55 protein-coding genes, 1 other RNA gene and 2 pseudogenes (2 of these 58 cut by a window edge) are annotated in these 54993 nt (G+C 68.0%); 25 read left to right on the top strand and 33 right to left on the bottom strand.

From position 1 onward, the window contains the following. Positions 1-35: the 5' end (the start) of a pilus assembly protein PilZ gene (locus AAHG09_RS01910; RefSeq protein WP_342105020.1), read on the bottom strand. 211 nt of this gene lie to the left of the window's left edge; 35 of the gene's 246 nt are visible here — the first part of the coding sequence; it begins with the start codon at positions 33-35; its stop codon lies beyond the left edge, outside the window. Positions 36-149: 114 nt separating this feature from the next. Then, positions 150-614 carry a hypothetical protein gene (locus AAHG09_RS01905; RefSeq protein WP_342105018.1) on the bottom strand — a complete coding sequence of 155 codons (465 nt, stop codon included), beginning with the start codon at positions 612-614 and terminating at the stop codon, positions 150-152. A gap of 160 nt (positions 615-774) precedes the next feature. Between AAHG09_RS01905 and AAHG09_RS01900 the strand changes: the two genes are divergently transcribed. From AAHG09_RS01900 to AAHG09_RS01890, 3 genes are all read left to right on the top strand, one after another. Further along, positions 775-1176 carry an ATP-dependent helicase gene (locus tag AAHG09_RS01900; RefSeq protein ID WP_342105015.1) on the top strand — a complete coding sequence of 134 codons (402 nt, stop codon included), beginning with the start codon at positions 775-777 and terminating at the stop codon, positions 1174-1176. Between the two features lie 197 nt (positions 1177-1373). Next, positions 1374-3548, top strand: a complete 2175-nt coding sequence (locus AAHG09_RS01895) for a transglycosylase domain-containing protein (protein WP_342105013.1) — start codon at positions 1374-1376, stop codon at positions 3546-3548. Positions 3549-3817: 269 nt separating this feature from the next. Then, a complete protein-coding gene (locus AAHG09_RS01890; RefSeq protein ID WP_342105011.1) occupies positions 3818-5341 on the top strand; it encodes a GGDEF domain-containing protein in 1524 nt (507 codons plus the stop codon). Positions 5342-5373: 32 nt separating this feature from the next. On the opposite strand, the gene AAHG09_RS01885 is transcribed toward AAHG09_RS01890, so the two are convergent. Beyond that, the gene (locus AAHG09_RS01885; RefSeq protein ID WP_342105009.1) at positions 5374-6213 is read right to left on the bottom strand and encodes an aldo/keto reductase; all 840 of its coding nucleotides are present in this window, start codon (positions 6211-6213) and stop codon (positions 5374-5376) included. Between the two features lie 261 nt (positions 6214-6474). Between AAHG09_RS01885 and AAHG09_RS01880 the strand changes: the two genes are divergently transcribed. The 3 genes from AAHG09_RS01880 to AAHG09_RS01870 are packed head-to-tail and all read left to right on the top strand — an operon-like array spanning position 6475 to position 8230. Beyond that, positions 6475-7548 carry an adenylate/guanylate cyclase domain-containing protein gene (locus AAHG09_RS01880; protein WP_342105007.1) on the top strand — a complete coding sequence of 358 codons (1074 nt, stop codon included), beginning with the start codon at positions 6475-6477 and terminating at the stop codon, positions 7546-7548. Further along, positions 7548-7751, top strand: coding sequence for a hypothetical protein (locus AAHG09_RS01875; protein ID WP_342105004.1), 204 nt, complete (start codon positions 7548-7550; stop codon positions 7749-7751). The genes AAHG09_RS01880 and AAHG09_RS01875 overlap by 1 nt, the downstream gene beginning before the upstream one ends. Next, positions 7748-8230 (top strand): YaiI/YqxD family protein, encoded by a 483-nt coding sequence (locus AAHG09_RS01870; protein WP_342105002.1) that lies wholly within the window; start codon positions 7748-7750, stop codon positions 8228-8230. The genes AAHG09_RS01875 and AAHG09_RS01870 overlap by 4 nt, the downstream gene beginning before the upstream one ends. A gap of 36 nt (positions 8231-8266) precedes the next feature. Here the strand turns inward: AAHG09_RS01870 and AAHG09_RS01865 are convergent, their stop codons facing one another. The 7 genes from AAHG09_RS01865 to AAHG09_RS01835 form a co-directional block, all read right to left on the bottom strand. Continuing rightward, a complete protein-coding gene (locus tag AAHG09_RS01865) occupies positions 8267-8530 on the bottom strand; it encodes a BrnA antitoxin family protein (protein ID WP_342105000.1) in 264 nt (87 codons plus the stop codon). Positions 8531-8536: 6 nt separating this feature from the next. Continuing rightward, positions 8537-8866: a hypothetical protein gene (locus tag AAHG09_RS01860; protein WP_342104998.1), complete on the bottom strand. Its 330-nt coding sequence runs from the start codon at positions 8864-8866 to the stop codon at positions 8537-8539. Between the two features lie 296 nt (positions 8867-9162). After that, positions 9163-10161: a cell envelope integrity protein TolA gene (tolA, locus tag AAHG09_RS01855; protein WP_342104995.1), complete on the bottom strand. Its 999-nt coding sequence runs from the start codon at positions 10159-10161 to the stop codon at positions 9163-9165. A 4-nt stretch (positions 10162-10165) separates the two neighbouring features. Beyond that, entirely contained in the window at positions 10166-10666 is a 501-nt protein-coding gene (locus AAHG09_RS01850; RefSeq protein WP_342104992.1) for an ExbD/TolR family protein, read from the bottom strand. Between the two features lie 66 nt (positions 10667-10732). Beyond that, positions 10733-11425 (bottom strand): MotA/TolQ/ExbB proton channel family protein, encoded by a 693-nt coding sequence (locus AAHG09_RS01845; protein WP_342104990.1) that lies wholly within the window; start codon positions 11423-11425, stop codon positions 10733-10735. 132 nt (positions 11426-11557) lie between these two features. Then, the gene (locus AAHG09_RS01840) at positions 11558-12046 is read right to left on the bottom strand and encodes a Tat pathway signal protein (RefSeq protein ID WP_342104989.1); all 489 of its coding nucleotides are present in this window, start codon (positions 12044-12046) and stop codon (positions 11558-11560) included. 79 nt (positions 12047-12125) lie between these two features. Next, positions 12126-12617: a hypothetical protein gene (locus tag AAHG09_RS01835; RefSeq protein ID WP_342104987.1), complete on the bottom strand. Its 492-nt coding sequence runs from the start codon at positions 12615-12617 to the stop codon at positions 12126-12128. Positions 12618-13025: 408 nt separating this feature from the next. Here AAHG09_RS01835 and AAHG09_RS01830 point away from each other — a divergent pair, with 408 nt between their 5' ends. Both AAHG09_RS01830 and AAHG09_RS01825 read left to right on the top strand, forming a co-directional pair. After that, positions 13026-13454: an Hsp20 family protein gene (locus AAHG09_RS01830; RefSeq protein ID WP_342104985.1), complete on the top strand. Its 429-nt coding sequence runs from the start codon at positions 13026-13028 to the stop codon at positions 13452-13454. A 103-nt stretch (positions 13455-13557) separates the two neighbouring features. Then, a complete protein-coding gene (locus AAHG09_RS01825) occupies positions 13558-13842 on the top strand; it encodes a BQ00720 family protein (RefSeq protein ID WP_342104983.1) in 285 nt (94 codons plus the stop codon). Positions 13843-13862: 20 nt separating this feature from the next. On the opposite strand, the gene AAHG09_RS01820 is transcribed toward AAHG09_RS01825, so the two are convergent. Then, positions 13863-14630, bottom strand: a complete 768-nt coding sequence (locus AAHG09_RS01820; RefSeq protein ID WP_342104981.1) for an alpha/beta hydrolase — start codon at positions 14628-14630, stop codon at positions 13863-13865. A gap of 143 nt (positions 14631-14773) precedes the next feature. Here AAHG09_RS01820 and AAHG09_RS01815 point away from each other — a divergent pair, with 143 nt between their 5' ends. From AAHG09_RS01815 to AAHG09_RS01805, 3 genes are all read left to right on the top strand, one after another. Further along, positions 14774-16024, top strand: coding sequence for a glycosyltransferase family 4 protein (locus AAHG09_RS01815; protein WP_342104979.1), 1251 nt, complete (start codon positions 14774-14776; stop codon positions 16022-16024). Between the two features lie 220 nt (positions 16025-16244). After that, positions 16245-16766 (top strand): translation initiation factor IF-3, encoded by a 522-nt coding sequence (gene infC, locus AAHG09_RS01810; protein WP_244007340.1) that lies wholly within the window; start codon positions 16245-16247, stop codon positions 16764-16766. Between the two features lie 133 nt (positions 16767-16899). Then, positions 16900-17685 carry a HesA/MoeB/ThiF family protein gene (locus tag AAHG09_RS01805; protein ID WP_342104977.1) on the top strand — a complete coding sequence of 262 codons (786 nt, stop codon included), beginning with the start codon at positions 16900-16902 and terminating at the stop codon, positions 17683-17685. Here the strand turns inward: AAHG09_RS01805 and AAHG09_RS01800 are convergent. The 7 genes from AAHG09_RS01800 to rpmI form a co-directional block, all read right to left on the bottom strand. Continuing rightward, complete coding sequence (locus AAHG09_RS01800; RefSeq protein WP_342104975.1) at positions 17674-18555, bottom strand: DUF1186 domain-containing protein; 882 nt, start codon at positions 18553-18555, stop codon at positions 17674-17676. The genes AAHG09_RS01805 and AAHG09_RS01800 overlap by 12 nt on opposite strands. A 10-nt stretch (positions 18556-18565) precedes the next feature. Further along, complete coding sequence (gene pheT / locus AAHG09_RS01795) at positions 18566-20986, bottom strand: phenylalanine--tRNA ligase subunit beta (protein WP_342104973.1); 2421 nt, start codon at positions 20984-20986, stop codon at positions 18566-18568. A gap of 17 nt (positions 20987-21003) precedes the next feature. Next, a complete protein-coding gene (locus tag AAHG09_RS01790) occupies positions 21004-21510 on the bottom strand; it encodes a hypothetical protein (protein ID WP_342104971.1) in 507 nt (168 codons plus the stop codon). Next, positions 21507-21809, bottom strand: coding sequence for a hypothetical protein (locus AAHG09_RS01785; RefSeq protein ID WP_244007350.1), 303 nt, complete (start codon positions 21807-21809; stop codon positions 21507-21509). The genes AAHG09_RS01790 and AAHG09_RS01785 overlap by 4 nt, the downstream gene beginning before the upstream one ends. Positions 21810-21823: 14 nt before the next feature. Continuing rightward, entirely contained in the window at positions 21824-22906 is a 1083-nt protein-coding gene (gene pheS, locus AAHG09_RS01780; RefSeq protein ID WP_342104967.1) for a phenylalanine--tRNA ligase subunit alpha, read from the bottom strand. Between the two features lie 148 nt (positions 22907-23054). Then, positions 23055-23441: a 50S ribosomal protein L20 gene (gene rplT, locus AAHG09_RS01775; RefSeq protein ID WP_342104965.1), complete on the bottom strand. Its 387-nt coding sequence runs from the start codon at positions 23439-23441 to the stop codon at positions 23055-23057. Positions 23442-23492: 51 nt separating this feature from the next. Continuing rightward, on the bottom strand, positions 23493-23696 hold the full coding sequence (gene rpmI, locus AAHG09_RS01770; protein ID WP_007561407.1) for a 50S ribosomal protein L35: 204 nt from the start codon (positions 23694-23696) through the stop codon (positions 23493-23495). A gap of 426 nt (positions 23697-24122) precedes the next feature. Here rpmI and AAHG09_RS01765 point away from each other — a divergent pair, with 426 nt between their 5' ends. The 3 genes from AAHG09_RS01765 (at position 24123) to dapE (ending at position 29063) form a co-directional block, all read left to right on the top strand. Then, complete coding sequence (locus AAHG09_RS01765) at positions 24123-25253, top strand: glycosyltransferase family 4 protein (protein WP_342104963.1); 1131 nt, start codon at positions 24123-24125, stop codon at positions 25251-25253. A gap of 195 nt (positions 25254-25448) precedes the next feature. Then, positions 25449-27773 (top strand): amylo-alpha-1,6-glucosidase, encoded by a 2325-nt coding sequence (locus AAHG09_RS01760; protein ID WP_342105461.1) that lies wholly within the window; start codon positions 25449-25451, stop codon positions 27771-27773. A gap of 111 nt (positions 27774-27884) precedes the next feature. Next, complete coding sequence (dapE, locus tag AAHG09_RS01755) at positions 27885-29063, top strand: succinyl-diaminopimelate desuccinylase (RefSeq protein ID WP_342104961.1); 1179 nt, start codon at positions 27885-27887, stop codon at positions 29061-29063. Here dapE and truA read toward each other — a convergent pair. The 4 genes from truA to recR all read right to left on the bottom strand — a co-directional run bounded on the left by truA (position 29024) and on the right by recR (position 31957). Then, complete coding sequence (truA, locus tag AAHG09_RS01750) at positions 29024-29806, bottom strand: tRNA pseudouridine(38-40) synthase TruA (RefSeq protein WP_342104959.1); 783 nt, start codon at positions 29804-29806, stop codon at positions 29024-29026. The genes dapE and truA overlap by 40 nt on opposite strands. Then, a complete protein-coding gene (gene fmt / locus AAHG09_RS01745; protein ID WP_342104957.1) occupies positions 29806-30735 on the bottom strand; it encodes a methionyl-tRNA formyltransferase in 930 nt (309 codons plus the stop codon). Before fmt ends, truA begins: the two co-directional genes overlap by 1 nt. A 7-nt stretch (positions 30736-30742) precedes the next feature. Then, on the bottom strand, positions 30743-31258 hold the full coding sequence (gene def, locus AAHG09_RS01740) for a peptide deformylase (RefSeq protein WP_342104955.1): 516 nt from the start codon (positions 31256-31258) through the stop codon (positions 30743-30745). Between the two features lie 93 nt (positions 31259-31351). After that, entirely contained in the window at positions 31352-31957 is a 606-nt protein-coding gene (gene recR, locus AAHG09_RS01735) for a recombination mediator RecR (RefSeq protein ID WP_342104953.1), read from the bottom strand. Between the two features lie 416 nt (positions 31958-32373). Between recR and AAHG09_RS01730 the strand changes: the two genes are divergently transcribed. Beyond that, complete coding sequence (locus AAHG09_RS01730; protein ID WP_342104951.1) at positions 32374-33993, top strand: phosphoenolpyruvate carboxykinase; 1620 nt, start codon at positions 32374-32376, stop codon at positions 33991-33993. Positions 33994-34408: 415 nt separating this feature from the next. Here the strand turns inward: AAHG09_RS01730 and AAHG09_RS01725 are convergent, their stop codons facing one another. Both AAHG09_RS01725 and AAHG09_RS01720 read right to left on the bottom strand, forming a co-directional pair. Next, positions 34409-36160, bottom strand: a complete 1752-nt coding sequence (locus tag AAHG09_RS01725; RefSeq protein ID WP_342104949.1) for a protein kinase domain-containing protein — start codon at positions 36158-36160, stop codon at positions 34409-34411. Then, a pseudogene (locus AAHG09_RS01720) lies at positions 36157-36711 on the bottom strand (magnesium chelatase subunit ChlI family protein); the annotation flags it as partial. The gene AAHG09_RS01725 and the pseudogene AAHG09_RS01720, both read right to left, overlap by 4 nt. A gap of 285 nt (positions 36712-36996) precedes the next feature. On the opposite strand from AAHG09_RS01720, the gene AAHG09_RS01715 reads away from it, so the two are divergent. Continuing rightward, the gene (locus AAHG09_RS01715) at positions 36997-38466 is read left to right on the top strand and encodes a hypothetical protein (protein WP_342104946.1); all 1470 of its coding nucleotides are present in this window, start codon (positions 36997-36999) and stop codon (positions 38464-38466) included. Positions 38467-39871: 1405 nt separating this feature from the next. Here the strand turns inward: AAHG09_RS01715 and AAHG09_RS01710 are convergent. Further along, positions 39872-40858, bottom strand: a pseudogene (locus AAHG09_RS01710) (YifB family Mg chelatase-like AAA ATPase); the annotation flags it as partial. A gap of 141 nt (positions 40859-40999) precedes the next feature. Between AAHG09_RS01710 and AAHG09_RS01705 the strand changes: the two are divergent. From AAHG09_RS01705 to AAHG09_RS01690, 4 genes are all read left to right on the top strand, one after another. Beyond that, positions 41000-41260, top strand: coding sequence for a PepSY domain-containing protein (locus AAHG09_RS01705; protein WP_342104944.1), 261 nt, complete (start codon positions 41000-41002; stop codon positions 41258-41260). A gap of 54 nt (positions 41261-41314) precedes the next feature. Continuing rightward, an RNA gene (gene ffs / locus AAHG09_RS01700) (signal recognition particle sRNA small type) lies at positions 41315-41413 on the top strand. A 36-nt stretch (positions 41414-41449) separates the two neighbouring features. After that, positions 41450-43312 carry a DNA polymerase III subunit gamma/tau gene (locus tag AAHG09_RS01695; protein ID WP_342104941.1) on the top strand — a complete coding sequence of 621 codons (1863 nt, stop codon included), beginning with the start codon at positions 41450-41452 and terminating at the stop codon, positions 43310-43312. A 78-nt stretch (positions 43313-43390) separates the two neighbouring features. Then, positions 43391-43714, top strand: coding sequence for a YbaB/EbfC family nucleoid-associated protein (locus tag AAHG09_RS01690; RefSeq protein WP_342104939.1), 324 nt, complete (start codon positions 43391-43393; stop codon positions 43712-43714). Between the two features lie 7 nt (positions 43715-43721). On the opposite strand, the gene AAHG09_RS01685 is transcribed toward AAHG09_RS01690, so the two are convergent. The 5 genes from AAHG09_RS01685 to AAHG09_RS01665 form a co-directional block, all read right to left on the bottom strand. Next, positions 43722-44441 (bottom strand): glutathione S-transferase, encoded by a 720-nt coding sequence (locus AAHG09_RS01685; protein WP_342104937.1) that lies wholly within the window; start codon positions 44439-44441, stop codon positions 43722-43724. 31 nt (positions 44442-44472) lie between these two features. After that, positions 44473-44919, bottom strand: coding sequence for a hypothetical protein (locus tag AAHG09_RS01680; protein ID WP_342104935.1), 447 nt, complete (start codon positions 44917-44919; stop codon positions 44473-44475). A gap of 135 nt (positions 44920-45054) precedes the next feature. After that, entirely contained in the window at positions 45055-45429 is a 375-nt protein-coding gene (locus tag AAHG09_RS01675) for a hypothetical protein (protein WP_342104932.1), read from the bottom strand. Between the two features lie 31 nt (positions 45430-45460). Continuing rightward, positions 45461-47350, bottom strand: a complete 1890-nt coding sequence (locus AAHG09_RS01670; RefSeq protein ID WP_342104930.1) for a methylmalonyl-CoA mutase subunit beta — start codon at positions 47348-47350, stop codon at positions 45461-45463. Between the two features lie 307 nt (positions 47351-47657). Beyond that, positions 47658-48461 (bottom strand): undecaprenyl-diphosphate phosphatase, encoded by an 804-nt coding sequence (locus tag AAHG09_RS01665; protein WP_342104928.1) that lies wholly within the window; start codon positions 48459-48461, stop codon positions 47658-47660. A 254-nt stretch (positions 48462-48715) separates the two neighbouring features. Between AAHG09_RS01665 and AAHG09_RS01660 the strand changes: the two genes are divergently transcribed. From AAHG09_RS01660 to AAHG09_RS01645, 4 genes are all read left to right on the top strand, one after another. Then, positions 48716-49408, top strand: a complete 693-nt coding sequence (locus tag AAHG09_RS01660) for a glutathione S-transferase family protein (RefSeq protein ID WP_342104926.1) — start codon at positions 48716-48718, stop codon at positions 49406-49408. Positions 49409-49437: 29 nt separating this feature from the next. Beyond that, entirely contained in the window at positions 49438-50583 is a 1146-nt protein-coding gene (queG, locus tag AAHG09_RS01655; protein WP_342105459.1) for a tRNA epoxyqueuosine(34) reductase QueG, read from the top strand. Then, the gene (locus AAHG09_RS01650) at positions 50580-51443 is read left to right on the top strand and encodes an SDR family oxidoreductase (protein WP_342104924.1); all 864 of its coding nucleotides are present in this window, start codon (positions 50580-50582) and stop codon (positions 51441-51443) included. The genes queG and AAHG09_RS01650 overlap by 4 nt, the downstream gene beginning before the upstream one ends. Before the next feature lie 420 nt (positions 51444-51863). Then, the gene (locus AAHG09_RS01645; protein WP_342104921.1) at positions 51864-52625 is read left to right on the top strand and encodes a class I SAM-dependent methyltransferase; all 762 of its coding nucleotides are present in this window, start codon (positions 51864-51866) and stop codon (positions 52623-52625) included. Positions 52626-52906: 281 nt separating this feature from the next. On the opposite strand, the gene AAHG09_RS01640 is transcribed toward AAHG09_RS01645, so the two are convergent. From AAHG09_RS01640 to AAHG09_RS01630, 3 genes are read right to left on the bottom strand one after another with little or no spacing between them, the layout of a single operon-like run. Next, positions 52907-53731 carry a metal ABC transporter permease gene (locus tag AAHG09_RS01640; RefSeq protein ID WP_342105457.1) on the bottom strand — a complete coding sequence of 275 codons (825 nt, stop codon included), beginning with the start codon at positions 53729-53731 and terminating at the stop codon, positions 52907-52909. A 47-nt stretch (positions 53732-53778) separates the two neighbouring features. Further along, positions 53779-54603: a metal ABC transporter ATP-binding protein gene (locus tag AAHG09_RS01635; protein ID WP_342104918.1), complete on the bottom strand. Its 825-nt coding sequence runs from the start codon at positions 54601-54603 to the stop codon at positions 53779-53781. After that, the gene (locus AAHG09_RS01630; protein ID WP_342104915.1) at positions 54600-54725 is read right to left on the bottom strand and encodes a hypothetical protein; all 126 of its coding nucleotides are present in this window, start codon (positions 54723-54725) and stop codon (positions 54600-54602) included. The genes AAHG09_RS01635 and AAHG09_RS01630 overlap by 4 nt, the downstream gene beginning before the upstream one ends. Before the next feature lie 131 nt (positions 54726-54856). Here AAHG09_RS01630 and AAHG09_RS01625 point away from each other — a divergent pair, with 131 nt between their 5' ends. Further along, positions 54857-54993, top strand: partial view of a transcriptional repressor gene (locus AAHG09_RS01625; RefSeq protein ID WP_342104912.1) — the 5' portion only. It continues 349 nt past the right edge of the window; 137 of the gene's 486 nt are visible here — the first part of the coding sequence; its start codon is at positions 54857-54859; its stop codon lies off the right edge, out of view.

The raw sequence follows: 54993 nt of genomic DNA, 5'->3' as shown, positions 1-54993 counted from the left end.
TTCCTGCGGAACGTGCCGCGGCGGTCCTCCGTCATGAGCCTCTCCTTCGATCGCATGCGCCCGCAGCCCCGGGCTTTGCTGCCCGGGACCATGACGAACGGTCGTTAACAGGCTGAATACGGACGGCGCGCGCCGCATTCTGACGGAGATCAGTAATCGTCCCGGTAATCTCTGTAGCGCCGCGGTGCTGGCCGATCGTAATCGTCGTCGTAAGGGCGACGTACCGGCGGGCGGTCATAGTCGCGGTCGTAGCCACGGTCGTCGCGGTCATCGTCGCGGCGGCGGTTATAGCCATCGTCCCGGTAACGGTCGTTCGATCCGCCGGCATTGATGCGCGGGGCGTACCGGCAGCTCTTCGGCTGGCCCGGGGCCGGATCGCCGAAGGTCTGTGCGTTGCAGGCGATCACGCCACCCTGCGGGAACGGCCGGCCGTTGGTCCGGCCGGGGACACCGAAATAGACGTTGGTGGGATAGGGCATCCGGCAGACACCCCCCTCCTGAGCGCAGGCGATCAGGTTCACCGTATCGAGCTGGTAGGCCTGGGCCGCGGTGAGCGCCACGAGGCTCAACCCCAGCGAGCCGGCCGTGACGGCCGAGACAATCCGAATTCTCACGTCCCCGAATCCCCGTGATGCGTGATGCCACGGCCGATTAATCCGGATGGCGGCTTCCGGCCAGCGGCCGCGCTCGTTATGGCGTCGGCGCACGATATCGATCGCGTGAGGACGGGTCGCACCGGTTGCTGCCGGAGCGCGATGGATCGGGAGGACCTGAGTGAGGGATGCGTCCGCGCACGAGCTTCTGCTGCTCAGCGCCCTGCAGGAATGCCGGATCGAACTGGAGGCCGCGCGCCGGGACGAGGCGACCCGGGCGGCCGTGCGCGGCGAACTCGAAGCCGCGCTCCGGCGCGAGGAGGTTCTCAAGGCCGAGATCGTCCTGGAGCGGGAGCGGACGGAGGCGGTTCGTCTGGTGCTTCAGGCGCTGCTGATGAGCCTGCGCCGCTTCGGCCTGCGCCGCCGGCTGTTCCTGTCGCGCGTCGCCCGCCTCGGCCGGGAGACGCCGGATGCCGGTCCGCAATCGGCCCGTCACCCCGTCTTGCTCGCCGAGGCGCGGCGGGTGATGGGCGTGGCGGCACCTTCGGACGCGACGCCTGCGGACGCGGCGCCGAGAGGTTGATGCGGCCTTAACGGATTGGCGAGCCTTCTCGTCCAGCATCACCCCGATGCGGTCACAAACGGATTCGACAAGGCGGGCGCGCGGCTGCCCCTGTCGTATTTAATACCGGGGCCGAAGCCGCAGCATGGCGCGCGCGACAACGGTGCGGCGTCGCCCGCGATGGGCGCGCCGGTCCGGATCAATCGAAGACGGGATGCATGGCCAAAGGTCGGGGCAGGATCGAGCCGAATTTCGACGTGCCGGAAGGGCGCGCGCGGGATCGCGGCGATCTCGATCTGCGCCTGTCCCGTGAGGACCGGCCCGGATCAGGAGAACGCGTGGCGAATCGAGCGGGTGGACCGTCACGCAAGCCGGCGAAGACGCCGGCACGTCCGACGGGTGCGGGCCGGAAGCGGCGGCGGCGGTCATGGCTCGGCCGTATCGTCTACGGCACGGTGGTGCTCGGCCTCTGGGCCGTCATCGGGCTTGCCGGGCTCATCGCCTACCATGCGTCGCAGCTTCCGCCGATCGACCAACTCGCGGTGCCGAAGCGCCCGCCCAACATCGCGATCCTGGCGAGCGACGGCACGCTGCTGGCCAACCGCGGCGAGACCGGCGGCCGGGTGGTCTCCATCAAGGAATTGCCGCCCTACCTGCCCCGGGCCTTCGTGGCGATCGAGGACCGGCGCTTCTACCAGCATTTCGGGGTCGATCCGGTCGGCATCCTGCGGGCCGTCGGCCAGAACCTGACCCGGCGCGGCGTCGCGCAGGGCGGCTCGACGCTGACCCAGCAGCTCGCCAAGAACCTGTTCCTGACGCCTGAGCGCTCCGCATCGCGAAAAATCCAGGAGGCGATCCTCGCCCTCTGGCTGGAGCACAAATATACGAAGGACGAGATCCTCGAACTCTACCTGAACCGCGTCTATTTCGGCGCCGGCGCCTACGGCGTCGAGGCGGCGGCGCAGCGCTATTTCGGCAAGCCCGCCAAGGAGGTGTCGCTCGCCCAGGCCGCGATGCTCGGCGGCCTCGTCCAGGCGCCCTCGCGTCTCGCCCCGAACCGCAACCTGCCGGCCGCGCAAGCCCGCGCCGCCCAGGTACTGGCCGCCATGCAGGAACTCGGCTTCGCCTCTGCCCAGGACGTGAAGGTGGCGCTCGCCCAGCCGGCCAGGCCCGCCAATGCCCGGGGCGGCGGCTCGGCCAACTACGTCGCCGACCTCGTGATGGACGTGCTCGACGATTACGTCGGCAAGTTCGACACCGACATCACCGTCCAGACCACGGTGGATACCGGCCTCCAGGCTACCGCCGAGCGGACGCTCACCGAGGAGCTGAACGCCAAGGGCGCCCGCTTCAACGTCGGCCAGGGCGCGCTGGTGTCGATGCGGCCCGACGGGGCGATCCGCGCGCTGATCGGCGGGCGCGACTACGGGCAGAGCCAGTTCAACCGCGCCACCACGGCGAAGCGCCAGCCCGGCTCCTCGTTCAAGCCGTTCGTGTACCTGACCGCGGTCGAGCACGGCGCCACCCCCGACACGGTGCGCGACGACGCGCCGATCCGGATCGGCACCTGGGCGCCGGAGAACTATTCGCACCGCTACGAGGGTCCGGTCACCCTGCGCACGGCGCTCGCCCATTCCCTCAACACCGTGGCGGTGCGCCTCGGCCAGGAGGTCGGCCCGAAGGCGGTGGTGCAGACGGCGCAGCGCCTCGGCATCACCTCGCCGCTCCAGGCCAACGGCTCGATCGCCCTCGGCACCTCCGAGGTGACGCTGCTGGAGATGGTCGGCGCCTACGGGGCCTTCGCCAATGGCGGCACCGGCGTCATCCCCTACGTGGTCACCGCCGTGAAGGGACAGGACGGCAAGGTTCTCTACAAGCGCGCCGAGAGCGGCCTCGGCCGGGTCATGAGCGCCGATGCCGACGGCATGATGAACGCCATGATGCACGAGACCTTCGTCAGCGGCACCGCCAAGAAGGCCGACATCCCGGGCTGGGACCTCGCCGGCAAGACCGGGACCACCCAGGATTACCGGGACGCGTGGTTCATCGGCTATTCGGGCAGCCTCGTGACCGGGGTCTGGCTCGGCAACGACGATGGCGAGCTGACCAAGAAGGTGACGGGCGGCAACCTGCCGGCGGAGGTCTGGAAGACCTACATGACCCAGGCGCTGAAGGGTCAGAACCCGGTTCCGCTGCCCAACATCAACCGCTGGCGGCGAACGCCGGAGACGACCGCCTCGGTGGCGAGCGCCGGCCAGGAGGCGCCGGGCGGGGTCCTCGGCCAGATCTTCGGCGCGCCGGAGGCTCCGGTGCCGCGCGCGGCCGCGGCGGCCCGGCGGGCGCCGAAGGACGATCGCAACTTCATCGAGAAGTTGTTCGGGATCGGCGACTGAGCGCCGATCGCCTCGGGCGCGCGTGCAATACGGGGTCTCCGATCTGCCTGCCGCCCGATCGAGACTGGGATACCAGAAACGCGAACATCGCTTTTTCGCCATAGACTGATTTCAGCGGCGGTTTAACCGTTTCCGCGGCCTCACGGTAACGTTGCATAAAACGATCGAGTGCCACCTTAGGGTCGATCACTGATCCGGCGACCGCGTGCGCGTTCGACCGCAGCCGTCTCGCCGCTTTGTCCATGGTCCTGCGATCGTCCATTGCAGTCTTGCGTGCGCATCTCGCGGTCCCGGCCTCGCGCCTGACCGAAGTCGCGGGGGCGATTCTGCTCCTGTGCCTGACTCTGCTCGGCGTCTATCTCTGCATCGACCTGCGCGACATCGCTTGGCAGAACGCGCGGCGCAACGCGCTGACCCTTCTCTCGGTGATCGAGGAGGGCGTCGGGCACAACATCAGGTCCTACGACCTGTCCTTGCGCACCGCTGCGCATGCGGCGGCCGGGACGGACGGGGCCGCCCTGGCCACGGAACTCAGACGCTTGGCGGCCTTCAATGCCGCCGCCATCGGGGCGGGCCTCGGCTCCATCGCGGTGACGGATCGGGAGGGGCGCGTCATCGCGACGAGCGATCCCGGCACGCTGCCGATGTCGGATCTGAGCGGCCTGCCCGAATTCCAGGCCCTGCGCGCGGCACCGGATTCGGGCCTGATCCTGAAGGGGCCGAGCCGTTCGCTACTGACGGGGCGGCAGATCATCCGCATGTCCCGGGCGGTGGCGCTGCCGGATGGATCCTTCGCGGGGATCGTCACCGGCGCGCTCGACCTCGGTCAGTTCCACGCGCGTTTCGACCGTCTGCGCTTCGACGACGGACTGATCGTCAACGTGTTCCATCAGGACGGGACGCTGCTGATCCGCGTGCCGTCCAAGCGCGATGCCCTCGGCCGCAGCATCAGCGCCGGGCCCGGATACGCCGCCTATCGGGCCAGCGAGCGCGGCGAGTTCATCGGCCGATCCTATCTCGACGGCGCGATGCGCCTGTACAGCTTCGCCAATCTCGAGGATCTCCCGCTGATCGTGACGGTGGCGACGAGCGTCGAGAGCATCCGGGCCCACTGGATCTTCAAGGCGGCGATCATCGCCGCGCTGATGCTGGGCCTCAACATCCTGAGCTTCGGCTTCATGATCCTCGTGAAACGCGAGGTCGGCCGACACGCGGCCGCCGCGGCGAGCACGCGCGCGGCCAACGCTGCGCTCACCGTGCTGGCCCGGACGGACGGCCTGACCGGCCTGCCGAACCGCCGGAGCTACGACGAGCACTTCGCGGAGGCCTGGACCCAGGCCGCCTGCTTCGGGACGCCCCTGTCGCTGCTGATCGTCGATGCCGACCACTTCAAGCAGTTCAACGACCGTTTCGGACATCGCCGCGGCGACGACGTCCTCCGGGCGATCGCGGATTGCCTGCGCGGGACCCTCCCGACCGGCGGCCTCGGCTTCCGGATCGGCGGTGAGGAGTTCGTCGCGCTGCTGCCCGACCGTGACGCCGCGGCAGCGGGGGCTGTCGCCGAGAGCCTTCGCCGTGCCGTGGTCAACCTCCAGATCGCGCACGCGCCGGAGGTCGGCGGTCTCGCCACCGTCAGCATCGGCGTCGCGGGCGTCGATCCCAGGTCCGGCGAGGCGCCCGAGACGCTGTTCCTGTCGGCGGATGCGGCGCTCTACGCGGCCAAGACCGCCGGCCGCAACCGGGTTCGAACGGCACCCCCCGCGGCCCGGATCCTGCCGGCCGCCGTGGCGTAGGCGCCGGATCGCCCCGGATCGCCCCCGGATCGTCAGAGCATCGGCAGCATCCGCGGGCGCGGACCCCGCGGGAAATGCGCGTCGATCATGGCGATCTCCGCCGAACCGAGGTGCAGGCCGGCCGCGCCGGCATTCTCCACCGCGCGGGCCGGACGCCCGGTCTTCGGGATGGTGAAGGTTCCGGTGAGGCGCGTCAGGAACGCGAGGGCGACCGCATGCGGGGTCGTTCCGTGCGCCTCTGCGATCCCCGCCAGGACCCGGCCGCCGACGCTGGCGGGATCGGGGAAATCGCCGCTGCCGAACGGCGAATAGCCGACCATGGCGACGCCATGCTTCTCGCACCAGGGCAGCACGGCGTGCTCGATCGCCCGCTCGTTGAGATGGTAGAGCACCTGATTGCAGGCGATCCGGTCGGGCCCGGCGATGGCGAGGGCCCGATCGAGATTCTCGACGTCGAAGTTGCTGACGCCCCACGACAGGATCTTTCCGGCCCGGCGCAGGTCCTCGAACCCCGCGATCGTCTCCTCCAGGGGGTGCTGGCCGGGCCAGTGCAGCAGGTAGCTGTCGAGCCGGTCGGTCCGCAGCCGCCGCAGCGAATCCTCGCAGGCCCGCACGACGCCGCGGCGGGTCGCGTTGCCGGGCACCACCTTCGACACGAGGAAGATTTCCTCGCGGCAATCGGCGATCGCCTCGGCGACGATCGCCTCCGCGTCGCCGTACATCTCGGCCGTGTCGATATGGGTCATGCCGGCATCGATGCCGGCGCGCAAAGCGGCGACCGCGTCGGCCCGGTCCGACCGGTCGATGTGCCACGTCCCCTGTCCGATCACCGAGACCGGAACGCGGGCTGCACCGAAGCTCCTCGCCTGCATGGCGTCGTTCCCTTCCCTGTTCCGTCGCATTCGGGGCGCCGGACCCGGCGACAGACGCCGCCATCGCGACCCTGCCGTTCCACGCCTTACTCGCGCCATCATGGATTGTTGAGCAAGGGATGGCGCGTGACGGCGGCGCTGCACTTTAGGCGATGCCTGCTGTCATGGGGCGCGGGCCTGCCACGCCCGCGCTATAGGGTCGAACCCGTGAAACCCGGTCCGGTGCGCGGCCGCTCGGTTGGCCATGCTGGAGTTGCGCCGATGCTGCCCGCTCACCGCATGTTCTGGGTCCTGATCCTGCTGGCGGCTGCGGGCGCGGGGCTGCTCTACAATATCATCTTCGCGGCCGGCGCCTCGCCCCTCGCCGGCTTCACCTACGGCCTCTGCACGGGCGCCACGGTGTTGGCCTTCGACCGCGGCCTGATCCTGGCCGGCCTCCAGGCCCGGATCCGCCGGTTCCCGGCCTGGCTCTACGTGGTGGCGGCCGAGCTCGCCTACGTGCTGATGATCATGGCCGGAAATGCGCTCGGCGGCCTGCTGGTCTGGACCTTCGCGCTGACGACCGACGACCTCACCTCGGCCACGCGCATGACCGCCCGGGTGCTGGCCTACGCGCTGGCGGTATCCGGCCTCCTCGTCTTCGTGATCCGGATGCGCGACCTGATCGGCGGCGAGGTGTTCGTCAACTTCATGATCGGCCGCTACCACAAGCCGGTGGCGGAGGAACGGGTGTTCCTGTTCCTCGACGTGGTCGGCTCGACGGCCTTCGCGGAGGCGCATGGTGACCTGCGCGCCCAGGCATATCTCGGGGCGGTCTTCGCGACCCTGGCCGAGCCGGTCCGCCGCAACGGCGGCTCCGTCGACGATTACGTCGGCGATCTGGCCATCATCACGTGGCCGATGGCCCGGGGGCTCAAGGATGCGCGCTGCGTGACCTGCCTGTTCGACGTGCTCGACCGGATCGAGGCGGATGCGGCGGCCTGGACGTCCCGGTTCGGCACGGTGCCGCGGCTCCGGGCGGCCCTGCACGGCGGCTCGGTGGTGACGGCCGAAGTCGGCGTCGACCGGCACAAGATCGCGTATTTCGGCGACGCCGTGAACGTCACGTCGCGAATCGAGGCCCTGTGCCGTCCGCTCGGGGTCGGCATCCTCATCTCACAGGACCTCCTGGACCGGCTGAAGCGACTGCCCGACGGAATTCGCGCGCGCTCCCTCGGCGCTCACGCGTTGCGCGGTCGCGGCGCCCCGCTCGCGGTCGCCACGCTGGAGCGTGGTCACGCCGATGCGGGGCCGGTCGCGGCCGTCGAACCGCGCCGCGTCGCGGCCGTCCGCTGATGGCCCGCAGCGAGACGCCCCGGGCCACCATCCAGATGACCGCGAAGATGGTGCTGCGCTTCGGCTTTCCGCTGCTCGGGCTGCTGGTCTTCGGACACGCGGTCCTGATCTCGGTCGGCGGCGATATCGAGCACTGGCAGTTCGCCCTCGGGGTGCTGTTGATCCTGGCGGGCTTCACCTCGAAGCTGGTGCCGCGGCCATGACGACCGATCCGGCGGGACCGCCGATCTACCTCGACGCCGATGCCTGCCCGGTCAAGGACGAGACCTACCGCGTGGCGGCGCGCTACGGGCTCACCGTCCACGTCGTCGCCAACAGCATCCTGAACCTGCCGCGCGAACCCTGGATCGTGCGCGTCGTGGTCGGCTCCGCCCTCGACGCCGCGGACGACTGGATCGCCGAACGGGCGGGGCCCGGCAGCATCGTGCTCACCGCCGACGTGCCGCTCGCCGCGCGGTGCGTGAAGGTTGGCGCGACGGTGCTGGCCTTCACCGGCAAGCCGTTCAGCGAGTCCTCGATCGGCATGGCGCTCGCGACCCGCGACCTGATGCAATCCCTGCGGGAGGCCGGGACGATCACCGGCGGTCCGAAGCCGTTCTCCCGCGCCGATCGGTCGGCTTTCCTGTCGGCGCTGGACCGTGCCGTGAACCGGATCCTGCGCGAGCGCCCGCGCGACGCGTGAGGCGCGGGCCATGCCGGACGGATCCGGAGGCGTCCGTCAGTCCTGATCGGCGGGGACGAGCGCCTTCAACGCCGCGTTGATGCGGTCCTGCCAGCCCGGCCCGTCCTTCTGGAAATGGGCGAGCACGGCGCTGTCGAGCCGCAGGCTTACCACCTCGCGCGCGCCGGGGGGCGCCGCGGCCGGTCTCGGGGCCGCCTGCTGGGGGGGCGCTGCGGGCTTGGGGGATGTCGCGGCCCGGAAGGCAGCTTCAGCTGCCGCGCGCGGATCGCTGAAACGGCGGCGATTGCGATCGTCGGCCATCGGCCTCTAATCCTTTGCGGCAGTCTTCTTCGGCGCGGCCTTCTTGGCGGCACCCTTGCCGGCGCTCTTCGCGGCCGCCTTGGCTTCCTTCTCGGCCGCCTTGGTCTGCGCGTCCGCGGCCTCCTTGGCGAGCCGCAGGGCCCGCAACTTCACGGTCCGCTCGTCGACGGCCTTGATCGCCGCGTGATGCTCCGCCATCGCCTGAGCGCCTTCCCGAGCCATCCGCTCGGCGCGTTCGGCGCGTTCGGCGCGGTTCTCGGCCCGCGTCTTCGCTTCCGCTTCCGCGTCGCGCGTTGCATTCTCCTCGTCGAGGTCGAACTCGGTCTCGTCGCTCATCCTATCCCTTTCGCCCCAGCTCAGCGTATCCGGCCCATCGCAACCTGCGCTGGACGGCGACTGGGCGGGTCCGGCCTGTTGGAGGGGGGAGGGCAAGGCCGGATTGACCGCACCCGTGTCCCGTCGCTGGAGGCACACCGGCGCATTCTCAGGGATGGCTGTAGCATGCTCGTCGGGGCCATGGCGAATCCGCGACGCTCGTCAGGTACGCCAGCGCACAATATTCGCGGGGATGACCAGAAGTTCAGACTAGTCCAGACCCGGGCACTATAGGCCATGCGTTGTGAGACTCGATTTTATCTCACTCGGAAGTTGAGGGGGATCGAGACGGACAGGCTCGACTGCGTCACGCCGGCGGGGGCCGCCGGCAGGCTGCCGCGGACGGCTGAGAGCGCGGCGCTGTCGATCGGGCCGACCCCGCTGGAGCGTGCGAGACCCGCGGCCGTGACCTGGCCCGAGCGCAGGACGGTGAAGCGGACGACGGCGGTGCCACCGCTGGTTCCGTTGGCGGCGCTCGCGTTCATCCGCCCATGGATCGCCGCGCTGATCGCCCCGGTCCATTGCCGCAGGGCGCTCGGGTCGCTGCCCGCCGCGGCGCGGCCCGATGCGTTCTGGCGCGAGGCCGAGGCGGAGTTGCGCGCCTCGGCGCCCTGCTGCGCCTTGGCCTGACGAGCCTTGGCTTCACGGGCGGCCTTCGCCTTCGCCTCCCGGATCTCTTCCAGGCGTTCCTGCCGTGCTTCTTCGCGCTTCTGTTCGCGGATCTTCTCCTCGCGGATCTTGCGCAGCTTCGCCTCCCGCTCGGCCTTGAGCTTGGCGGGATCGGGCTCCGGCTTCGGCGGCTCCTCGGTCTTGGCCACCTCCGCGGGGGGCGGCGTCAGCGGCTCGGCGGTCTCCGCGGTGGAGGTGATCACCTGGCTCGGCGTCTCGACCGCCTCCGCCTGGGGCGGCGGCTCGACCACCGGGGTCTCCTCCGGCTTCGCTTCGGCGGTCTCGGCCGGGGGCGGCGGCTGCACGGCTTCATCCGGCGGCAGATCGACGGGCTTCACCTCCGGCGGTGCGGCTTGGCTCATCTGCTGCTCGGACGGCGCCTCCGTGGGCGCATCGGTCATGATCGGGGCCAGATCCACCGTGATCTGCTGCTCGCCGGGCGGCGTCGGCGGGGCGAGCCGCAGGAACATCGCGGCCACCAGCACGAGGGCGTGCAGCGCCAGGGCGACCAGGAAGGCGGCGACCAGCCCGGATGGGCGGCGTTGCCCGAACCCCTCGGGCGCATCCGTAGATACGAACGTGTTCATCGGTTCAGCGGGCGGTCCCGGCAGGGGCGGCGGCAGACGGCGCGGCCATGGGGGCTGGCGAGGCCGCCGGTGCGGCGCCGCCGGGGGACTGCGCGATCAGCGAGACCTTGGTGAAGCCGGCCTGACCCACCAGACCCATCACCTCCATCACCTTGCCGTAGGGCACGTCACGGTCGCCGCGCACGAGGATGACCTGATCCTTGTCGGTGGCCGCCATCTCCCGCAGGCGCGGCACGATGCTCGCCATCGTGTACACCTCCTTGGCGATCGACGGATTGCCGTCCTTGTCGACCGTCACCTCCTGGGGCTTCTTCGACTGCGCCACCTTGGGGGCCGCGGTCTTGGGCAGCTGCACCGGCACGCCCGTCGTCATCAGCGGCGCGGCGACCATGAAGATGATCAGCAGCACGAGCATCACGTCGACCATCGGGGTCACGTTGATCTCGGACATCGGCATGTCTTCGAGGTCGTCGTCGTCGCTCGCGCGAATGGATCCCATCGCCATCGGGCGTCTCCGGTTCGGTGCGGTCGGCCCGTGCGGACGGGCGCGGCAGAAGGCTCAGGGCGCGGCTTACTCGGCGGCTGCGCGATGCTGTGCGCCGGCCCGGTCGCGGGCGAGGCGGTTGCCCAGCAGCGAGATGTAGGACGAGAAGGTGCTCTGAACCGCGCTCACGTCGCCCGACAGCTTGTTGAAGGCCATGACGGCGGGAATCGCGACGACGAGGCCGATCGCGGTGGCGAACAAAGCCTCCGCGATGCCCGGCGCCACCACGGCCAGCGACGTGTCCTGGCTGCGCGCGATCGACGAGAACGAGTTCATGATGCCCCAGACCGTGCCGAACAGGCCGACGAACGGCGCGGTCGAGCCCGAGGTCGCCAGCAGCGACAGGCCGGTGCGCAGGCGCTTCATCTCCAGGGTGAGCGCGCCCTTCATCGCCCGCTCGATCCGCTCGCGGCGCTCGGCCCGGGTCTCGGACGTATCCTGATCGCGCCACGCGTCGATCCCGGCCCGCGCCACGTGGCCGGCGATGCCGCTGAGCTCGCCGTCGAGCTTGCCGCCGGCCTTGACCAGCGCGGCGAATTCCTTGGCCTGCCGCCGGGCGGCCGCGAGGCGGATGATTTTCTCGAACACCACCGTCCAGCACGCGATCGAGGCGACGACGAGGAGGATCATCACGCCCTTCACGATCGGATCGGCCTGAAGGAACAGGCCGAGGAACGAGAAGTCGTGGGCCGCCTCGATCGGCGCTTGTGTCGGGTCCATCGCGGGCTCCTGGCGTCCTGGTCTTACGCGGCCTTGCGCCGCCGTCATATCGGGGTGCGGCGAATGCCGCTGACCGCCCGGCAGCCCCTGCCGCCGGACGGCGTCACCGCATCGTCCGTCGCGCCGACGGGATCAGCGGTCGAACGGGATGCCGGCCTTCGAATCCGTCTCGGTCCGTTCGAGACAGGCCTCGCGGGCGGCGTCGCCCCCGTCGCAGGACAGGACGTCGTTCAACAGGACACGCCCCACCTTGTTGCAGGCGATCCCGGGGAAATCGAAAATCTTCACCACGGTCTTCCGCGGCGGCAGCGGCCCGAGTTCCACGGCCACGCGCTTCTGCGCGACGCCATCCGTGTCGAAGGCGAAGAGATCGACCTTGTAAGATTTGAGGCTCGTCCCCTTGGTGTTGTCGATCACCATGGTGATGCGGCAGGCCTCGCCAGCCGTCTCGACCTTGTTGAGCTGCAACTTCAGCGGCCCGGCCTTCTCGCCGGCCTTCTCGGACGCGTCCTGCGCCAGGGCCGAGACGACGAGGAGCGCCGAGAGCGCGACGCAGGCCACCGTGTCGAGGGCGATACGCCCAATCCGCCGGCGGTACAGGGGAACGCTCAAGGCAAGCACCGAACCGTTATCCTCTTCCTGATCCGTAGGGTGGGCCGAGAGCCCGCCGCTCTATTTGATCGCGCTGATCCCCAGGGAATCAGTGAAGTACGACGCCACCGCGGCGGGTGGCCGGCGCCAGACGCTCGGCCGCCGCTTCGAGCGGATCGATGGCCGCACGGACTGCCGCCACGAGCCGCGGCGCCGCGTCGCGCCCCGTGATCTCCGCCGCGGACTCTTCGAGATCCGTCCAGAGCCGCCGCCGGCCCCGATTGAGCAGATTGACCAACGCGCATTCGTGGCCTGTCACCCGGCAGCAGCTTGCCGGCATGAACGACCAATCCTCCTCCCGCTCGGCCCGCAGCGCGCGAATGATCGCCACCACGCAGGCCACGAACCGGCAGCCCTCCGCCGGACCGAGCAACTGCTCCGCCCCGTCGAAGGCGGCGTTCCAGCAGGCGACGTCGCTGGTCATGTAGCCGGCTGCGACGAAACGAGCCACCGACAACGCTAGGATCTCAGCCTCGTCGCCGCACACGTCGACCACGCGCCGCATCGGTGTAGGGTTCGACAGGGTCGGGGGCGCGTCCATAGGCTGCCGTGCCTCGCGTCACACGTTAAACGGGCGTGCTCGTTCGATCGGATCGTCCGCTCACACGCGGCGGCAGTAAGCCACGAGCGCGGCCTTGATCAAGGCCCAGCGCGGAAATCAGAGCAGTTCCAAACTGTTAGGCGGAAGCGTAACGGTTCGCGAACTTGCCAATATTGCCTGCGTTTGATTGCCTAATTAGCCCGATCGAACGGTGGCGAACACGGGCGGGCGAAACCGGGCGCCTCCCTTGATGGCCGGCACCGCCGCGGCCATATCGTCGAGTTGCCGGCGTCGTCTCGTCCGGCGGAGCGCTGCCCTGGCGGGCTCCCTGTCGACGAGGTGCTCAGGCATCACGGGGCGGCGGCAAGCCCCGGGGGCGGAGGCCTCGCTTTCTGGATGACGGCCGCGATGACGCGCACCTCGCCCTTCGGGCATCCGTTCCTGCTCGGCTTCGACGAGATCGAGCAGGCCCTCGATCGGGTATCCAAGGCCGCCAACGACGGCTATCCGCCCTACAACATCGAGCGGCTGCCCCGGACCGAGAGCGAGCCCGAGCGGCTGCGCATCACGCTGGCGGTCGCGGGCTTCACCCGCGAGCAGCTCGACGTGATGCTGGAAGAGAGTCAGCTCGTGGTGCGCGGCCGGCAGGTCGATGAGCGCGAGCGGCATTTTCTCCATCGCGGCATCGCGGCGCGGCAGTTCCAGCGCACCTTCCTCCTCGCCGACGGCATGGAGGTGCTGGGCGCGGATCTCGCCAACGGCCTGCTGTCGATCGACCTCGTCCGGCCGGAGCCGGATCGGATCGTGCGCAAGATCGATATCGGCTCGCGCGGCTGAGACCGAAGAGATTGATCGGACGGCAGCAATCCCCACATGCGTCCTGTGCCGCCGGTGCCTTCGGGACCGGCCGCGGACGCTCTGCCACCCCAGGAGGGCTTTGATGACCAATCTGAACCCGTCGCCCCTGACCCCCGCCGATCTCGATCCCGCCGACTTCCAGCCGGCCGATCTCGCGGCTCTGGGGGAGGGGCACATCGCCTATGTCCGGCCGATCCGGTCCGACGAGGTACGCCGCTTCTTCCCGCAGGCCCCGGAACTGTCCCCCGGCCTCGACCTGTTCGCGCTGCTCTCGGCGAGCGGAGCGCCGATCATGCTCGCCGATTCCCGCGATGTCGTGCTGGCCAATGCCGCCGCGAACGATCTGCAGCCCGTCAGCCTGCATTGAGCCGGGCGGGCCTCGGCCCGTCAGACCATCTCGGCCACCGCCGCCACGAGCCGCGCGATATCCTGCGGCCGTGACAGGCGGTGGTCGCCATCCGCGATCAGGGTCATCACCGTTCCTTCCGCCGGCAGGCGGTCGAAGATCCTGAGGGCGTGGGCGTAGGGCACGTCGGTGTCGCGCATGCCCTGAAGGATGTGGATCGGGCAGGCCGGATCGAACGGCTCGCCGAGCATGCAGTTCCTGCGACCATCCTCGATCAGCTTGAGCGTGATCGGGTCCGGTTCCGGCGCGTAGTCGCTCAGCCTGCGCAGGACACCGTCCCGCACCAGCATGGCGCGCGCCGCTTCGCTGAGGCGGCCCCAGATCAGATCCTCCGTGAAGTCCAGGGCCGGTGCGATGAGCACGAGGCCGGCCGTTGCCACGCCGCGCGCCGCCCGGTCGCGGGCGGCGAGACAGGCGATCCAACCGCCCATCGAGGAACCGACCAGGATCGGCGGTTCGTCGACGTGGGCGCTCAGCACGGCCTGCGCGTCCTCCAGCCAGGCGCTGATCGTGCAGTCCGTGAACGTGCCGCTGGATTCGCCATGGGCCGCGTAATCGAACCGGACGAAGCGGCGTCCGGCCTCCGCCGCCCACTGGTCGAGGGCGCTGGCCTTCGTGGCCTTCATGTCCGACCGGAACCCGCCGAGCCACACCACCGGCGGCCCTGAGCCCGGGCGCTCGCGCACCGCGATGCGCCGCTCCGCGCCGCCGGCGCCGACCGTGAGGAAACGCGGCTCGCTCTCGGTCATACGGATCTCCGATATCCCCAACCACGCGCGAAGAAACGCCGTCCTTGAGACGGTTCGCTTCAACATCCGTTTACCGGACCGTAAAGCGCGACGGCGATGCTGAAGCAATGGCAGCGAGCATTTGGCAGATACCGGCAGGCGGCATGCGCGTCCTCGCCGAGGGACCGCGGACGGGTCACGAGCCCCGTGGCCTGTCGGGGTTCCCCGCCGCGGTCGGCGCCCTGGCGGGCGCGCGGATCCTGCAGATCATCCCCGAGCTCGAAGCCGGGGGTGCGGAGCGCACGACGGTCGATGTCGCGGGCGCCCTGGCGGCGGTCGGGGCCCGCGCCCTGGTGGCGACCGAAGGCGGGCGCTTGGTCGGGGAGCTGCAGGCGAAGGGCGGCCACTGGCTGCGCTTCCCGGCGGCGTCCAAGAATCCCGCCGCGATGGCGGTCAACGTCCTGCGGCTGATGCTGCTCTGTCGCCGCGAGGGCGTGCAGATCATCCATGCCCGCTCCCGCGCCCCCGCCTGGGTGGCGCTCGGCGCCGCGCGCCGGCTCGGCTTGCCGTTCGTGACGACCTATCACGGCAGCTATTCGGGCCGGACCAGCGTGAAGGTCCTCTACAATTCCGTGATGGCCCGCGGCGACGTGGTGATCGCCAACTCCCACTACACCGCCGATCTCATCAAGCGGATGCATGCCGAGCAGGCCGGCGACCGGGTCCAGGTGATCCACCGGGGCACCGATCTCGCCGTCTTCAACCCGGTCGCCGTCGCAGCCGGCCGGGTCGAGGCCCTGCGCCGGGCCTGGAACGTCGCGCCGCACGAGCGGGTCATTCTCCTGGCCGCCCGCCTGACAGCCTGGAAGGGCCAGCGCGTGCTGATCGAGGCGGCCGCGCACATGCGCGACCAGGGTGTCCGCGAGTTCGCCGTCGTGCTGGCCGGCGATGCCCAGGGGCGGACCGCCTACGAACGCGAGCTCGACGCGCTGGTCGCGGCCCGCAACCTCGGCGGCATCGTGCGCCGGGTCGGCCATTGCACCGACATGCCGGCGGCCTTCCGGGCCGCCTCGGTGGTGGCCGTGCCCTCCGTCGAGCCCGAGGCCTTCGGACGGTCGGCGGTCGAGGCGCAGGCGCTCGGGACACCCGTGGTCGTTTCCGATCTGGGGGCCGTCCCCGAGACCGTCCTGGCTTCACCGGATGTCCCGCCCGGGCAGCGCACCGGTTGGCGCGTCGCGCCGGGGGACGCCCAGGCCCTCGCGGCCGCGCTCACCGAAGCCCTCGCCCTCGGGGCCAGTGCCCGGGACGCCATGGCGCGCAGGGCCCGCACGCATGTCGAGGCGCATTTTTCGCTCGATCGCATGGTCGGGGATACGCTCGCGGTCTATGCCCGATTGCTGGGCGACGGCCGGTGATCGAGCCCTGTCGGGTCCCCACTGACATCCGGCACCGGCGCCCGATTATTTTCGGTCGCTGCCGCGATCGGCCGTTGACTCTGGCTGCGCTTCCCCCAACGTAGTAGATCCGGATCAGACCGGAGCGGCCGGCGGCCGGGTGATCCTCGCGGGGGTCGTTCGGTCCGCCATTTCGTCGTTTCAGCAGGAGACCTAAGCCATTCGTAGACCGATGAGAGCCATGCCGGCCCCGCAGAAGGACGGGCCGCGCGCCAACCGCGACATTCGCGGTGTGCGGGAAGTGCAGCTGATCGACGATACCGGCCAGAACCGCGGTGTCGTTCCCTTCTTCGACGCCCTCAATCTCGCCGAGGAAGCCGGCCTCGATCTCGTGGAGATCGCGCCGAACTCCGTGCCGCCCGTCTGCAAGCTGCTCGATTACGGGCGCTTCCGCTTCAACGAGCAGAAGAAGCAGAACGAGGCGCGCAAGCGGCAGAAGACGGTCGAGGTCAAGGAGATCAAGCTCCGCCCCGGCATCGACAAGCACGACTACGACACCAAGATGAAGTCGGTGCACCGCTTCTTCGAGGAGGGCGACAAGGTCAAGGTGACCCTGCGCTTCCGTGGTCGTGAGATGGCTCACCAGGATATCGGCCTGCGCCTCCTGGAGCGCGTGAAGAACGAAACGGCCGAGATCGCCAAGGTCGAGAGCGAGCCGATGCTCGAAGGCCGGCAGATGATCATGATCCTGGCGCCGCGCTGAGCGCCGCCGGGTCTCCGCGTCTCTGCTGATCCACGGCTCTGGGGCCTGTCAGCCCCAGCGCCGGTCCCGACGATCCCCCTCCCGTGGCCGCCGGTGCTTCCGTGCGCCGCCGCGAAGGCCTATGGGCTGCCGCATGGCCCTTTCGTCCGACGAAATCGAACGCTACGCCCGCCACCTCGTCCTGGCCGAGATCGGCGGCCCCGGACAGGCACGGCTCAAGGCCGCCCGGGTGCTCGTAATCGGCGCGGGCGGCCTCGGCGCGCCGCTGATCCAGTATCTCGCGGCGGCCGGGATCGGCACGATCGGCATCATCGATGACGACACCGTCTCCCTGTCGAACCTGCAGCGGCAGGTGATCCACGGCACGCCGGATCTGGGGCGGCCGAAGGTCGAGAGCGCCACGGCCGCCGTGGCCCGCCTCAACCCGCATGTCGCGGTGATTGCGCACCCGATCCGGATCGATCCCGACAACGCCGTCGCGCTGATCGCCGGCTACGACCTCGTGGCGGACGGGTCCGACAATTTCGCCACGCGCTACGCCGTCTCGGACGCCTGCTTCCACGCCCGCCGCCCGCTGGTGACGGCGGCGCTCGGCCGCTTCGACGGCACGCTCACCACGATCCGCGCGCACGAGACCGGCCCGGACGGCAATCCGAACCCGACCTATCGCTGCCTGTTCCCGAATCCGCCGCCACCCGGCAGCGTCCCCGCCTGCGCCGAGGCGGGCGTGCTGGGGGCACTCGCGGGCGTGATGGGCTCGCTGATGGCCATGGAGGTCATCCGCGCGGTGACGAATTTCGGCGAGCCCCTGGTCGGCCGCCTGCTCATGGTCGATGCCCGTTCGATGCGGTTCGAAACCTTGCATTACGGGTGGGACCCGGAGAATCCCCTGAGCGGGACCCGCGTCTCAGCCGAATAGCGATCCGGGCGGCATCCAGGGGCCTTCGGCCTGCGCCTTGCCAAGGCAGCATTTCTTGAACTTCTTGCCCGAGCCGCACGGGCAGGGGTCGTTGCGGCCGACATCCTTGAACGGGTTACGCTGCGGCTCACCCGCCCCCTCGGCGGTCCAGTCCAGGGCTTCGACCGCATCGTCCAGATAGCCGTACTGGTAGGGGCCGAGCCGGTCGCGGTCGTGGGGCTTCGTCTCGGCCTTGAGCAGGGCCTCCTTGAACCAGTCGGCGTCGCTCACCGCGTCGGTGATGCGTCCGTCGGCGCGGGCCGCGGCGACCCGGGGTGCGAGATCCCGGAAGCCGAGATGGGCGATCGTCTCCTCCCAGCCGGTCCAGGCCGGCGCCTCCTCGACGGCGGCCTTGGCGTCGTCGAAGCGCACCAGCAGGTCGTGCGTCGCGGCGCGGTCGATCCGGCCCTCCAGGGTCAGGAAGGTGCAGGCGCAGAGCAGCGCCATGCGGGCGAAATCGTCCACGGTGCTGTCGAGGATCAAGCGGAACAGCGGCTGCGGATCGCCGTCGAACAGGCTCGCCAGGACCTTCGCCAGGGTCGCCGTGAGGGCGTCGCCCAGCACGGCATCGAGGCTTTCCTCGTCTTGCCGCAGGAGGCGCAGCAGCGGCGCGAGGGCGCGGGCGTCCCGAGCCTGCGCCATGACGTGAAGACCCCAGAACAGGAGGTTGGCCTCCTCCGGGGTCAACGCGCGTTCATCGGCCGCCGCCTCGAGCAGCGGCAGGGTCGCCTCGGCGATCGCGGCCGGATGCTTCACGGCCTCGCGCAAAGCCGCGGTCGGCCGGCGCTCGGCCGCCGCGAGATCCGCGATGAGCAGGGCGGTCCGGTCCATATGGCTATCCTCAGGCGCGCAGCGTCGCGCCGGTCCGGCGCGAGACTTCGGCGACGATCTTGGCGCTGACGGCCTCGATCTCGGCATCGGTCAGCGTGCGGTCCACTGGCTGCAGCCGTACCGCGATCGCCACCGACTTCGCGCCCTCCGGCACGCCCGGTCCCTCGTAGAGATCGAACACGTCGACGCCCGTCACCAGCTTGCGCTCGGCGTTCTGGGCGGCCTTCACGATATCGCCGGCCGGCACGTCGCGGCCGACCACGAAGGCGAAGTCGCGCGACAGGGGTTGGAACTCGGAGAGCGTCAGCGCTGGCTTGGCCTTGGTCGGCTTGTTCTTGGGCAGCGGCAGCGCGTCGAGCACGATCTCGAAGGCCACGAGGGTACCCTTGAGGTCGAGGGCCTGGAGCGTCCGCGGATGTACCTCGCCGAACCAGCCGATCTCGGTCTTCGGGCCGAAACGCAGCGTGCCCGAACGCCCGGGATGCAGCCAGGACGGGCCGCCGGCCGTCACCTGCAGGCCGCCGGTCGGCACGCCGAGGCTACCGAGCAGGGCCAGGGCGTCGGCCTTCGCGTCGAACGCGTCCACCGTCTCCGTCGCGCCGTCCCAGTGACGCCCGGCCCCCGCGAGGGTGGCGCTGCCCCGACGGACGGCTGCTGCGCGGATCGTCTGGCCTTCCGGCTCGTCGGTGGCGAAGCACTGGCCGACCTCGAACAGGGCGGCGTCCGGATAACCGCGGTCGGCGTTGCGCTGCGCGGCGCGCAGGAGGCCCGGCACGAGGCTCGGGCGCATGTCCGACAGGTCGGACGCGATCGGATTGGCCAGGGCCAAGTCAGCGCCGCCGCCGCCGAACAGCACGGCGTCGTCGTGCGGGACGAAGGACCACGTCACCGCCTCCATCAGGCCGCGGCTCGCCAGGGCGCGCTTGGCGGTCCGCGTGCGCTTCTGCATCACGGTCAGCAGCGCGCCGCCCACATCGGCCAGACGCGGCAGGGGCTTGGCTTCGATCCGGTCGAGGCCGGCGATCCGCACGATCTCCTCCACGAGATCGGCCTTGCCCTCCACGTCGGGCCGCCAGGACGGCGTGCGCACCGTCACCCGGTCGCCGGTGCCCGAGACGTGGAAGCCCAGCGTCTCCAGGATGGTCGTCATCTCGGTTTGCGGAACGTCGAGGCCGGCGAGGCGGCGCACCTCGCTCCAGGGGAAATCGATGATCCGTCTAGCTTCGGGCGGCTCGCTTGAGACCTGCGCCTCGCTCGGTGTACCGCCGCAGAGATCGACCACGAGGCGCGTCGCCAGATCGAGGCCCGGTAGCGTGAAGGCTGGGTCGACCCCGCGCTCGAACCGATAGCGGGCATCGGTGATGATGCCGAGCCGCCGGCCCGATTGCGCGATGTTGGTCGGATCCCACAAGGCCGATTCGATCAGCACGTCCGTGGTGGTCTCGTCGCAGCCGGACGCTTGCCCGCCCATGATGCCGGCGATCGACTCGACGCCGTTCCGGTCGGCGATCACGACGGTATCGCGGGTGAGCGCGTGGGTGCGCCCGTCGAGCGCCAGCAGGCTCTCGCCATCCTGGGCGCGGCGCACCGTGAGGCCGCCCGCCACCTTGGCGGCGTCGAACACGTGCAGCGGCCGGCCGCGGTCGAAGGTGACGTAGTTGGTGATGTCGACCAGCGCGTTGATCGGGCGCAGGCCGATGGCGCGCAGGCGGGCCTGCATCCAGGCCGGGGAAGGGCCGTTCGTCACGCCGCGGACCAGCCGCAGGGCGAAGAGCGGGCAGAGGTGCCGGTCGGCCGGCTCGAAGGCCAGCTCGACCCCGACGGGGCACGGGCCCTCGCCGCGCACGCCCGGCAGGGTCTCGTCCTTGAGCGTACCGATCCCCGCCGCCGCGAGATCACGGGCGATGCCGTGGACAGAGGTGCAGTCCGGCCGGTTCGGCGTCAGGTTGATCTCGATGACCGGATCGTCGAGCCCGGCATAGAGCGCGTAGGCCTGGCCGACCGGCGCCTCCGCGGGCAGTTCGAGGATGCCGTCATGGTCCTCGCCGAGGCCGAGCTCGGCCCCCGAGCACAGCATGCCGCGGCTCTCGACGCCACGGATCGTGCCGACCGACAGGGTGATGTTCTTGCCCGGGACATAGGTGCCGGGCGGCGCGAAGACCGAGACGAGACCCGCGCGGGCATTCGGCGCCCCGCAGACCACCTGCACCGGTGCGCCGGCACCGGTCTCCACCGTGCAGACGCGCAGGCGGTCGGCGTTCGGATGCTGCTCGGCCGTCAGGATCTTCGCGACGACGTAAGGCTTGAGCGCGGCGGCCTTGTCCTCGACGCCCTCCACCTCAAGGCCGATCCGCGTCAGCGTCTCGGCGATGGTATCGAGGGAGGCCTCGGTGTCGAGGTGGTCCTTGAGCCAGGAGAGGGTGAATTTCATGATGGACCTTCGAGAGCCTAGCGTCGGCTCGATCGCGTGGTGAGTAGAATCGCGAGCTTTCGCCTGACGTCGGGCGGTAGCTCGTCAAGAAGACCGACTGTTTCCTCGGCAGCTGCGATCAGGGTTCGGGTCTCGGTGCGGGTCAGCACCTTCTGCTCGCTGCCGAGTATGCCCGGCGGACTATAGTCGGCATCTTCCCGCCAGCGGCGAAGGGCGATGAAGACGTCCGCGACGGCCGAAACGTCTGGGTGCAGCGTACGCGCCCTGGGTGATACCAGCACGTCCCGTGCCTTGTTGTGTTCGAGGTTCCGATAGACGAGTTCGATCTCGTCCGCCGAAGCGGTCCAGAGGCGGAGGCCATCACAGCAGATCTGACAGAGGCAATGGAAGACCGCATAGTACGCGCTGCTGAGGGCCCGCCGGAAGGCCGCCTGCTCGACGATGCGCCGCCCTCGGACGCTTGTCAGATGAACCGCGATCTCAAGCAGGCCGCCACTGAGCGGATTTCGTGTCCGCCGTATCACGGATCGAAATCCTCGGGGGCTGCGCCCGGGATCTCGTCATCGGGATAGGCATAGCGCAGGAACGGAAAGCGCTCCTCGCCGAGTTCACGCAACCGCGTGTGCAACCCAGAGAGCGCGGCCACCACCGCCCGACCGTCGGCCGGCTGCGATCCGGGCCGGAAATGCGCCAACACGCGAACGGCCGCAACACCTTCCGGATCGATGTCGTCGGCAACCTCGGCGCGCTCGAAGCCGTGGGGACCGAGCGTCGCCTGCAGCACCTCGTTGGCGACACCGGCAATTTGAGCGTGAGTCAGCACGGTGCCCTCCGACGCTATCCCGTCAGCCCGCCCACCAGACTCGGCACGTCGAGCGGCCGGAACCCGTAATGATCCAGCCAGCGGACATCCGCCTCGAAGAACGGGCGCAGGTCCGGCATGCCGTATTTGAGCATGGCGATGCGGTCGATGCCGACCCCGAAGGCGAAGCCCTGCACGGCGTCGGGATCGAGCCCGCAATTCCGCAGCACGTTCGGGTGGACCATCCCGCAGCCCAGGATCTCCAGCCAGTCGTCACCCTCGCCGAAGCGGATCTCGCCGCCCTTGCGCGAGCACTGGATATCCACTTCCGCGGAGGGCTCGGTGAACGGGAAGAAGGACGGGCGGAAGCGCATCTTCACGTTCTCCACCTCGAAGAACGCCTTGCAGAACTCCTCCAGCACCCATTTCAGGTTGGCGATGTTGGCGCTCGTGTCGATCACCAGCCCCTCGACCTGATGGAACATCGGCGTGTGGGTCTGGTCGGAATCGTGCCGATAGGTCCGGCCGGGGATGATCACCCGGATCGGCGGCGTCTTGGCCCGCATCGTCCGCACCTGCACGGGCGAGGTGTGGGTGCGCAAAACCTTGCGCTTCCCGTCCTGGTCGGGGGCCAGGAAGAACGTGTCGTGCATCTCGCGGGCCGGGTGGCCGGGCGGGAAGTTGAGGGCCGTGAAGTTCAGCTCGTCCGTCTCGATGTCCGGGCCCTCGGCCACCGCGAAGCCCATATCGGCAAAGATCGCGGTGATCTCGTCGATCACCTGGGAGATCGGGTGGATCCGGCCACGCACCTCCGGCACCTCGCGGACCGGTAGGGTGACGTCGACCCGCTCGGAGGCGAGGCGGGCCTCGAGCGCAGCCTCGGCGAGCTCGGTCTTGCGCGCGGTGACGGCGCCCTGAACCCGGTCGCGCAGGCCGTTGATCAGGGGGCCGCGCTCCTTGCGCTCGTCGGGCGTCATCGAGCCCAGCGTCTTCAGCAGATCCGAGACGCTGCCCTTCTTGCCCAGAGCGGCGACCCGCACCGCATCGAGGGCCGCCTCGTCGGAGGCCGCCGATACCTGGGCCAGGAGATCGCGTTCGAGGCTGTCGAGATCGGTCATCGCTGTCATCAAGCAGGGTTGGCGCAAGAAGCCTTTGCGGCGTGCTCTCGCGCGTTGTGCCGCCCGGCGCAAGCGCAGGGCGTCTCAAACGACGAAGGCGCGGCTCCTGGGGAACCGCGCCTTCCGTGCGTCTCGCCGTGGGCCTGGATCAGGCAGCCTTGGCGGTCTGGGCGGTGTTCTGGGGAAGGGCGGCCTTGGCCTTCTCGACGACGGCGGCAAAGCTCGCCGGCTCGTGGATCGCCAGCTCCGACAGGGCCTTGCGGTCGACGACGATACCGGACTTCGCCAGGCCGTCGATGAAGCGCGAGTAGGTCAGGCCATGCTCGCGGACCGCAGCGTTGAGGCGCTGGATCCAGAGGGCGCGGAACGTGCGCTTCTTGTTCTTGCGGTCGCGGTAGGCATACTGCATGCCCTTCTCGACCGCCTGCTTGGCGATGCGGATCGTATTCTTGCGCCGGCCGTAATAGCCCTTGGCGGCCTTCAGAACCTTCTTGTGCTTCGCGTGACTGGTCACGCCGCGTTTGACGCGGGCCATCGGTTATCTCCTGGATTCGACGAAAGTCAGTGGCAACGGGTGGTGAAGGACTTACCGCGCGTTCGGCAGGAAGTACTTCTTCACGTTGGCGGCATCGCCCTCGAACAGGGTCGTGGTGCCGCGCAGGTTGCGGATCTGCTTGGTCGTCCGCTTGATCATCCCGTGGCGCTTGCCGGCCTGGGCGTACATCACCTTGCCGGTGCCGGTGATCTTGAAGCGCTTCTTGGCGCCCGATTTGGTCTTCAGCTTGGGCATTTGGCTCTCCGTTGGCGAAACTCCGTCCGGCCGACCCGCGAGGGTCGGTGGGGGAGCGCGCAAAGATGCTTCTGGTGGAGCAGCACGAGCCGCCACGGCAGCCCTATCGGCCGGGCGGTTCGACGCGGAGCGGCTTATGACAGAAACCTGACACGGCGGCAACGTCCCCGCTGCGTTGCGGTCCCTCGGCGATCGCCGACCCGTGTCCGGCCAGGACGGAACGGAGCCGGCCTGTCGCTGTTTCGGTCCAGGTCGCCCGCCGTGGTGATTCGGAGGAAATCGGGGACGGCGAGCGCACTGCACAAAACAGTGCGCGACAGCAGGGGGCGCCAGGAACCATAACCTTAGCCGTCAGTTTCATTCATGTCCCGCTCAGGCCGGCAGGGTTAGACCCCCCGTCAAATTCGGCCAACCAGGAGACACTCCGTGCGCATTGCCCAGATCGCTCCGTTGTCGGAGGCCGTTCCTCCGAAGTTCTACGGCGGCACCGAGCGCGTCGTCAGCTGGATTACGGAAGAATTGGTCCGCCAGGGCCACGACGTCACGCTGTTCGCGAGCGGAGACTCGCAGACATCTGCCAAGCTGGCGTCCTGCACGCCGGAGGGCCTGCGCCTGCTCGGCTACCGGGACCACACGGCCAGCCATCTGGCCATGCTGCATCAGGTCCATCGGCGGGCGCACGAGTTCGATATCCTGCACTTCCACATCGACCTGCTGCAGTATCCGATGTTCGAGGACTTGAACCACAAGTGCCTCACCACGATGCACGGCCGCCTCGACGTGCCGGACTTCATGCCGGTCTACCGCACCTTCACGGGCATGCCGCTGGTGTCGATCTCCGACAATCAGCGCCTGCCCATGCCGCCGACCTCGAACTGGCTGGCGACGATTCATCACGGGCTGCCGGCCGAGAATTGCCCGTATTACCCCGAGGCCAAGGGCGGCTACCTCGCCTTCCTCGGCCGGATCTCGCCCGAGAAGCGGCCCGACCGGGCGATCGAGATGGCGATCCGCTCCGGCACGCCGCTCAAGATCGCCGCGAAGGTCGACAAGGCCGATCAGGATTACTGGGACGAGAAGATCGAGCCGATGATCCATCACCCGCTGGTGGAGTTCATCGGCGAGATCAACGAGGAGCAGAAGAAGGACTTCCTCGGCAACGCCCTGGCGCTCGCCTTCCCGATCGACTGGCCGGAGCCCTTCGGTCTCGTGATGATCGAGGCGATGTCGGCCGGTACCCCGGTGATCGCCTTCCGGAACGGGTCGGTTCCGGAAGTGATCAAGGACGGCGTGAGCGGCGTGCTCTGCGAAAACATGGACGATGCCGTGGCGGCCGTCGCCAAGGTGAAGGCCATGAGCCGCGCCGGCGTGCGCCGGCACTTCGAGGGCGGCTTCACGGCCGAGTGCATGGTCAAGAAGTACGTCGCGGCCTATGAGGAACTGCTCAGCCGCGGTGCCGATGTGATCAAGCTGCCGGCGTCCGGCTTTCGCCAGCCCTACGGCGAGGTGAACGGCTCGGCCCGGCCGGCGATCCCGGTCGCCGCCATGCCGGCCTGATCGTCGGCATCGGGCTTGCGAAGCCGGCCAGGACCGGCCTAGCGTCTTAAAGGCGACTCATCCGTCAGGTGAACAAGGGCCGCGGCATCAGCATTGGTGCGGCGGCCCTTTCGATTCCTGCCCTCACAGCACCCGGAGATGCCCCGCATGGCGGACAACACGGCAGCGGCCCAAGAGGCGATGAATCACACGGCGATGACTCACGCGGCGACGGCCCGGAATGCGGCCCCGGGCGCAGGGTTGGCACACGGATTCCAGGATGCGGACGACGTGCTGCCGACCTATCACATCGAGGCGCAGACCTCCCTGGTGGAGCGGCCGCTGCGCTCACTGAAGTTCGGCGAGGCGTTCGGCGTCCTCGATTCCTACGGTGATATCGGCGTCCAGCCGGGACCCGAGGGGCTGTATTTCCAGGACACGCGCTACCTGTCCCGCCTGGAGGTGACCGTCGAGGGTCAGCGCCCGCTGATGCTCTCCTCGGTGATGCAGGACGATAACGGGGCGCTGAGCGTCGACATGACGACCCCCGACATCCGCCTCGACGCCCACGACGAGACCTCGATCCCCCGCGAGACGATCGCGATCGAGCGCACCAAATTCCTGTTCCGCGGCGCCTGCTACGACCGGATCGGCCTGCGCTCGTTCGATTCCAAGCACCGCCGCCTGCGCATCGCCGTGACCTTCGACGCGGATTTCCGCGACCTGTTCGAGGTGCGCGGAACCGACCGCAAGGAGCGCGGCAAGCGCGGCGTCCTCGTTGCGAGCGACCGGGAGGTCCAGTTCCGTTATGTCGGCCTGGACGAGATCGTGCGGACCACGGCCCTGCATTTCGGCCCGAAGCCGGACGCGATCGAGCCGGGCCGCGCGGTCTTCGACGTGTCGCTGCCCCCGGAGGGCAAGACCTCCCTGTTCATCCGCGTGACCTTCGAGGCGCACCGCGCCTTCACCAAGCCGCCGACCGACACGATGGTCGGCGAGGATGCGGCTGCGAAGCTGACGCTTGCGGCCAACGCGGGCGGCGCCCGGCGGGAGCCGAAGGATCTCGGCGAGGGCATGATCTTCGCCCGGGCCTACCGGGACTCGCGTCGCGATCTGCGGACGCTAACGGCGGGCATCACCACGATCATCTCGTCGAACGACCAGTTCAACGAGGGTCTCTGCCGGGCCACCGCCGACCTCTATATGCTGGCGAGCCGCACGCCGGAGGGGATCTACCCGTTTGCCGGCATCCCCTGGTATTCCACGGTCTTCGGCCGCGACGGCATCATCACGGCGATGATGGCCCTGTGGATCGACCCGAAATTCGCCCGCGGCGTCCTGCGCTACCTCGCCTCGACCCAGGCCAAGGCGGTCGATCCGGCGGCCGACGCCCAGCCCGGCAAGGTCCTGCACGAGACCCGGCGCGGCGAGATGGCGATGCTCGGCGAGGTGCCGTTCCGCCACTATTACGGCACGATCGACGGCACGCCGCTCTTCGTGATGCTGGCCTGGGAATACTATGCCGTCACGGGCGATCTGGAGACCGTCCGGGCGATCTGGCCGGCCCTCGAACTCGCGCTCGAATGGATGGACCGCTACGGCGACCGGGACGGCGACGGCTTCGTCGAATACGCCCGTGACACCGACAAGGGCCTGGAGAACCAGGGCTGGAAGGACAGCCACGATTCGATCTTCCACGCCGACGGCCAGCTCGCCAAGGGCCCGATCGCCCTCTGCGAGGTCCAGGGTTACGTCTACGCCGCCAAGCACGGCATGGCGAAGCTGGCGGCGCTGCTCGGGCACGACCCGATGGCCGAGCGCCTGATGCAGCAGGCCTTCGCCCTGCGCGAAACGTTCGACGCGGCCTTCTGGAACGAGGAGATCGGCACCTACGCGCTGGCCCTCGACGGCGCCAAGAAGCAATGCGCCGTGCGCTCCTCCAATGCCGGCCACGCCCTGTTCACCGGCATCGCCAAGCCGGAGCGGGCCGCCCGGGTCGCCGAGACGCTGCTGGGCAAGGACGGGTTCAACGGCTGGGGCGTGCGCACGATCGCCAAGGGCGAGGCGCGCTACAACCCCATGTCGTACCACAACGGCTCGATCTGGCCGCACGACAACGCCCTCATCGCGATGGGTCTCGCCCGCTACGACCGCAAGCACGAGGCGGCGCGCATCTTCCAGGGGATGTTCGACACGTCGCTCTACCAGGATCAGAAGCGGCTGCCGGAGCTGTTCTGTGGCTTCATGCGCCGCAAGCAGCGCGGGCCGGTCTCCTATCCGGTGGCGTGCAGCCCGCAGGCCTGGGCGGCGGCGGCGCCCTTCGCGTTCCTGGCGGCATGCCTCGGGCTCGAACTCGACCACACGGGCAACAGCGTCCGGTTGAAAAACCCGATCCTGCCCGGCTTCCTCGATGGGGTGACCCTCTACAACGTCCAGCTCGGCGACTCGCGTCTCGATATCCGCTTCCAGCGCTACGACGACGACGTCACCGTCTCGGTCCAGCGCCGGCATGGGGACGTGCAGGTGGTGGTCACCAAGTAGGGGGTCCCGGTTTGGGGCTTCCGGTTTGGGGCTCCCAGTTTGGGGCTCCCTTGGCGGCCCGCTTCGGGTTAAGCGGGCCGCGCGGGGCTTTCCGCCGCCGAGGACGGATTGATGCCGGCTGACCACGACGCCCCGCACGCAGCCCTGCGCCTCGCGCAGGACCTGATCCGCTGCCCCTCCGTCACCCCGGAGGATCGCGGCGCCCTCGACGTGGTCGCCGATGCGCTGCGGCAAGCAGGTTTCACGATCGAGCGGCCCATCTTCGCCGAGCCGGGCTTCCCCGATACGCCGAATCTGTTCGCCCGCCTCGGCGACCGCGGACCCTGCCTCGTCTTCGCCGGACACACCGATGTCGTCCCGGCGGGGGAGGGGGCTTGGCGCCACGCTCCGTTCGACGGCGCGGTGGTCGACGGGATGCTGTATGGCCGCGGCGCCGCCGACATGAAAGGCGGCATCGCCTGCATGCTCGCCGCCACGCGTGCCTTCCTGGAGCGCCGCGGCCCGGATTTTTCGGGCTCCATCGCGTTCCTCATCACCGGCGATGAGGAGGGGCCGGCGGTCAACGGCACCGTGAAGCTGCTCGACTGGGCGCTGGCCCGCGGCGAGCGCTTCGACCATTGCGTGCTCGGCGAGCCGACCAACCCCGGCCGCCTCGGCGAAATGATCAAGATCGGCCGGCGCGGCTCGCTCACCGGCAAGCTGACGGTGCTCGGCCGGCAGGGCCATGTCGCCTATCCGCACAAGGCCGAGAACCCGATTCCGGGCCTGCTGCGCCTCGCCTCCGCGCTGGTGGCCGAGCCGCTCGACAGCGGAACGGCGCATTTCGACGCCTCGAACCTCGAATTCACCACGATCGATGTCGGCAATCCGGCCACCAACGTGATCCCCGCCTCCGCCCGGGCGACGTTCAACGTGCGCTTCAACGATGACTGGACGGCCGAGAGCCTGGGGGTGGAAATTCGCCGTCGGCTGGAGCAGGCGGCGGGCAACGCGGTGCGCTTCACCCTGGACCTTCAGCCGTCGAACGCGCCGGCCTTCCTGACGCAGCCGGACGCCTTCGTGGATCTGGTCTCCGCGGCGATCCGGGCCGAGACAGGCCTGACGCCGGTCCTGTCGACCACGGGGGGCACCTCGGATGCCCGCTTCATCAAGGATGCCTGCCCGGTGATCGAATTCGGCCTCGTGGGCGAGACCATGCACCAGACCGACGAATGCGTGGCGGTCGCCGACCTGGAGCGGCTGACCGCGATTTACGAGCGGGTGCTGGAGGCGTATTTCCCCGCGTCGTAGTCTACACCGACGAAAGTCAGCCCCGCGGCCGGCGCCAGGGGGCCGCACCGGCGCTTCTCCCCTGAGGCGAGGATGTCCGCCACATCGTCGGACGAGAGCCGACCGCACCCGGCGAGCATGAGCGTCCCAACCATCGCGCGCACCTGATGGTGCAGGAAGGAGCGCGCCGAGGTCGCCACCACGATCTCGTCGTGCAGGGCCATCGCGGCGCGGGCGACATCGAGCTGTTCCAGCGTGCGGATCGGGCTGTTGGCTTGGCATTCCGCGGCGCGGAAGGCCGAGAAGTCGTGACGGCCCACGAGGCGCTGGGCCGCCGCATGCATGCGCTCCGCATCTAGGGGCCAGGGCACGTGCCAGACATGGGCCCGCGTCAGGGCCGCTGGGCTGCGCCGGTTCAGGATGCGGTAGCGGTAGTGGCGGCGGACCGCCGAGTGGCGGGCGTCGAAACTCCCTGGCACGATCTCGGCCGAGAGGATGGCGACGGGCTGCGGCCGCAGATGGGCGTTCAGGGCGTCGCGGACGGTATCGGTCGGCCAATCCCTGGCGAGATCGAGATGCGCCACTTGGTGAATGGCGTGGACCCCGGCATCGGTCCGTCCGGCGCAGGTGAGCCGGACGTCCTCGCCGGAGAACCGGAAGACGGCCGCCTCGATCGCGCCCTGGACGGTGGGGTCCTCGGCCTGCCGTTGCCAGCCGCAGAACGGTCCGCCGTCGTATTCGATGACGAGCTTGTAGCGGGGCATCAGCCGAGGCGGGCGCCGGGCATCAGGCGGGCGCCGCGGACGAATTCGGCCCCGCTCGCGCTACCGCCCTTGCCGGCCCGGCGCAGTTCCAGGAGGCGCACGGCGCCGCTTCCGCAGGCAACGGTCCCGTCCGCGTCGAGCAGCGTGCCCGCCGCGCCTGACCCGTCGATGGCCAAGGCGCGCAGCACCTTCACCCGCTCCGGACCCTTGCCGAAATCGGCCTCGAAGAACGCCCCCGGGAAGGGCGACAACCCGTTGATGTGATTGGCGACCTCCGCGGCCGGGCGCGACCAGTCGATCCGCGCCTCGTCGTTGGTGATCTTGTGGGCGTAGACGACGCCGTCTTCCGGTTGTGGCGTGAAGGTGAGCGCACCCTGCTCCAGAAGGCCGAGGGCGCGGGCCATCAGCGCGGCGCCGACCGGCATCAGCGCGTCGTGCAGTGCGCCGGCGGTCATGCCGGGGGTGATCGGAATCCGCGCCTCCAGGGCGACCGGGCCGGTGTCGAGCCCGGCTTCCATGCGCATCACGCCGACGCCGCTCTCGGCATCACCCGCCATCACCGCCCGCTGGATCGGTGCCGCCCCGCGCCAGCGCGGCAGCAGGGAGCCGTGCAGGTTCAGGCAACCGTGCTTCGGCGCGTCGAGGATCGCCTGCGGCAGCAGCATCCCGTAGGCCACCACCACGCCGACGTCGGCTTGGTGCGCGGCGAACGCCTCCGCGGCCTCCGGCGTGCGCAGGGTCGCGGGGGTGAGCACCGGCACGCCGAGCTGGTCGGCCAGCGTGTGAACCGGCGATGGCCGCAGGCTCATGCCGCGCCCGGCCTTGGCGGGCGCGCGGGTGTAGACCGCGGCGATCGCGTGACCGTCCTGCGCGAGTTTTTCCAGGGTCGGCGCCGCGAAATCCGGGGTGCCCATGAAGACGACGCGCATGGCCGGCTCAGGCCGCGTCGCGCTTGGCCGCCTTGGCGAACTTCTTCAGCACACGGTCCCGCTTCAGCTTCGACAGGTGGTCGATGAACAGCACGCCGTTGAGATGATCGATCTCGTGCTGGATGCAGGTGGCGAGCAGCCCGTCGGCCTCGATCTCCTGCTCGGTGCCGTCCAGGTCGCGAAACGTCACGCGGACCCGGTCCGGCCGCTCGACCTCGCCATAATAGTCGGGGATCGACAGGCAGCCCTCGTCGTAGACGCGCTTCTCCTCGGAGGACCAGACGATCTCGGGATCGATGAAGACCTGCGGCTTGCGCACGCCCTCTTCCTTCGAGGTGTCGATGGTCACGACCCGCTTCGGAACGCCGATCTGGATCGCCGCGAGGCCGACGCCCGGCGCGTCGTACATCGTCTCGAACATGTCGGCCACGAGGGTCCGGATCTCGCCGGTGATCGGGCCGACCGGGTCGGAGATGCGGCGCAGGACGGGATCGGGGAGGATGACGAGTTGGCGGATGGTCATGGCGGAAACCGGCAGGGACAGCGCCGGGTCGGAACCGGGCTTTTCCGTCGCATAAGATGCAGGTCGAGACCGGTCAAATAGTGGGTCATCGTCTCAGAACGCGGTGCGGCTCCGGATCGCCGCCGTCAGCGTCCCCTCGTCGAGGTAATCGAGTTCGCCGCCGACCGGCACGCCGTGGGCGAGGCGGGTGACCTTCACGTCACAATGGCGGATCGATTCCGTGACGTAATGGGCCGTCGTCTGGCCATCGACGGTGGCGTTGAGCGCCAGGATCACCTCCGTCACGACGGGATCGGCCGCGCGTTCCACGAGGCTCGCGAGGTTCAGGTGCTCCGGCCGCACGCCATCCAGCGCCGAGAGCACGCCGCCGAGCACATGATAGCGCGCCTTCACGGCCCCCGAGCGCTCCAGCGCCCAGAGGTCGGAGACATCCTCCACCACCACCAGGGTGGTGGGGTCACGCTCGGCATCGCGGCAGATCGTGCAGGGCTCCGACGTATCGACGTTGCCGCAGTTGGAGCACACCACGATCCGCTCGACCGCGACCCGCATCGCATCGGCGAGCGGCCCCAGCAGGGTGTCGCGCCGCTTGATAAGTTGCAGCGCGGCGCGCCGGGCCGAGCGCGGTCCAAGCCCGGGCATGCGTGCGAGGAGCTGGATCAGACGTTCGATCTCGGGGCCGGCGACGGCTTGGGGCATCGTGCCTCTGATGGGAGTTCGGGTCGTGGGACGGACATGCCGCCCAGCTCCGGCATAACGGTCGACGGTCAGCATGCAAGGGCGCGGGGGCACATGACTGGTATATGGGTATTCCAGAGGCGTTCTGTTCGTCCGGACCGGCTGGGCGATACGGATGACTGCTTACAGACGGGGGTTCCTGCCCGCGCAACTGTGATCTAACCTGTTTGTCCACGTTGCGGGCTCCCGGCGGAGCCCATAAGGACAGCGAAGCTTCGCCACCTACCCAGCGGTAGAGCGGGAAGCGGCCGGGGAGCGGAGATCCTGCGTGCGGCGGACCTGTACGACCGCACGGACGTCCCCCGGGCAATCCCGGACGCGGACCGCGTCCGGCACAGTCGCGTCGACGGTCGAACAGGGGCCCGGGAGATACGCTCTTGACCAACATCGGTGATCACAACGCGGCCCACGGCGCCGAGGCGGCCGGCTTCCGCGACCTCAAGGCCGTCCACTGGAACTTCGAGGCCCCGCGCCTCTACGAGGAGGCTTTGTCCCGCAAGGAGGCGCAGCTCGCCCGCGGGGGCGCCCTCGTCGCCACCACCGGCAGCCATACCGGCCGCTCGCCCAAGGACAAGTTCGTGGTGCGCGATGCCGCCACCGAGAACGAAGTCTGGTGGGACAACAACGGCGCGATCACGCCCGAGCAGTTCGAGACCCTGCGCCAGGACTTCCTGAAGCACGCCGAGGGCAAGGAGCTGTTCGCCCAGGACCTCTACGGCGGCGCCGATCCGGCCCACCGGGTGAAGGCCCGGGTGTTCACCGAGTTCGCGTGGCACTCGCTGTTCATCCGCAACCTGCTGATCCGGCCGGACCGTTCGGAGATCGCCGCCTACGTGCCCGACATGACGATCATCGACTTGCCGAGCTTCCAGGCGGATCCCGCCCGGCACGGCTGCCGGTCCAAGACCGTGATCGCCATCGACTTCGCCAAGAAGCTCGTGCTGATCGGCGGCTCGGCCTACGCGGGCGAGATGAAGAAGTCGGTCTTCACCTACCTGAACTACATCCTGCCCGGCCAGGGCGTGATGCCGATGCATTGCTCGGCCAACGCGGCGCTGGACGCCGAGGGCGGCTCGGCGATCTTCTTCGGCCTCTCGGGCACCGGCAAGACCACGCTGTCGAACGACAGCTCCCGCCAGCTGCTGGGCGACGACGAGCACGGCTGGTCGAACGAGGGCATCTTCAACTTCGAGGGCGGCTGCTACGCCAAGACCATCCGGCTCTCGCGCAACGCCGAGCCCGAGATCTACGCCACCACCGAGCGCTTCGGCACGGTGATGGAGAACGTGGTGATCGACCCGGTGACCCGGGCGCCCGATTTCGACGACGCCTCGCTCACCGAGAACACCCGCTGCGCCTACCCGCTGGACTTCATCGCGAATGCCAGCGCCACCGGCCGGGCCGGGCATCCGAAGAACATCGTGATGCTGACCTGCGACGCCTTCGGGGTGATGCCGCCGATCGCCAAGCTCACCGGCGCCGAGGCGATGTACCACTTCCTCTCGGGCTACACCGCCAAGGTCGCCGGCACCGAGCGCGGCCTGACCGGGCCGGAGGCGACCTTCTCGACCTGCTTCGGCGCCCCGTTCATGCCGCGGCACCCGAGCACCTACGGCAACCTGCTGCGCGACCTGATCGCCAAGCACGATGTCGATTGCTGGCTGGTCAACACCGGCTGGACCGGCGGCGGCGTCGGCACCGGGCGGCGGATGCCGATCCGCGTCACGCGTCGCCTGCTGACGGCCGCGCTCGACGGCTCGCTGTCGCAGGCCGAGTTCCGGCGGGATCCGTATTTCGGCTTCGCGGTGCCGGTCTCGGTCCCGGGTGTCGAGCCGCATATCCTGACCCCGGTGAAGACCTGGGCCAACAAGGGCGCCTTCAAGGAGACGGCGGCGCGGCTGGTGAAGATGTTCGACGACAACTTCAAGCGGTTCGAGGGCCACGTCGACGCCGACGTGAAGGCTGCCGGGCCGACCGCGCAGGCGATCGCGGCCTGATCGGCGACGGGGGCGGCCCGAGCGGCCGCCTCTCTCCTCTCCCTTGCGGCTACGGGCTACACAGGTTTGCGGTCTCGGCGGAGGGCGCTCGCCCGCCCGGAAGATCGCGGGTCCCCTCTCCCGTGCGGGAGAGGGACAGGGTGAGGGTCGAGAAGGTTCAGACTGAAGCGCGTAGCCTCGGCGCATCGATCGCGTGCTCCGTCCTGAGAGTTCTCATCCCTCACCCCAACCCTCTCCCGAACGGGAGAGGGGGCCCGTTGCGCTCCCTCATGAGCCGTGTGCCTCAAACCTGTGTAGCCCGTAGCCATTGCGGGGAGGAGTTGGAGGTGGGGGTGGTTCAGAAGGCACCGTTGCACTCGATCCTGCGCCACCCCCACCCCTGACTCCTCCCCACAGGGGGGGAGGGGAAACGAGCTCACCGCGGCGGATGTGCGATCAAAACCCCCGCCAGCGTCAGCGCGATCAGACCCAGAACCAGCGACAGCAGCCGCCAGAACAGGAGCGGGTCGCGCTCCAGCAGGGCCGGCCGGCGGGTGTCCGTGAAGGCCGGGTTCGGATGCCGCAGGTCGTGGACGAATTCCGACAGCGCTTGGTAGCGCTTGAGCGGATCCGGATGCAGGGCCTTCCGCAGCGCGCCGTCGACCCACACCGGGAGGAGCGGCCGCACGGTCAGCGCCGAGGCGTAGCGCAGCCTGCGCTGGGCTGAGGCCGTAAGCGCCCGCGGCACCGCATCGCCGTAGGGCAACCGCCCGGTCAGCATCTGATAGGCGATCACACCGACCGCGAACACGTCGGAGGCGGCGGTGGACGCGGCACCCAGGAAACATTCCGGCGCCGTGTACTGAACCGTGCCGAGGATCTCGGCGGGATCGATCCGCGGATCGCCCTCGACCACGCCAGCGACCTTGGTGGCACCGAAATCGATGACCTGCACGCTTCCGGTCGCATCGATCAGGACGTTGTCGGGCCGCAGGTCCTGGTGGATCATCTCCCGGCGGTGGAAGGCCTGTACGCCCCGGGCGAGCTGCTCCACGAGGCCGCGCACGGTCTCCAGTTCGGGCATCGTGTGGTCGCGCATCCACTGAGTCAGGGTCTGCCCATCGACGTAGCGCATGACCGTGTAGAGGTGGCTGCGGCGCCGCGCCGGCGGCTCGGCCTTCAGCACGTGCGGGTTGTCGATCCGCCGGGCGATCCACTCCTCCAGGGCGAAGCGTTTGCGCTGGGCGGGGTCGTCGCGCAGATCGAGGGACAGCATCTTCAGGGCGACCCGCGCCCCGGTCTCCGCCTCGACCGCCAGATAGACGCGGCTGCGCGGGCCGGAATGGAGGACCCGCAGGAGCCGGTAGCCGTCGAACTCGGCCGGCGGGTCGAGGAGCGGCGCGGGATCGAGACCCCCGACATCACCGAGCAGGTCGGCTGCCTCGCCCTCCGGCACGGCCTCGACCCGGACGATCTGGATCGTCAGGTTGTCGGGGCTGCCGGCCGCGTGCGCCGCGTCCACGATGGCCCGGGCCGCGGCATCGAGATCATCCGCGCCCAGGATCGCGGCCACGATCTCCCGGGGGTGGACGTGCTCATGGACGCCGTCCGTCGTGAGGACGAAGATGTCGCCGGCCGCGATGGCGAGGTTCTGGTAGTCGATCTCCGCCCGGCCGGTGACGCCGAGCGCCCGGCCGAGATAGGATTCCGCCGCCGAGACCACCACGCGATGATCCTCGGTGAGCTGTTCGAGGGACCGGCCCGAGACGCGCCAGATCCGGCCATCGCCGACATGAAACAGGTGCGCGGCCCGGCCCTTCAGGATCAAGGCGTCGAAGGTGGTGACGTAGCCCCGGTCGACATCGTTGGGATCGATGCCGCGCCGTGTCTGCGCGTAGAGCCACGAATTGGCCGCCGCGATCACCCGCTGTGCGGCGTTCTTCACCGACCATGTGTCGGGGGTGGCGTAGTAATCGCTGAGGAAACTCTTGACCGCGGTCTGACTTGCCGCCGCGCCGGCCGCGCTGCTGCTGATCCCGTCGGCGAGCGCCACTGCGACGCCCTTCAGACCCAGCGCCGGCGGTGCCGGCACCAGCGTGCCATGGAAATCCTGGTTCTCGGCCTTCCGCCCGGCCGCACTGTGCTGGCCGATCTTGACCGCAAGATCGTGCGACGGACCCGCGCTCAAGCGGCTGCCGCCGCGCTGTCGCCCCGGCCCCGGTAGGACAACGCCTCGGCGAGATGCATCCGGCGCACCTGTGCCTCGCCGTCGAGATCGGCGAGCGTGCGGGCGACCCGCAACGTCCGGTGGAAACCCCGGGCCGAGAGCCGCATGGTCTCGGCCGCCTGCCGGATCAGCGCCGTCCCCTCCGCATCGGGGCTCGCGACCTGCTCGATCAGGTTGGCCGGGCAGGTGGCGTTGGTGGTCGCCGCGGGCAAACCGCGCTCGCCGAAGCGCGCCGCCTGGCGCGCGCGCGCCGCGGCGACGCGGGCGGCCGCTTCGCCGGAGCCCTCCGCGGGTGGCGGCAGGATGAGGTCGGCGGCGGTGACGGCCGGCACCTCGATGCGCAGGTCGATCCGGTCGAGGAGCGGGCCGGAGATCCGCGCCTGATACTGCGCCATGCAGCGCTCGTTCGGGCCGCGCCGGCAGGCGTAGCCCGGCTCCAGGCCCTGGCCGCATCGGCACGGGTTCATGGCGGCGACCAGCTGGAACCGGGCCGGGTACGTGACCCGGTGATTGCCTTCATTCGCGATTTCACCACTTCGCACATTTTGGACAGGAATATTATTGCGCATCAATAACTTACCTCTTGGAAACGCCGCGTTTCGCAGCCGGTTCTGCCTATCAAAAACCGCCGCTTGCACTAAGATATCAAGCTCTACCATGAGCCAGCGAGCCGCCGATATTGGGGGATGCGAGCGATTGATGGGCGGTGAAGAGTGACACGGCGCAATTGACTACGGGAAGCTTCGCCGAATAGGCTGACTTTAAGTTGCGCAAATTTGAACCGAGCGGCCCCCCCCATGGCAACTTTTTTCAACGATTTCTTTGGGGTAACGGAAGACGACGTTGACAATTATGGCGCGTTCAACATTTCTTTGATCAATGATCTGCCGTTGTTTATCGACCCATTCCTATTATTTAATAGTAAGAACGCTGATTATCAGGCGTTGCACAAGGATATTCTCAAATACATCGTGTTCCTCCGTGATCAGGTAGCTGCGGGTACCGTCAATGATGATTTAGTAAGCGCATGGTTCCGTTTTCCCGAGGTGAAGCAAAATTGGTTCGGGTTTTCTATGGTCGGCAACAAGGGTTCTGGCCTGGGTAAGAAGTTTGCAGTTGCCTTGAGTTCGAATTTGATCAGCGTATTTGCGAATTTTGGCAAAGAAAGGATTTCACACGGGAGCCACATCGAAAAAGTGTGCCTCATTAGCGATGGCGTTGGGAGAGACAATATCAGCGACTTTACTCTGAACCTTATACTCGACTACATTTGTCGCTACACCGAAGCATTTGCGAAAGACAAAATAGACGCCGCTCGACGGAAAACCGTCTGGGTCGAGAAATCAAAGTTTAATTATGAAACTAGATCTTGGCAGCGGATGCAATACGATCTGCCGTTTATTGATGGCGATTACGTTTTATTGACGCCAAAAGATATATTGACGCGGGACGAGAACTGGATCAATCGAGGCGATATGGTTCGCCAGTTCGAAGACATTCCCGTTGCAGTACCCGATAACGAATTGCGGGGGCAGATATTTGCTTATTTCGACAGTGTGCTCATTAAGCCGATTGATAGACTGCCGAATGAACAAGAACGCGCGGAGGCTATACTTAAGACATACCTGAATTTTCCGGAGCTGGTGGACTGGTATATTCGTCTCAAAGAGGAGAATGGCGAGCAAGCGAAGGACATCAGCTCTGAAAAGGTTGCGCTTACGAAGTTCCTATTCGAGCATCAGGTCAAAGACATTCAAGCTCAGCTTCTAGCGGAGACCAAATTTTATGAAGTGCAAGATACATCATACGAAGAGACCCACCAGCGCTTAACATTCTTTAGGAACGTAATTGAGAAGAAAGGTGGACACCGAATCTTTTGGCACGGCAATGTTGCGATTCAGCGCGAAAGTGACCTTCAAATTTTATGCAAATTCATTTGGTACGGCACACCGTCAGATGCGAGTGCAGAAGTGAATGACGGGCGCGGTCCGGTGGATTTTAAGATCAGTCGAGGAGCGCGTGATAAAACTCTGATAGAGATGAAGCTGGCAAAGAATACTCAGCTCAAGAAAAACCTTGAGAAGCAGCTCCCGATTTATATGGACGCGAGCGCTGCTAAGAAGGGCATCAAAGTCATTATTTATTTCTCTGCCTCTGAGAAGGCGCGAGTGGATGGAGTCCTGAAAGATCTTGGCATCGAAGGGCATCGTGACGTGGTTCTTATCGATGCGCGCAACGACAATAAGCCATCCGGGTCTAAGGCATAGATTAAATTTGGCGGCGCAATTTTGGTTGCGGCTAGGCGTCCGCCCTCAACGCGTTGCGAATGGTCGGAACGTCCCCACTAAGGCCGCGTGGAGGACTGGGGCCTACGACTGGATTGGGTGGATTGCCGTCAGTCCGCTTTGGAGCAGCGATCCATGGAAGCGGACATCGCCGGTGAGCCTGCTCACGACCCATTGCGAGCACTCGGAGGGTCCGCTTTCAGGATGCTGGCGAGCTAGAGACCTTTTACCGGACTCTCGCGATTTTTACTGAGATAACGGCAAGGGCCTCTCCCCGCTTTCATAATGCTCGACCGCCTCACAGAAGGCCCCGTTAGTTAGCATGCACAGCGTGCCTGTGTACTTCTTTTGATAAGCCGAGCTGCTTCATTTTACTGTCGTCTTCCTTCTCTGTTGAGATGTATCTACACAGATCAGAGATACTCGCCATCATTCCATCTGAAGTTATTCGATTATGCGTGGACCCATTGCTATCTATACTCCAATAAAAACTTTTACAGTTGGTGACTCCTGGCTCAGCATCATGGCAGTTAGTAAATTTTGGACCATCACAGTACAATACTTTCTGATAGCGATGCATCGGAACGTTTTCGCAACTTGCATCCCATTCGTCTTTTATAATTGATGCCTTGAGCCGACAATAGTCAGGGTTTACAGTAGCTGCGATTTTCAATTCTTCGTCTGGTATATTCGCGTACATGATTGACATTGCTAGTGATAAAGGCAATCTACTTGGAGGAGCAGAAATAGGGTTACATTTACCCAAAAAAGATAAGGTAAAAACAGCCAGACAAAAGATGGTGGCAATTCTTTTAAAACTCAACTTATACATTTGAATGCGGTCGTTTCGATTATTGAGATGATAATTGTTTACTTGTTGGCGCGAAATTAGATTTTACTTTTTTATGTTATCTTTGGGACGGCGCTACCTAGACGATTATGGACGATTTGGGCCATTGCTCGATCTCGCGTAGGGTTCGTTCTTGAAGCAATCCCTTTTGTGACCGTCCGACGAACATATAGCCCTATCGAGTGCACGCTTCTCTGATACGCCTCGGCATGTCCACTGCTGAGCGATGCTCGTTGCGTCATCGGTGACAGGTTTGGTTCGGATGCGGAACGTCTGCTTCTCGCCAAACGGCCAAGGCCCGCTTCCCACCCCAAGCTGAAGTTGCCGGACCGCCTACGAACGTCCGTTTCTAGTGAACGCCGAAAGCGCTTCCGGTGGCTGGGTTGGGTCGGATGCGGAACGTCCGCTTCAAAGCGGAAGGCTAAGGCCCCCCGCCCAAGCTCGCGCGAATCAGCTATCCAGAAACCTTGCACGCGTCGATTCGACATTCCGCACAAGCGTTTAATTCGGCAAAACCGAATGCAAGCGCCGGACACAGTTGGCGCGCGCGATCATGACCTCGCCGGTTTCCATGGGCTGGCGCAGGCTGTCGAGCACCTGCGGGGTGAATTCCGGCAGTTCGTCCAGGAACAGCACGCCGCCATGGGCCAGCGACACCTCTCCGGGGCGCGCGCCGAGCCCGCCGCCGACGAGGGCCGCCATGGAGGCCGAATGGTGCGGCTGCCGGAACGGCCGGCGGTTCGAGAGGGCGCCGTCCTTCAACGCCCCCGCCACCGACTGGATCATCGAGATGTCGAGCAACTCGCGCGGCCCGAGGGGCGGCAAGATCGAGGGGAGGCGGGCGGCGAGCATCGACTTGCCCGAGCCGGGCGGCCCGTTCATCAGCAGGTTGTGGCCCCCGGCCGCCGCGACCTCCAGGGCGCGCTTGGCGCCCTCCTGGCCCTTGATGTCGGCGAGGTCCGGCAGCGGACCGGACTGACCCGCCACGGAGGGTTTCGGCCGGGCCATGACCTGGCTGCCCTTGAAATGGTTGGCGAGCTGAATGAGCGAGCGCGGGGCGAGCACGTCGAGATCGCCGCCCGCCCAGGCGGCCTCCGGTCCGGTGGCGGCCGGACAGATCAGCCCCAGGCCACGCTCGGCCGCCGCGATCGCCGCCGGCAGCACGCCGTTCACCGCCGTGATGCTGCCGTCCAAAGCGAGTTCGCCCAGCACGCAGTAGCCGGCAAGGGCATCCGCCGGGATCGCGCCGATCGCCGCCATCACGCCCAGCGCGATCGGCAGGTCGTAATGCGAGCCCTCCTTCGGCAGGTCGGCCGGGGCGAGGTTCACGGTGATGCGCTTGGCAGGCAGCGCGAGACCCGAGGCGATCAGCGCGCCGCGCACCCGCTCGCGGGACTCGCCCACCGCCTTGTCGGGCAAGCCGACCACGTTGAACACCACCGAACCGGTGATGATCTGCACCTGCACGTCCACCGCCCGCGCCTCGATGCCCTCGAAGGCCACGGTGGCGACGCGGGTGACCATAGGTGAAGAATCCTTCAAGCGCGAAGCCGCCTAGATGTGCTGGAGAATCGCTGGGCGCTCAAGTGGATCGGCGTCGGGACGGAACACCGGCTCCGCATTCCTGTTCACAGCCGGCAACACGCATCGGAACGGAGACCTATCATGCGCCTTGCCCCGCCCCTTCTCGCCCTCGCCCTCCTGGCCGGGACCGGCCTCGCCGCCCGGGCCGACGAGAAGCTGCCGCCCGATCAGCAGGCCAAGGTCGAGGCCATGCTCAAGCAGGAGGGCTTCACCAAGTGGGAGGAGATCGAACTCGACGACGGCATGATCGAAGTCGATGACGCGATCGACGCCAGCGGCAAGAAGTTCGACCTGCAGCTCGATCCCAAGACCCTGGCGATCGTGAAGCGCAAGGCCGAGTAGGCCACGCAATGCGGCGACGCTTGCGTTCGGCGGGCAGCCCGGCCATATAGCCGGCGGGGGGTTGGCGAGGGACGTTTCACTCGCCAACCGGGTCAGGTCCGGAAGGAAGCAGCCCTAACGAGACCGAGCGGGTCTTCGTCCAGCCTCCCACCTTATTCTCAGCGCGCGGCAGCCTGATCCCGACCCGGCATGGACGCTTCGACCGGCACGCCTGACGACGAGCCGGGCCTGCCCGGGTTTCCAGCGCCCGCCGCCGCGGCGACGCCCTACCGGGTGCTCGCGCGCAAATACCGTCCCACCCATTTCGGCGACCTGATCGGCCAGGAGGCGATGGTCCGCACCCTCGCCAACGGGTTCGCGGCCAACCGCATCCCGCAGGCCTGGATGCTCACGGGCGTGCGCGGCGTCGGCAAGACCACGACGGCGCGGATCCTCGCCCGCGGCCTCAACTACATCCGCGCCGGCCAGCCCGATACCGGCCCGACCGTGTCGATGCCGGAACTCGGCCTGCACTGCGCGGCGATCATGGAATCCCGGCACATGGACGTGCTGGAGATGGATGCCGCCTCGCATACCGGCATCGACGACGTGCGCGCGATCATCGACGGTATCCGCTACGGGCCGGTCTCGGCGCGCTACAAGGTCTACATCGTGGACGAGGTCCACATGCTCTCCGAGAAGGCGTTCAACGCCTTCCTGAAGACGCTCGAAGAGCCGCCGCCCCACGCCAAGTTCGTGTTCGCCACCACGGAGATCCGCAAGGTCCCGGTGACGATCCTGTCCCGCTGCCAGCGCTTCGACCTGCGCCGGGTCGAGGCGCCGGTGCTCCACGCCCACCTCGCCAAGGTCTGCGCGGCCGAGCGGGTCGAGGCCGAGGACGAGGCTCTGGGCGCCATCGTCCGGGCCGCCGAGGGCTCGGTCCGCGACGCGCTCTCGCTGCTCGATCAGGCGATCGCGCACGGCGCCGGCTCCGTCACCGCGCAGAGCGTGCGCGACATGCTGGGGCTCGCCGATCGGGCCCGGATCCTCGACCTGTTCGAGGCGGTGATGCGCGGCTCCGTTCCGGCGGCCTTCGCGGAGTTGCGGGCGCAGTACGATGCGGGGGCCGACCCGTCGGTGGTGCTCTCCGACCTCGCGGCCTTCACGCATCTCGTGACCCGCCTGAAAGCGGTGCCGGAGACCGCCCAGGACCCGACCCTCAGCGAGACCGAGCGCGTCCGCGGCGGCCAGTTTGCGGAAAAACTCTCGATCCGTGCCCTGTCGCGGGCGTGGCAGATCCTGCTCAAGGCGATCCCCGAGGTTCAGGCCGCGCCGCGCCCGCTGGCGGCGGCCGAGATGGCCATCGTGCGCCTCGCCTACGCGGCCGATCTGCCGACCCCGGACGAGGCCCTGCGCCAGCTGAAGGCCGAGGCCGCCGCCGAGCCGGCGGGCGAGCCGGCGCCCTCGGGACGTCCCGCCCTGCCGCCGATCCCGGATCTGCGCGGCGGCGGCTCGGCGGCCTTGGCCGCCGCACCCCGGACGATGTCGGCCGAGCCGGTCCCCGTCGCCGCCCCGGTGGCGATGGCCGCGCCTGTCGCGGCACCCGCCCCCGTCGCGCCGCCGACGCCGCGGCTCGGCCGGTTCGAGGATCTGATCGCCCTGGCGGATGCCAATCGGGACATCCTGCTGCGGACCGCCCTGGAGCGGGACGTTCATCTGGTGCGCTTCGAGGACGGGCGGATCGAGTTCCGTCTCGCCCAGGGCGGACGGCCGAGCCTCGCCACCGACCTCGCTGCGGCGATCGAGCGTTGGACCGGCCGGCGCTGGTCGGTCGCCCTCTCGAAGGAGGAGGGCGCGCCGACCCGCGACGCGGCCGCCCGCGCGGTGGTCGAGACCCGCCGGGAGAACGCCGCCGCCGATCCGTTCGTGCGCGAGGTGCTGACGCGCTTTCCCGGCGCCGAGATCGTCGACGTGCGCGAGACCGCCTCCGAGGCGCTGCCGACGGCCGAGCAGGAGATCCTCGGCGAGGGCGATGCCGCCCGCGTTGACGAGGTCGAGGACGACGACCGCTGAGGTTTCGGCCCGGCCATCCGTGGCGGGCGGGCCGGCACGGACCCAGATCAGACGACGACAGAACCGGGAGAGAGCCGCATGCGCGACCTGATGGGCATCATGAAGCAGGCCCAGGCCATGCAGGAGAAGATGGCCAACCTGCAGGCCGAGATGGACCAGATCGAGGTTGCCGGCGCCTCCGGTGGCGGCTCGGTGCAGGTCACCATGACCGCGAAGGGTCAGATGAAGGGGATCACGATCGATCCCTCGCTGATGGTGGCGGACGAGCGTGAGATCCTGGAGGATCTGATCGTGGCGGCCTGCAACGATGCCCGCGGCAAGGCGGAGGCGACGATGCAGGAGCACATGGCCGAGCTGACCAAGGGCCTGCCCCTGCCGCCCGGCATGAAGCTGCCGTTCTGACCGGCCCTTACCCGTCCAGTTCGGGGTAACGCCGAAAGATCCCGTCCTCGTTGAACGGGATCCGCCGCTCGCTCGCCAGATAGGCGGCGATCCGGGGGCGTTGCGCCACGGCGTCGTGCAGCCGTGCCACGTGCGGCGTGGCGCGCAGCGCCGTCGCGGTGGCCTTCGGGAAGGCGTAGAGCAGACCATCGACCAGCTGGAACAGCGACAGGTCGGCGTAGGTCAGATCCGCGCCGACCAATCGCGCGCCGCCGTTGGCCTCCAGGATGCGCTCGAAATAGCCGAGGAATTTCGGCATCCGGTTCGTCTTGAACCCGGCCGCCCGGCGCAAAGCCTCCGGCTTCTGATCGGTGTAGTACAAATCGACGCCCAGCGGGTGGTGGGTGTCGTGCACCTCGTCGACGGCATCCGCGATGGTGAGCTGAAGCTGGTGCGTCCAGATCCGGTCGCGCTCGCTGGCGCCCGCGAGTCCGAGACGTGGCCCGAGATGGAGCAGGATCGCGGCGCTCTGCCCGATGACGCGGTCGCCGTCGCGCAGGAAGGGCGGCGCGAAGGGCGGGCGCGGGTTCGCCGGATCCGACAGACGATCGAGCATCGGGCCGATGCCGCCCGCATCGTCGTCCTGGCGGGCGACGTCGATATAGTCGGCGCCGGCCTCCTCCAGGGCGAGGCGGACGAACTCGCCGCGCCCCTGGATCATCGGCCAGTAGTGAAGCTCGTAGGTCATCGCCGACCGGCTCCCGGCCCGCGGGGCCGGCTCAGTTGCCGGCCGCGCTGTCCTCGGAGGCCTTCTCGGGCGGCGGCTCGGCGCTGGCGACGGTCTTGTGGGCCAGCACCGGCTGAAGCCGCTCGGCGAGCTGCTGATCGAGATGCTTGACGTAGGCGCCCTTGAAGTAGCGCTCGCCGGTCTTCGCCCCGTAGATCCGGTCGTGCGCCTGGATCATCGCGGCGACCTCCGGCCGGCACAGGAAGCCGGTGATGCCCACAGCCTCGTACCAGCGTCCGGCGCGGGCCTCGGCGGTGGCCTTCGGGTTCGACAGGACTGTATCGGCGAAGCACGCGGTGGCCGCCTGCCGCAGCGGATCCAGGACTTTTTCGGCCTGGGCCTGATTCACCGTGGGGGCTGCCGGGTGACGATGCGGACGCGCCTGCGCCGTCGAGACGAGCAGGAGGACGGAGAGGGACGCGAGGATTGTTGTTTTCATGCGGGCGGCCTCAGCGGGGATCCGAACCGTGTTCAGCATTCCCTCATGATTGCGTCGGGAACGGGGCTGAGAGCGCATCGTCCGGGCCGGTTTCCGGGCAGAAGCGCATTCGTTCCATGACGCAAGGTCGCAGGCTCAGCTGCGGCGCTCGGCATTCCAATGCCCGCGGCATTCGAGGGCGCCGGAGGCGACCCAGGTGCCGGTCCCGAACCCGTCCCGTCCGAGGCGCCCGCGTACGTTGGCCGTCGCGGTGCCGTTGGAGATCGAGCCGCGAACGGCTCCGTTGCCGGCGACGTTTCCCTGAACCGTGAAAGCCGTCCCGATGAAGCGCGCGACCCCGTGCTCGATCCGGATGGGGTAGCGGTAGGCCCGGTCGCATGTGCCGGCTTCGGTGATGATCTCGACGCTCCACGTCCCGTCGAAGCGGTCCGGAGCCGGCCCGCCGCGCGGGAGGGCGACGGCCGGGCCGGTGCCGGCGAGGATCAGGAGGGTGGCGATCAGGCGCGTCATGCGGCTTCGGGTCGGCTTGGAGACGACTGAATCAGGCGGTCCGCTGCGGGGACGGGGGGCGCATGGCCGCACGCAGGGCGCCGTTCAGCAGGGCGAGCAGGTCGCAGCCGACATGCAGGAACGCCTGCACCCCCGCCTGCTTCAGGGGCTCGGCGAGATCGCTGGGCTTCCCGGCAAGGTAGATCACACCGGCGCCGGCCCGGGCGAGCGCCTCGGCGGTCGCGACGGCCCGCTCGGCGTAGATCGCGTCGGTGGAGCAGATGCAGGCGAGCGCCGCGCCCGAATCCCGGAACGCCGCCGCCGCGGCCTCGGCATCGGCGAAGCCATCGTTCGACAGGGCCTCGATGCCGCCGGCCGCGAAAGCGTTGGCCGCGAAGGTCGCCCGCGCGTTGAATGCCGCCACCGTGCCGAGATTGGCGAGGAACACCGCCGGTCGCCGGCCGGTCTTGGCCTGATAGGCGTCGGCGGCGTCGCGCAGGGTCTCGTAGGGCTCGGCGAGGCGCTGGGACGGCAGGGCATCGCAGGCGACCGCCGAGCCGGGGCCGAAATTGGCAGCCTTGGGCGGAGCCACCTTCGGCACGTCGAGCACCGTGACGGGCTTCTCGGCGAGGTTCGGGAACTCGCTGGCGCCGGTGAGGGCTTCGCGCCGGGTCGCCACCGCCTTCGTGCGCGCCTCGCGGACCAGCTCGATCCGCCGCTGCAGCTTGCCGACGCTGAGGGAGGCGACGATTCCGCCCTCGGCCTCGATCGCCTGGAACGCCGCCCAGGCGGCTTCAGCGATCTCCGCGGTCAGCGCCTCGAATCCCCCCGCGCCCGCGGCCGGGTCGCTGACCCGGGCGAGGTGCGATTCCTCGATCAGCACGATCTGGCTGTTGCGCGCGACGCGCCGGGCGAAGGCGTCGGGCAGTCCGAGGGCCTGCGTGTAGGGCAGGACCGCGACGCTGTCGGCGCCGCCCATCCCAGCCGATGCCGCCGCCATGCCGGTGCGCAGGATGTTCACGAACGGGTCGCGCTGGGTCATCATCCGCCACGCGGTCTCGGCGTGGAGACGCAGCGGCTTCGGCTCCAGCCGGCAGGCCTGCTCGACCCGCGCCCAGAGGCGCCGCATGGCCCGGAATTTCGCCACGGTGACGAACTCGTCAGCGTCGGCCGCCAGCAGCACCGCGATGCGGCTGCGGGCGCTCTCGAGATCGTGACCGGCGGCCTCCAGGGCGCGGAGATAGGCCAAAGCCGTGGCGAGCACGGCACCGAGTTCGGCCGCCTCACCGGCGCCGGCCTCGTGGTACGGCCGGCCATCGGCCAGGAAGATCCGTCCGCGGAAGCCTGCCGCTTCGAGCTCCGCGGCAGCCCCGGCGACGCGCGGTGCGATCTCCGTCCAGACGGCGCCCAGGCTTCCGGTCGCAGCCAGCACGCCGACCGGATCGATCCCGAGGTCGAGGTCGTAGCTCGACAGATCCTCGCCGCGCCGCTCCGCCAGCGCCTTGATGAGCTGGGCGGCCTCGAGGCCCCGGCCGCCGGCATCGACGCGCAGGGTGATCAGGGGCAGCATCACGCCCTTCAGCACGGCGTCGAGATCCTCGACGCTCGCGGCCGTCAGGCCGTAGCCGCGGGCGCCGGGCGCGCCGGCGCAGGCCAGGACGAGGGCGTCCGCGCCGCCTTCGAGGTCGCTCAGCGCCTGGGCGTTGGCGGCGGCGAGATCCGGATGGTCCACCCGCTGAGCGATCCGCCACGGCCCCGGCTCGCGCACGGGCTGGGTGGCGGGTTCGGCCGGGCCGTAGAGCGGCTCGATCCGCAGGCCGTCCGCCGTCCGGGAGACCAGCCGCTTCTCGAAATCGGCCCCCTTGAGGACGCCCTCGACGAGGCCGAGCCAGCGCGTCCGGTCTGCGGGCTCGAAGAGGTCGGCGAGGGGTCTGTCTTCCATCGGATCGTCCCAGAACGCGCCGTCTTGTGCGTCGCTTTCACCGGATTGCCTCGCACGCCGTTCTGTCGCTGGCAATCGCCCGATGGTTGAGGAAAGCTTGAGCCCTGTGTGAGGGCCTTTTGAAGGGCGCGGAGACTCGCCGCCTCGTCTCGGCCCGCTCGGCTGCGACGTTCACACATCGCGCTCTGGAACCGCGCCACTCCCTCCCCCGCAAAGGGGGGAGGGAGACGCGGTGCCGTTCGCGCATAGTCTTCGACGGAGATGTGTGAATCCGCCGGGCCTTACCGGTGGCGAACGAATGCTTGGTTCACCCGAAAACGATCAACCCGGCAAAACCCAGCGCGCCGACGATGATGCGCCACCACGCGAACAGCCAGAAGCCGTGCCGGGAGACGTAGTCGAGCAGCACCCGCACCACGATCAGCGCCGAGATGAACGACACGACGAAGCCGATCACGATCAGGCCGACATCGTCGCTCGACAGGTATTTGTAATTGTCCAGAAGATCCTTGGCGAAGGCGCCCGCCATGGTGGGCATGGCGAGGTAGAACGAGAACTCGGTGGCCGAGCGCTTGTCGGCGCCCATCAGCATCGCCCCCACGATAGTGGCGCCCGAGCGCGACACGCCGGGGATCATGGCGAGGCACTGGAAGATGCCGATCTTCAGGTCCATCGGCAGGGAGAAGTCGTAGACGTCCCGCTTGCGGACTTTGAGGTCGGTGTCGTCGATCACGAGCAGCACCAGGCCGCCCGCCACCAGGGTCGCGCAGACGATCCACGGGTTGAACAGGTATGCCTTGATCACCTTGGAGAAGAGGCCGCCGATGATCGCCGCCGGCAGGAACGCCACCAGGATGCCGAGCACGAAGCGGCGGGCGTTCGGATCGTTCGGCAGCGCGGTGGCGATGCCGAGCAGGCGGCGGAAATAGACCAGCAGGATCGCCAGGATCGCACCGAGCTGGATCAGCACCTCGAAGGTGTTGTTCGGCGAGTGGAAGCCGATGAAGTGGCCGACGAGCAGCTGATGGCCGGTGGAGGAGACCGGGATGAACTCGGTCGCGCCCTCGACCAGTGCGAGCAGGACTGCCTTGCCGATGCTGACCGGATCCATCGTCACGTCCTGTGCCGCGGGCGCGCGCCGGCCCGTGCCGGGCAGAGCGCGCCATCTGAAGGGTTGGCCGGAGGGTTCGCCCACCAGGGTTGACGGGCGGTTACCGATTGCCGGTTGCGCGTGTTAAGGGCTCGGCAACGGTCGAGCAATAACGCTCGGTCCGAAGTCCTGCGTGCTGAAGACCAGTGCGCCAGGGCCCTCGACGAGCGCGGGACCCGACCGCGCTGCCCGACCGAACGTCCTGCACGGCCTCGATGGCAACCCTCTATCACTTCCCCTTCTGCGCGAATTCCCGGTTCATCCGTCTCGTGCTCGCCGAGATGGGCATGGAGCCGACGCTGTTCGAGGAACGGCCCTGGGAGCGCCGTGACGAGTTCCTGCTGCTCAACCCGGCGGGTCTGACGCCGGTGCTGCTGGAGCAGAACGGCCTCGTGGTGCCGGGCGCCGGCGTCATCGCCGAATATCTCGACGAGACCCGGGGGCTTGGCCTTACGGGGCGGCGCCTCCTGCCGGACGACACGGTGGACCGGGTCGAGGTGCGCCGCCTGCTCGACTGGTTCCTCGTGAAGTTCGAATCGGAGGTGACGGGCTACCTCGTCAACGAGAAGATCTCGAAGCGCTTCATGGCCAGCAACGCGGGCGGCGGACCGCCCGACATGAATGCGATCCGGGCTGCGCGGACGAACGTTTGCTATCATCTCAAGTATATCGGTTACCTGATCGCCCGGCGGCGCTGGATCGCGGGTGACAACCTGACCTATGCCGATCTCGCGGCGGCCGCCCATCTGTCCTGCGTCGACTATCTTGGGGACGTGCCCTGGGACGAGGACGAGATGGCGCGGAACTGGTACGCCCGGGTGAAGTCGCGGCCCTCGTTCCGGGGGCTGCTCGCCGACCGGGTCGCCGGCATGCCGCCGGCCGCCCATTACGCGGATCTGGATTTCTGAACGCCCGACGGACCTACATCGGCGCCGACCTGCGCCGCCTCGTCGAGACCCGGGCCCGGACGCTGGGCTTCTGCGGCCTGCGCGTGACCCGGCCCGACCGCCTGCCGGATCTGCCCGAACGGCTCTCGGCTTGGCTCTCCGAGGGCGCCCACGGCACGATGGATTGGATGGCCGAGCGCGCCGACCAGCGCGCCCGTCCGACCGGCCTGTGGCCGGGGCTGCGCAGTATCCTGGTCGTGGCCATGAGCTACCGGCCGGAGCACGATCCGCTGGTCCTGACGACCCGGACGGAGCGCGGTGCGGTCGCGGCCTACGCGCAGCGGCGGGATTATCACGAGGTTTTGAAGGGCAAGCTGAAGGAGCTCGGCGGCTACCTGTCGGCCAAGGGCGACGTGCGGGTTAAGGTCTTCTGCGACACTGCACCCGTGATGGAGAAGACGCTCGCCGAGGCGGCCGGGCTCGGCTGGCAGGGCAAGCACACGGTGCTGATCTCCCGGGAGCACGGCAACTGGCTCCTGCTCGGGGCGATCTACACGAGCGCGGAGTTCGAGCCCGACGCGCCGGGCCGCGACCATTGCGGCTCCTGCCGCGCCTGCCTCGACATCTGCCCGACGAACGCGTTCCCCGCGCCCTACCGGCTCGATGCGAGGCGCTGCATCGCCTACCTGACGATCGAGCATGCCGGCCCGATCCCGGCTGCGTTCCGGCCGGCCATCGGCAACCGGGTGTTCGGTTGCGACGATTGCCTCGCGGTCTGCCCCTGGAACAAGTTCGCCCGCACCGCCGCCGAAACCCGCCTCGCGGCCCGGGCCGATCTGGCAGCGCCACCGCTCGCCGATCTCGCCGCCCTCGACGATGCGGCCTTCCGGAGCCTGTTCGCCGGCACGCCGGTGAAGCGCACCGGCCGCGATCGGTTCTTGCGCAACGTGATGATCGCGGTCGGAAATTCCGGTGCGCCACATCTTGCCGAGGCGGCGGTCGCGCGGCTCTCCGACGACTCGCCGCTGGTGCGCGGCATGGCGGTCTGGGCGTGCGGGCGGCTCCTTGAGCCGGCGGCTGTCCGAGATCTGCATCGTCGATGCGGGCTTGGCGAGACCGATCCCCACGTCCGCGACGAGTGGCAGGCCGCCCTCGGCTTGACGGAAGCCTGTGCCGGCGAGACATCCGCGGCATGAATCTCTTCGTCTTCGGCCTGGGCTTCACCGGCCGCCGCTTCGCCGAGCGTGCGCGCGACCGATTCGAGACGGTGCGCGCCACCGTCACCGAACCCGCGTCCGCCGAACGCCTCGCAGCGGAGACCGGCTTCGCCATGCGTGCCTTCGGTCCCCAGGCCGACGATCCCCGCATCGCCGCAGATCTCGCCGGGACCGACGTACTGCTCGTCTCGGCGCCCCCCGGCGAGAAGGGAGACTCGGTGCTCGCCCGCTACGCCGATGCGATCGCAGGGAGCCGCATCGGCTGGATCGGCTACCTCTCGACCATCGGGGTCTACGGCGATCAGCAGGGCGCCTGGATCGACGAGACGACGCCCGGGAACCCCCGCAGCGCCCGCTCGAAGGTGCGGCTCGACGCGGAGGAGGCTTGGCTGGCGCTCGGGTCCCGGACCGGCCAGGCGGTCCAGATCTTCCGGCTGTCGGGCATCTACGGTCCGGGGCGCAACCCGATCGTCAAGCTGCGCGAGGGGCGCTCCCAGCGGATCGTGAAGGCCGGGCAGGTGTTCAACCGCATCCACGTCGACGATATCGCCACGACGCTGCTGGCCTCCATCGATCGGCCCCGGGCGGGCGCGATCTACAACGTCACCGACGACGAGCCGACCGCACCCCAGACCGTCACCGAGCACGCCGCCGCGTTGAACGGGCTGCCGCTGCCGCCGGAGATCGATTTCGAGACCGCCGACCTGTCGCCGATGGCCCGGAGCTTCTACGGCGAGAACAAGCGCGTGCGGAATCGGTTGATCCGCGAGGAACTCGGCGTCGCGCTCGCCTACCCGACCTATCGCGAGGGGCTGGCAGCGCTGAAGGACCAAGCTTAGCGTTTTCGCCAACGAAATTTACTTAAAAACCAAGTTTTCGGCAGGATTTATCTTGGCCGCAGCTGATATAATTCCGGTATTTCTGTGCAAGATCTTCGTATTGCGCCTCAAACATTATTTAATTTTGTCATCTAGATGGAAGTAATTATGTAAGATCGTGAAATTATGCGCTTAATTAAATATTTACACCAGTTAAATTTCAAGAAATGCTTGTTCGAAGATAAATTAGAAGGTCGATTACGGTTTAAGAAAACTTTTTACTTATGTGACATTCAGCCAAGCACTAAGATATACTACGTGCCCGTATTCTTTTTTGGACAATTGGTTGGGATGATCTTGCCGACGAGCAGAAACTGGTTGAGGTTTTTTCCGAAATCTGGGAGACGGGAGTCTCGCGAGTCCTCGTGGGGATCTATCTAGATGAGTCAACAAAATCTGCATGAAAACTACGCGATCTGTCGTCGTAACGTCGAGATTGCCGTCGATATATTGCGTTACGTGCCAGAAAATAAACGCCAAGATCTAAATTTTCTTGAATATGAACTGATTCCAGTCCTTGGCCTAAACAACGAAATCTTGCATGAGCAACCGCGTGAGCTCAGTGGCTATTTTGGGACGGGCTTGTATCTTTGGCAATATCCAAATCAATTTGCACGCGCCCTAGCATGGCTTTCGTGCGAGGCCCCCGCGATCGATTCCTATCTCGAGATTGGCTGTCGATGGGGTGGCACGTTCATCGTCATGACGGAATGGCTTAGACTGAATGGTGCAAATCTTAGGTCTGTATCGGCGGTGGACCCCATCGAGATTTCCCCATTCATTACAGCCTATTTCGAGCTTCTTAATGGTAGCGGAATCGAGAGATTTTACCTCAAAATGATTTCGACCGATAGGCAAGTGGCCGAATTCGTCACGAAGATTCGCCCACAATGTGTGTTCGTAGATGGCGATCATTCGATTCGCGTCGCGATGCTGGATCATATGATGGTCCGAGATCATGCCAAAATCATCATCCATCATGATGTCGCATCGTTGGCTTGTCCTGAAACAGTCGAACTTTGGGGGGCACTGAAAGTGCTCGAAGCCCCAAACTTCGAAGCTTTCGAATTTCTGGATCAGTACGAGAGTGTCGATGGGAACTACCTCGGCATTGGCATCTTGAGACGGCGCGCTGGCATTTGAAATTCGGACAACAAAGTGCGACTTCGTTGATCCCAGCCCGAGCTTAGTATACGAGGACGGTGGTTGCCGCGCGCCGGTAAAGCGCGCTCGCTTCGTTCGAGCCGGTGTGGTCGCAGATGTCTGCCTTCGGCGGCGGGTTATCCGTGTCCACAATCGCGATCCCTGTGTCGGGCGGCAGGTCCGGGACCGTGTAGCAAGCTGGTTTCTCAAGAGTGGTTGTCGATTCTGCGACCCACAAAAGATCGATGCGATGAGGCGTCGGCGCACCAATGTGAATCGGCTCAAGCCTCGAGGTGGCGCGCCCGCACGAAGCGGCGCAGCAACCCGCCGCGCGGGCCGACCAGCATCGAGGCGAGGTAGAGGGCTCCGGCGGCCAGCACGATGGCCGGGCCGCTCGGCAGATCGAACTGGTACGACAGGCTCAAGCCCGACACGCTTGCCAGCGCGGCGATCCCCATCGAGACCGGAATGAGCCCGCCGAGATCCCGGGCCCAGAAGCGGGCCGCCACAGCCGGGAGCAGCATCAGCCCGACCGCCAGCAGGGTGCCCAGCGCCTGGAACCCGCCGACGAGGTTGATCACCACCAGGGCGAGGAAGGCGTAATGGATCGGACCGCCGCTGCGGCTCACCGTCCGCAGGAACAGCGGATCGACGCACTCCATCACCAGCGGCCGGTAGATCACGGCGAGCGCCACCAGGGTCAGCGTGCTGATCCCGCCGAGCAGCCACAGGGCGGCATCGTCCAGCGCCAGGACCGAGCCGAACAGGAAGTGCATCAAATCGATCTGCGAGCCGCGCAGGGAGACCAAGAGCACGCCGGCCGCGAGCGAGATCAGATAGAAGGCCGCGAGGTTGGCATCCTCCCGCACCGTCGTGGCACGGGTGACGGCGCCCGCGAGCAGCGCCACCGCGAGGCCCGCGACGAGCCCGCCGAGCGTCATCGCGGGCAGCGACAGGCCGGCGACCAGGAAGCCCGCCGCGGCGCCGGGCAGGATGGCGTGGCTCATCGCGTCGCTCATCAGGCTCATCCGGCGCAGCGTCAGGAACACGCCCACCGGCGGGGCCGAGACCGACAGCGCGAGGCAGCCGGCCAGCGCCCGGCGCATGAAGCCGAATTCGACGAACGGCGCGGCCAGGGACCCGAACGGATCGATCACGCGGCATCCTCGTGGTGATGATGGCTGTGGCCCCCGTGGTCATGACCGCCGTGGTCATGCCCGTCGTGATCGTGGGGCGCGGCAATCCGCGGACCGGCGCAGACCGGCGCCCCTTCGTCCCAGGCCTCCGACAGGTTTCTGGCGCGCGCGAGGTTGTCCGATGTGAGAACCCTGGCCGTAGGACCCCAGGCGATCGGCTCGCGGGCCAGCAGCAGCGTCGTCGGGAAATGGGCGCGCACCTGCGCCAGATCGTGCAGGGCCGCCACCACCGTGCGGCCCTCCGCGTGCCAGCCCCGGATGAGGGCCAGCAGATCGTCGACGGTGCGGGCGTCGATCCCGGTGAACGGCTCGTCCAAGAGGAGGACGGGGCAATCCTGAAGGATCAGCCGCGCGAACAGGGCGCGGCGGAACTGCCCGCCCGAGAGGGTGCCGATCGGCCGTGCCTGAAACCCATCGAGGCCGACCGCGGCGAGGGCCGCCTCGGTGGCGCGCCGCTGACGGCCCAGGCTTCGCCATGCGCCGGCCCGCCGCCAGAGGCCCATCCCGGCGAGATCCATCACGCTCAGCGGGAAGCTGCGGTCGATCTCGTCGGCCTGCGGCATATAGGCGATGTCGCCGGCGCGCTCGATGCGTCCGTCGAGGACCGGTATCTCGCCCGCGATGCCCTTGAGCAGCGTCGACTTCCCGGCGCCGTTCGGTCCGACCAGCGCGAGCAGATCGCCGGCGCGCACGGTCCCGTCCAGATGATGGATGGCCGGATGCCGGTCGTAGCCCAGCGTCAGGCTGATCAGCCGGACCGGATCCGGAGGGGCGGCATTCATGTCGCGAGCGCCCAGGCGATAACCAGCCACACCAGGGCCGAGAGGCTGCCGGCCAGCGCGAGGCGCGGGCCGAGCCCGCTCTGGAACAGGGATCGCCGGGCCGCGCGGCTTGAGCTGGACATGGTGGGCAAGGCGTCCTCGTCGCGCTCGGGCCGGGGCGCGGACTCGGCGGGAGACTGGTGCGGTCCGGGGTCGGGGTGATACACTGTAACAAACCCGTGGGACAACCTGCGGATCTGTCATGGGAGCCATCATGCACCGCCACGACGGTCACGACGCCTGTCGGACCGATGCCCGTGACATGCTCGCGCGGGCGGAAGCCGTCTGCCGCGCGCGCGGCCTGCAGTTCACCCCGCTGCGCCGCGAGGTTCTGGAGGCGGTGGCCGAGTC

The sequence above is a fragment of the Methylobacterium guangdongense genome, assembly GCF_038442355.1.
Taxonomy (GTDB): Bacteria; Pseudomonadota; Alphaproteobacteria; order Rhizobiales; family Beijerinckiaceae; genus Methylobacterium; species Methylobacterium guangdongense.
This window is presented reverse-complemented; position numbering and strand designations above follow the sequence as displayed.

What these genes read in the sequence shown, in the direction of transcription:
- AAHG09_RS01665 (WP_342104928.1), bottom strand. Translation starts at nt 48,461, where the DNA reads ATGGATCCGGTCAGCATCGGCAAGGCAGTCCTGCTCGCACTGGTCGAG.
- AAHG09_RS01820 (WP_342104981.1), bottom strand. Translation starts at nt 14,630, where the DNA reads ATGACCGAGAGCGAGCCGCGTTTCCTCACGGTCGGCGCCGGCGGCGCG.
- AAHG09_RS01640 (WP_342105457.1), bottom strand. Translation starts at nt 53,731, where the DNA reads ATGCGCCGGGCGCTGGCCGGCTGCCTCGCGCTGTCGGTCTCGGCCCCG.
- recR (WP_342104953.1), bottom strand. Translation starts at nt 31,957, where the DNA reads ATGCCCCAAGCCGTCGCCGGCCCCGAGATCGAACGTCTGATCCAGCTC.
- AAHG09_RS01845 (WP_342104990.1), bottom strand. Translation starts at nt 11,425, where the DNA reads ATGGACCCGACACAAGCGCCGATCGAGGCGGCCCACGACTTCTCGTTC.
- pheS (WP_342104967.1), bottom strand. Translation starts at nt 22,906, where the DNA reads ATGACCGATCTCGACAGCCTCGAACGCGATCTCCTGGCCCAGGTATCG.
- rplT (WP_342104965.1), bottom strand. Translation starts at nt 23,441, where the DNA reads ATGGCCCGCGTCAAACGCGGCGTGACCAGTCACGCGAAGCACAAGAAG.
- AAHG09_RS01800 (WP_342104975.1), bottom strand. Translation starts at nt 18,555, where the DNA reads ATGGACCGGACCGCCCTGCTCATCGCGGATCTCGCGGCGGCCGAGCGC.
- truA (WP_342104959.1), bottom strand. Translation starts at nt 29,806, where the DNA reads ATGCCCCGCTACAAGCTCGTCATCGAATACGACGGCGGACCGTTCTGC.
- AAHG09_RS01870 (WP_342105002.1), top strand. Translation starts at nt 7,748, where the DNA reads ATGACGACCGATCCGGCGGGACCGCCGATCTACCTCGACGCCGATGCC.
- AAHG09_RS01805 (WP_342104977.1), top strand. Translation starts at nt 16,900, where the DNA reads ATGGCCCTTTCGTCCGACGAAATCGAACGCTACGCCCGCCACCTCGTC.
- pheT (WP_342104973.1), bottom strand. Translation starts at nt 20,986, where the DNA reads ATGAAATTCACCCTCTCCTGGCTCAAGGACCACCTCGACACCGAGGCC.
- AAHG09_RS01705 (WP_342104944.1), top strand. Translation starts at nt 41,000, where the DNA reads ATGCGCCTTGCCCCGCCCCTTCTCGCCCTCGCCCTCCTGGCCGGGACC.
- AAHG09_RS01885 (WP_342105009.1), bottom strand. Translation starts at nt 6,213, where the DNA reads ATGCAGGCGAGGAGCTTCGGTGCAGCCCGCGTTCCGGTCTCGGTGATC.
- AAHG09_RS01675 (WP_342104932.1), bottom strand. Translation starts at nt 45,429, where the DNA reads ATGACGCGCCTGATCGCCACCCTCCTGATCCTCGCCGGCACCGGCCCG.
- infC (WP_244007340.1), top strand. Translation starts at nt 16,245, where the DNA reads ATGCCGGCCCCGCAGAAGGACGGGCCGCGCGCCAACCGCGACATTCGC.
- AAHG09_RS01830 (WP_342104985.1), top strand. Translation starts at nt 13,026, where the DNA reads ATGACGCGCACCTCGCCCTTCGGGCATCCGTTCCTGCTCGGCTTCGAC.
- dapE (WP_342104961.1), top strand. Translation starts at nt 27,885, where the DNA reads ATGCCGGCTGACCACGACGCCCCGCACGCAGCCCTGCGCCTCGCGCAG.
- AAHG09_RS01850 (WP_342104992.1), bottom strand. Translation starts at nt 10,666, where the DNA reads ATGGCGATGGGATCCATTCGCGCGAGCGACGACGACGACCTCGAAGAC.
- AAHG09_RS01895 (WP_342105013.1), top strand. Translation starts at nt 1,374, where the DNA reads ATGGCCAAAGGTCGGGGCAGGATCGAGCCGAATTTCGACGTGCCGGAA.
- AAHG09_RS01715 (WP_342104946.1), top strand. Translation starts at nt 36,997, where the DNA reads ATGGCAACTTTTTTCAACGATTTCTTTGGGGTAACGGAAGACGACGTT.
- AAHG09_RS01685 (WP_342104937.1), bottom strand. Translation starts at nt 44,441, where the DNA reads ATGACCTACGAGCTTCACTACTGGCCGATGATCCAGGGGCGCGGCGAG.
- AAHG09_RS01865 (WP_342105000.1), bottom strand. Translation starts at nt 8,530, where the DNA reads ATGGCCGACGATCGCAATCGCCGCCGTTTCAGCGATCCGCGCGCGGCA.
- AAHG09_RS01695 (WP_342104941.1), top strand. Translation starts at nt 41,450, where the DNA reads ATGGACGCTTCGACCGGCACGCCTGACGACGAGCCGGGCCTGCCCGGG.
- rpmI (WP_007561407.1), bottom strand. Translation starts at nt 23,696, where the DNA reads ATGCCCAAGCTGAAGACCAAATCGGGCGCCAAGAAGCGCTTCAAGATC.
- tolA (WP_342104995.1), bottom strand. Translation starts at nt 10,161, where the DNA reads ATGAACACGTTCGTATCTACGGATGCGCCCGAGGGGTTCGGGCAACGC.
- AAHG09_RS01835 (WP_342104987.1), bottom strand. Translation starts at nt 12,617, where the DNA reads ATGGACGCGCCCCCGACCCTGTCGAACCCTACACCGATGCGGCGCGTG.
- AAHG09_RS01880 (WP_342105007.1), top strand. Translation starts at nt 6,475, where the DNA reads ATGCTGCCCGCTCACCGCATGTTCTGGGTCCTGATCCTGCTGGCGGCT.
- AAHG09_RS01760 (WP_342105461.1), top strand. Translation starts at nt 25,449, where the DNA reads ATGACTCACGCGGCGACGGCCCGGAATGCGGCCCCGGGCGCAGGGTTG.
- def (WP_342104955.1), bottom strand. Translation starts at nt 31,258, where the DNA reads ATGACCATCCGCCAACTCGTCATCCTCCCCGATCCCGTCCTGCGCCGC.
- AAHG09_RS01650 (WP_342104924.1), top strand. Translation starts at nt 50,580, where the DNA reads ATGAATCTCTTCGTCTTCGGCCTGGGCTTCACCGGCCGCCGCTTCGCC.
- AAHG09_RS01635 (WP_342104918.1), bottom strand. Translation starts at nt 54,603, where the DNA reads ATGAATGCCGCCCCTCCGGATCCGGTCCGGCTGATCAGCCTGACGCTG.
- fmt (WP_342104957.1), bottom strand. Translation starts at nt 30,735, where the DNA reads ATGCGCGTCGTCTTCATGGGCACCCCGGATTTCGCGGCGCCGACCCTG.
- AAHG09_RS01690 (WP_342104939.1), top strand. Translation starts at nt 43,391, where the DNA reads ATGCGCGACCTGATGGGCATCATGAAGCAGGCCCAGGCCATGCAGGAG.
- AAHG09_RS01860 (WP_342104998.1), bottom strand. Translation starts at nt 8,866, where the DNA reads ATGAGCGACGAGACCGAGTTCGACCTCGACGAGGAGAATGCAACGCGC.
- AAHG09_RS01680 (WP_342104935.1), bottom strand. Translation starts at nt 44,919, where the DNA reads ATGAAAACAACAATCCTCGCGTCCCTCTCCGTCCTCCTGCTCGTCTCG.
- AAHG09_RS01630 (WP_342104915.1), bottom strand. Translation starts at nt 54,725, where the DNA reads ATGTCCAGCTCAAGCCGCGCGGCCCGGCGATCCCTGTTCCAGAGCGGG.
- AAHG09_RS01670 (WP_342104930.1), bottom strand. Translation starts at nt 47,350, where the DNA reads ATGGAAGACAGACCCCTCGCCGACCTCTTCGAGCCCGCAGACCGGACG.
- AAHG09_RS01645 (WP_342104921.1), top strand. Translation starts at nt 51,864, where the DNA reads ATGAGTCAACAAAATCTGCATGAAAACTACGCGATCTGTCGTCGTAAC.
- AAHG09_RS01825 (WP_342104983.1), top strand. Translation starts at nt 13,558, where the DNA reads ATGACCAATCTGAACCCGTCGCCCCTGACCCCCGCCGATCTCGATCCC.
- AAHG09_RS01875 (WP_342105004.1), top strand. Translation starts at nt 7,548, where the DNA reads ATGGCCCGCAGCGAGACGCCCCGGGCCACCATCCAGATGACCGCGAAG.
- AAHG09_RS01815 (WP_342104979.1), top strand. Translation starts at nt 14,774, where the DNA reads ATGCGCGTCCTCGCCGAGGGACCGCGGACGGGTCACGAGCCCCGTGGC.
- AAHG09_RS01660 (WP_342104926.1), top strand. Translation starts at nt 48,716, where the DNA reads ATGGCAACCCTCTATCACTTCCCCTTCTGCGCGAATTCCCGGTTCATC.